Source organism: Jiangella anatolica (assembly GCF_003236295.1).
In the GTDB taxonomy this organism is placed as follows: domain Bacteria; phylum Actinomycetota; class Actinomycetes; order Jiangellales; family Jiangellaceae; genus Jiangella; species Jiangella anatolica.
The window spans coordinates 1-50,195 of the sequence record NZ_POTW01000046.1; the positions used below are offsets into that span (position 1 = coordinate 1).

A 50,195-nucleotide genomic window follows, 5' to 3' on the forward strand; every position below is an offset into this window, starting at 1 on the left:
GGCCCTGCTCAACACCACCACCAACGATCAACAGGTAGCACCAACAGCACTCCTCACGGCATGATCAGCACAACTCGCTGACCCACACACGTGGACGACCACCTACACCACGTCACGGGACGTCACCGTCGTGGAGCCGGGGGTCAAGTCCAAGCCCCTAGGCGCCGGACTTGAGGCCCGGCTCCACGACCGGACAATGGGCAAGCGAGGGGGCCACCCGAACGGCACGATTCCAACCAACGGCAGCCCGGCGCAACGCAACACCCCGGCGCAACGCAACACCCCGGCGCAACGCAACCTCCCGGCGCAACAGCCCCGGCGACCAGGCCGACGACGCGTTCGCGGCGAGATCTACGCGCCCGCGCCGGCGGCGGCGGTCAGCGCCGGCGAGTAAACGCCCTCATTGACGAGGTCCATGTTGATCATCGCGGCCGCGTCGACGCCGGCGGCGGCGGACTTGATGACGGTCGCGAACACGTCGGCGACGTTGCCGGCGGCCCAGATGCCGGGCACGGACGTCGCGCCCATCGGGTCGACGGTGACGGCGGTGCCGGCGATCATGCCGCCGCGCTCCTGCTCGACCGCCTCGAGCCCGACGCCGGCCATCATGGCCACCCGCGCACGAGGCCACGGCTGCACGACGACGGCGTCGACGGGGACGACGATGCCGCCGGCCAGCTCGACCCCCGTCACCGCGTCGTCCTCGATCCGCAGCGCGGCCACCGGACCCTCGACGACGCGAACGCCGCGGCCGGCGAGGTCGGCCAGCTGGTCCTCGCTGAGCAGCGGGCCGGTGTGTGTGAACAGCGTGACGTCGGCCGACCACTGCCGGAACAGCTGGGCGTGGTGGAACCCGCCGGGCGACGTGGCCAGCACGCCGATCGCCCCGTCGCGGACCTCCCAGCCGTGGCAGTACGGGCAGTGCAGCACGTCACGGCCCCACCGCTCCCGCACGCCGGGCACGTCGGGCAGCTCGTCGACGCCGCCGGTGGCGAGCAGGATCCGCCGCGCCCGCACGGCGTCGCCGGAGCCCAGCCGGACGGTGAAGTCGCCGGCCGCGCCGCTCACCTCATCCACCGTCCCGGCGAGGAACTGCCCGCCGTAGCCCTCGATCTCGGCCCGCCCGGTCCGGTACAGCTCGGCCGGCGCCGCGCCCTCCCGTCCGAGGTAGTTGTGCACGCCGTCGGCGGGCGCGTTGCGTTGCTCGCCGGAGTCGATCACCAGCACCGACCGCCGCGCGCGCGACAGCGTCAGCGCCCCGCTCAGCCCGGCCGCGCCGCCGCCGATCACCACCACGTCGTAACCGTTCTCATTAGTCATGTCACCAGACTGCGCCCGTACCGCGTCAGCTGCAACGATCCTTGCCATTTCGGCAAGCACGGAACAGGTAGAATCGGCAGCAGCGCGGCCGGCGCCGCGCCCGGGTCCGCGGGAAGGGTCGAACCCACTCCGTCAACGTGTGTATCGTCCGAGCCTTTGTGCGGCCGACCGTGCGGACCAGCGGCCCTGTGCACGGAGGTCTCGATGCCCGAACTGCCCGCCCGGCCCGATCTCGGCCACCTGAAGAAGCAGGCCAAACAGCTGCTGCGCGCCTTCCGCGACGGCGACCCGGCGGCGGCCGCCCGGTTCCGCGCCACGGTGCCGCACGCCACTGGGCCGAACTCCACTGGGCCGCAACTGCGCGACGCCCAGTCCTGCGTCGCCCGCGAGTACGGCTTCGCCTCCTGGGCCGCGCTGCGCGAGCACGTCGACGAGGTCCGCGGCCTGACGATGGACGAGTGGCTGCGGCTGGTCTACGCCGGCGACACGATCGGGGGCACGCGGACGCCCCGCCCCGAACTGGCGGTCCGCCGACTGGCCGACGTCGACCGCGCCGGCGCGGAGCGCGCGATCGGGCTCGCCACAGGCGACGTCGCGGCCGTCCGGGCCGCCATCGCCGCCGACCCCGGCTGGGTGCACCGCCCCGGCGGCCCGCTCGGCCTCGCCCCGCTGCTCGCCGTCACCCACTCGTCGCTGGTGCGGCTGCCCGAGTTCGCGCCCGGCCTGCGCGAGAGCGCCCGCACGTTGCTCGCCGCCGGCGCCGACCCGGACCAGTCGCTCACCACGCCCGACGGGCACCTGCTGAGCGCGCTCTACGGCGCCGCCGGCGTCACCCACGACGCCGAGATGACCGTGCTGCTGCTCGACGCCGGCGCCGATCCCGACGACGAGTCGCTCTACCACTCCCTCGACGGCGACCTCGCCTGCACGCGGGCGCTGCTGGCCGCCGGCGCGACGGTGACCGGCACGAACGCGATGTTCCACGTCGCCGACGCGAACAACGCCGACGCGCTGCGGCTGCTGCTGGCGCACGGCGGCGACCCGAACGAGCCGTCGCCGTCGCTGGGCACGCCGCTGCTGTTCGCGATTCGGCGACGGTGCTCGGCGGCGTTCGTGCGGCTGCTGCTCGACGCCGTGGCGGACCCCCACGCCGTCACCCCGGACGGCGTCGGCGCGCACCGGCTGGCGCTGCGCCTCGGCCTGCCGGAGGTCGCCGCCCTGCTGTCGCCCGGCGACGACGAGGACGACCCGCTGGAGGACCTGATCGCCGCCTGCGCTCGCGCCGATGCCGGCGCCGCCAAGGCCCTGCTGGCCGCGAGACCGGGCCTGACCAGCGCACTCGACGCCGGCCAGCGGCGGCTGCTGCCGGACCTGGCCGGCGAGGGCGCCGCCGACGCCGTCCGGGCCATGGTCGAGGCCGGCTGGCCGATCGACACCCGCGGCGGCGACTGGGACGCCACCGCGCTGAACCACGCGGTCATGCGCGGCGACGCCGAGCTGACCCGGTTCCTGCTCGAGCACGGCGCCGACCCGGCCGTCCCGCACGGCTTCGGCGACACCGTCGTCGGCACCCTCTCCTGGGCGTCGCTGAACGACCCGGACAGCCGGATCGACCTCGTCGGCTGCGCCCAGGCCCTGCTCGACCACGGCGTCGTCCCGCCGGCCGGCTACGACTACAGCGACGAGGTCCGGGCGGTGTTCAGCTGAGCGAGGCCGCGTGGTCCGGCACGTGGTTCTGCAGCTCCCGCGGCGGCCGCTGATACCCGTGGGCGGCCGGCCGCGGCGGCAGCTCCAGCGGCCGTCGCTGCACCTCGTGGTACGGGATGGTCGAGATCAGGTGCGCGATCATGTTGATCCGCGCGGACCGCTTGTCCTCGCTCTCGACCACGTACCACGGCGCCTCCGGGATGTCCGTGTGCACGAACATGTCGTCCTTGGCCCGCGAGTAGTCCTCCCAGCGGCTGATCGACTCCAGGTCCATCGGCGACAGCTTCCACCGGCGCATCGGGTCCTCCAGCCGGGACCGGAACCGGCGCTCCTGCTCCGCGTCGCTCACCGAGAACCAGTACTTGCGCAGCAGGATGCCGTCCTCGACCAGCATCCGCTCGAACGTCGGGGCCTGGTTGAGGAAGCGCTGGTACTCCTCCTTCGTGCAGAAGCCCATGACGCGCTCGACGCCGGCGCGGTTGTACCAGCTCCGGTCGAACAGCACGATCTCGCCGGCGGCCGGGAGGTGCTCGACGTAGCGCTGGAAGTACCACTGGCCGCGCTGCCGCTCCGTCGGCGCCGGCAGCGCCGCGATGCGGGCGATGCGCGGGTTCAGGTACTGCGTCACCCGCTTGATCGTGCTGCCCTTGCCGGCCGCGTCGCGTCCCTCGAACACGACGACGACGCGGGCGCCCTCCTGCCGGACCCACTCCTGCAGCGTCACCAGCTGCGCCTGCAGCCGGAACAGCTCCTTCTCGTAGCGCTTCTTCGGCAGCCGCTCGTCCTTCTTCGCCATGTGTCTCTCTTACTCCTCGACGGCGGGCAGCGCGAACTGGCTGTTGTACAGGTCGAAGTAGGCGCCGCGGCGCTCCAGCAGCTCGGCGTGCGAGCCCTGCTCGACGATGGCGCCGTCACGCATGACGAGGATCAGGTCCGCGTCGCGGATGGTGGAGAGCCGGTGCGCGATGACGAAGCTGGTCCGGTCGCTGCGCAGCGCCGCCATGGCGTGTTGGACGAGCACCTCGGTGCGGGTGTCGACCGAGGACGTCGCCTCGTCCAGGATCAGGATCGACGGGTCGGCGAGGAAGGCCCGCGCGATGGTGAGCAACTGCTTCTCACCGGCGCTGATGTTGTCGCCCTCCTCGTCGATGACGGTGTCGTAGCCGTCGGGCAGCGAGTGCACGAACCGGTCGACGTAGGTCGCCTCGGCCGCCGCGCGGATCCGCTCCTCCGGCGCCGACGGGTCGCCGTAGGCGAGGTTCTCGCGGATCGTGCCGCCGAACAGCCAGGTGTCCTGCAGCACCATGCCGATGCTGCCGCGCAGCTCGTCGCGGCTCAGCCCGGCGATGTCGCGGCCGTCGATGGTGATCCGGCCGCCCTGCAGCTCGTAGAACCGCATGATCAGGTTGACCAGCGTCGTCTTCCCGGCACCGGTCGGGCCCACGATCGCCACCGTCTGGCCCGGCTCGGCCACCAGCGAGAGGTCCTCGATCAGCGGCTGGTCCGGGTCGTAGCTGAACGTGACGTGCTCGAACTCGACGCGGCCGCGCGGCGGGTCGTCCAGCGTCGCCGGGCTGGCCGGGTCGGGCACCTGCTCCGGCTCGTCCAGCAGCTGGAACACCCGCTCCGCCGACGCGACGCCGGACTGGAGCAGGTTCGCCATCGAGGCCAGCTGGGTCAGCGGCTGGGTGAACTGCCGGGTGTACTGGACGAACGCCTGCACGTCGCCGAGCGTCATCGTGCCCGACGCCACCCGCAGCCCGCCGACGACGGCGATCGCGACGTAGTTGAGGTTCCCGAGGAAGAACATCGCCGGCATGATCAGCCCGGACACGAACTGGGCACCGAAGCTGGCCTGGTAGAGCTCCTCGTTCTTGCCGGCGAAGGACTGCTCCACCTCGCGCTGCCGGCCGAACACCTGCACCAGCGCGTGACCCGTGTACGCCTCCTCGATCTGCCCGTTCAGCGCGCCGGTGTGCGCCCACTGCGCGACGAACTGCTTCTGCGACCGCTTGGCGATCACCGTCGTCACGATCATCGACAGCGGGATCGTCACCAGCGCGATCAGCGCCAGCAGCGGCGAGATCCAGATCATCATCGCCAGCACGCCGACGACGGTGAGCAGGGAGTTGAGCAGCTGGCTCATCGTCTGCTGGAGGCTCTGCGACACGTTGTCGATGTCGTTGGTGACGCGGCTGAGCACGTCGCCGCGCGAGTTGGCGTCGAAGTACTTCAGCGGCAGGCGATGGATCTTGTCCTCGACGTCGGAGCGCAGCCGGAACACCGTCCGCTGCACGATCGTGTTGAGCAGGTACGCCTGGATCCACATGAACAGCGACGCGCCCACGTACAGCGCCAGCACGCCCAGCAGCACGGTCTGCAGCGCCCCGAAGTCGACGCCCTGACCAGGGACGACGTCCATGCCGGAGAGCATGTCGGCGAACGTGCCCTGCCCGTCGGCGCGCAGGTCCTCGATCGCCTCATCCTTGCTGACGCCCTCGGGCAGCTGGCGGCCGATGACGCCCTGGAAGATCAGGTCGGTGCCGTGGCCGAGCAGCCGCGGGCCGATCGCGTTGAGCGTGACGCTGACGAGCGCCAGCGCGATGACCAGCGCGACGCCGGCCCGCTCCGGCGCCAGCCGGCCGAGCAGCCGCTTCGCCGACGGGACGAAGTCCAGCGCCTTCTGCGGCGGGCCGGCCATGCCGCCAAACGGTCCGCCGCCGCGGCCGAGCGGCCCCGGGCCGCCTGGACCGGCGGGCCGCGCGGGCGCCGTCGTCGTGGTGGGCCTGGACGCGCTCATGCGGCCTCCTCCGCGGTCAGCTGGGACTCGACGATCTCGGCGTACGTCGGGCAGGTCGCCAGCAGCTCGGCGTGCGCGCCGAGCCCGACGACCGCGCCGTCGTCGAGCACGACGATCTGGTCGGCGTCTATGACGGTGGAGATCCGCTGGGCGACGATGACCACCGCGGCGTCGGTCGTGTGCGGCCGCAGCGCCGCCCGCAGCCGGGCGTCGGTGGCGAGGTCGAGCGCTGAGAACGAGTCGTCGAACAGGTAGAGGCCGGGCTTGCGGACCAGCGCGCGGGCGATCGCCAGCCGCTGCCGCTGCCCGCCGGAGACGTTGGTGCCGCCCTGCGCGATCGGCGCGTCCAGGCCCTCCGGCATCTCGCGGACGAAGTCGGCGGCCTGCGCGATCTCCAGCGCCGCCCACAGCTCGTCGTCGGTGGCGTCGGGCTTGCCGTAGCGCAGGTTGCTGGCGACGGTGCCGGAGAACAGGTACGCCCGCTGCGGCACCAGGCCGATCCGCGCCCGCAGCGCCTCGGCGTCGAGCTCGCGCACGTCGACGCCGCCGACCAGCACCCGGCCCGCCGTCACATCGATCAGGCGTGGTACCAGGCTGACCAGCGTCGTCTTGCCCGACCCGGTGCTGCCGACGATCGCGGTCGTGGTGCCCGGCTCGACGGTGAACGTGACGTCGCGCAGCACCGGCGACTCCGCGCCGGGGTAGGCGAACTCGGCGCCGCGCAACTCCAGCGCGACCCGCCGCGGCAGCGTCGTCACCGGCGCCGGCGGCGGCACGACCGAGGACTCGGTGTCGAGCACCTCGCCGATGCGCTCCGCGCACACCGTCGCCCGCGGCACCATGACCAGCATGAACGTCGCCATCATGACCGACATCAGGATCTGCATGAGGTAGGTCAGGAACGCCGTCAGCGCGCCGATCTGCATCTGGCCGTCATCGACCCGGCCGGCGCCGAACCACAGCACCGCCACGCTCGACACGTTGAAGACGAACATCACCCACGGGAACATCAGGGCCATCACGCGGCCGACGTAGAGCGCGGTATCGGTGAGCGCGGTGTTCGCGACGGCGAAGCGGCTGCGCTCCCAGCGTTCGCGGACGAACGCGCGGACCACCCGGATGCCGGTGATCTGCTCGCGCATGACCCGGTTGACGTCGTCGATGCGCTCCTGCATGAGGCGGAAGCCCGGGACCATCCGGCGCACGATCAGCGCGATGCCGACGATCAGCGCGGGCACGCAGACCAGCAGCAGCCAGGCCAGTCCGACGTCCTCGCGCAGCGCCATGATGACGCCGCCGGTCGCCATGATCGGCGCCGTGACCAGCAGTGTGCACGACATCAGCACCAGCATCTGGACCTGCTGGACGTCGTTGGTGTTGCGGGTGATCAGCGACGGCGCGCCGAACCGGCCCACCTCGCGGGCGGAGAACTCGCCGACCCGGTGGAACACGGCCGTGCGCACGTCGCGGCCGAACGCCATCGCCGTCCGCGCGCCGAAGTACACCGCGCCGACCGTGCAGGTGATCTGCACCAGCGTCGCCGCGAGCATCCAGCCGCCCGTGCGCATGATGTAGCCGGTGTCGCCGCGGGCGATGCCGTTGTCGATGATGTCCGCGTTGAGGCTGGGCAGGTAGAGCGAGGCCAGCGTGCCGACGAACTGCAGCACGACGACGGCGGCCAGCCACCGCCGGTACGGGCGCAGGTACGTCCGCAGCAGGGTGATGAGCATGGAGCGGCTCCGGAGTGGAGAGTCGGATTGTGATGGTCGGGCGCCCGTGAGCTGGGACGGCGTCAGGGTGACGGATCGCTGCTGCCGGCGGCGGGGGCCAGGACACCGTGCAGCAGCAGGTCGACGACCCCGGCGGGCGTCATGGGCGTGCGGTCGGTGATGAACGGGTGGAAGCCGGCGAAGCAGAGGATGCGCAGGCGGTGGGCCACCTCGGCCGGCGGCAGCCGCAGGCGGTCGCGGTCGGGCTCGACCAGCTCCTCGAGCAGCGCCATCATCCCGGCGTGCCGGGGCGGGTCGTGGCGGCCGTCGTCGCCGGGTGGACGCTGGAAGCCGATCGCCGCCATCAGCTGGAAGATGCCGGTCAGCCGCTCGTGCAGGATCTGCGTGGCGACGAGCAGCCGGTCCTCCAGCGGCAGGTCGGCGCCGATGGCGGCCAGCCGCCGCTCGGCGTCGCCGGGGTCGAGGGCCGCCTCGAGCGCCTGCCGCAACAGCGTGTCCTTGTCCTCGAAGACGCGGAAGATCGTCCCCTCGGCGATGCCGGCCGCCTCGGCGATCTGGCGCGTGCTGACGTCGAACCCGTGCCGGTGCAGCAGCGGCACCGTCGCCTCGACGATCGCCGCCCGCCGCTGCTCCGGCGACATCGGCGTCGCCCGCGTCCGTCGCGTCTCGGTGGCCATGGGTCAGGATGCTAAGTGAGTGAGGACTCACTCACAAGTGGATTTCGCGGGGTTCGCTCTCCGCTGACAACGGACGGACCGCGCGCCCCACGTCGCCGCGCCCGGGGCCCACCCCACGCCCACCCAACGCCCGCCAGCGCGACATCACGTTGTTGATCATGGAGAAGACCGGCTTCCGAGGCGCCCGAAAGCCCCATTTCTCCATGATCAACTTCGAGGGGGCGGGAAATCCCGCAGGCAGCAGGGGGACGGCCGACGGCCGCAGCCACCTCAACGCCAACTGCAGCAAGACGGCACCCTGCCCAGACCCGACGAGCGGGCGTACGCTCGAAAGCGAAGGGCCGCTGACGAGGAGGTCAGCATGGGTGCGCTACTCGCGATCCTCATCATCCTGGCGATGGTCGGCCTGGTCGGCTACGGCGCCAGCGCCCGCATCGTCCGTCAGTACGAGCGCGGTGTCGTGTTCCGGCTCGGCCGGGTGCACGGCCGGCCGCGCGAGCCGGGGTTCGTGTGGATCGCCCCGTTCGTGGACCAGATGCGCAAGGTCAACGTCCAGATCGTCACGCTGCCGATCCCGGCGCAGGACGGCATCACCCGCGACAACGTGACGGTGCGGGTCGACGCGGTCGTGTACTTCCGGGTGCACGACCCGGTCGACGCGATCGTCGAGGTGCAGGACTACGAGTTCGCCGTCTCGCAGGTCGCCCAGACGTCGCTGCGGTCGATCATCGGCAAGAGCGAGCTGGACGACCTGCTCTCCAACCGCGAGTCGCTGAACCAAGGGCTCGCGCTGATGATCGACAGCCCGGCGGTCGGCTGGGGCATCGAGATCGACCGGGTCGAGATCAAGGACGTCGCGCTGCCGGAGACGATGAAACGTTCCATGTCGCGGCAGGCCGAGGCGGAGCGGGAGCGGCGATCGCGGGTCATCACCGCCGACGGCGAGCTGCAGGCCTCGCACAAGCTCGCCTCGGCCGCGTCGGCGATGTCCGAGACGCCGGCCGTTGCAGCTGCGGCTGCTGCAGACCATCGTCGAGGTGGCCGCCGAGAAGAACTCGACCGTCGTGCTGCCGTTCCCGGTCGAGCTGCTGCGCTTCCTGGAGCATGCGACGGAGAAGCCGGCCACTCCGCCGGCGCCGCCGCCCACGCCGGAGGTGGAGCCGGCCGCGTCCGACCTCAACGGCGCCCGCCAGCTGAGCGTGCCACCGCCGCCGCCACGTCCCTGATCGACAGGTGCTGCTAGGGTCTGCGGCATGTACGCGACCGTGCTCGGCCAGTGGTGGCCCGCCTCCTAGGCGGCTCACCCCCTTCGCGTACCCGACGCAAGCGACCGCCTCACCGAGGCGGTCGTGTCATTTCCGGCACCGTTCGCCCGGTCGAGGCTCGACCGGAAGGAACGACCATGCTGCAGGACCTGCTCGACGATCCCGCTCCGCCGCCGTTCGCGCTGCTCGCCCGCGCCGGCCGGCCCGGCGTGGAGCTGCTGCTCGGCGACCTGGTGGACGTCGACCGGCTGGCGGATCTCCCGCTGCCCGACGGCGACAGCGCGGCCACGCTGGCGCTGATCCCCTACCGGCAGCTGACCGAGCGCGGCTTCGACTGCCACGACGACGGCGCGCCGCTGCGCTGCCTGCGGGTGCACTCGCGCACCACGCTGACCAGGGACGACGTCGTCGCCGCGGTGTCCGGGCCGGTCGACGTGACAGCCGGCGGGTTCGACGTTGCCGACGACGAGTACGCCGACATCGTCGGGCGGGTGATCCGCGACGAGATCGGCCACGGCGCCGGCGCGAACTTCGTCATCCGGCGCGACTACCTGGCCCGGCTGACCGGCTCCGTCCCGCACGCGGCGCTGCGGCTGTTCGGCCGGCTCCTCACCGGCGAGCCGGGCGCCTACTGGACGTTCGCGGTGCATGCCGGCGACGTGACGATGGTCGGCGCGACGCCGGAGCGGCACGTCAGCGTCGACGACGGCACCGTCGTCATGAACCCGATCAGCGGCACCTACCGCGTGCCGTCCGGCGGCGCGACCGCCGGCGACCTGCTCCGCTTCCTCGCCGACCCGAAGGAGACCGAGGAGCTGTTCATGGTCGTCGACGAGGAGCTGAAGATGATGAGCGCCGTCTGCGAGGACGGCGGACGCGTGCTCGGGCCGTACCTCAAGCCGATGCGGCACCTGATCCACACCGAGTACCTGCTGGAGGGCACGACCCGGCTGGACGTGCGCGACGTGCTGCGCGAGACCATGTTCGCCCCGACGGTGACCGGGTCGCCGCTGGAGAACGCGGCCCGGGTGATCACCCGCTACGAGCCGAACGGGCGCGGCTACTACGCGGGCGTCGCGGCGCTGATCGAGGCCGACGGCGACCGGCTCACCGTCGACGCGCCGATCCTCATCCGCACCGCGTACCTGGAGCCGGACGGGACCGTGCGGGTGCCGGTCGGCGCGACGCTGGTGCGGCACTCCGTCGCCGGGCACGAGGTGGCCGAGACGCACGCGAAGGCCGCCGGCGTGCTGACGGCGCTCGCTGGGAGGTCGGCGCCGCCGGCTCCAGCTGGTCAGCTGGCGAATGATCCTGCGATCGCCGCCGCGCTGACCGCTCGCAACCGCACTCTGGCGCCGTTCTGGCTGCGGCCGCAGGGGCAGGACGAGCGGCCGGCGCTGGACGGGCGGTCGGTGCTGATCGTCGACGCCGAGGACCGGTGGACGGCGATGCTCGCGCACCTGCTGCGCCGGCTCGGCATGCGCGCGGACGTGCGCCGCTGGTCCGACGTGGCGCCGGCCGACGGCGACGCGTACGACCTGGTGCTGTCCGGCCCCGGCCCGGGCGACCCGCGCGACGTCGGCGATCGGCGGATCGCCCGGCTGCACGACGTCGTCCGCGAGCGACTCGCGGCGGGGCGGCCGCTGCTGGCCGTCTGCCTCAGCCACCAGGTGCTGGCCGCGACGCTCGGGCTGCCGCTGGGCCCGCTGCCGCAGCCGTACCAGGGCACCCAGCGGGCGGTGCCGCTGTTCGGCCGGGAGACGCGGGTCGGGTTCTACAACACCTATGCGGCCTGGCTGCCGGCCGGCACGGCTCCGCCGGCGGAGGCCGAGGTCGCGGCGCATCCGGAGACCGGCGAGGTCGTGGCGCTGCGCGGCGCCGGGTTCGCGTCGGTGCAGTTCCACCTGGAGTCGATCCTGTCCACCGAGGGGATCGACCTGCTGGCCGAGCTGGTGACCGGCGTCCTGGCGCCGGTCGGCGATGGACGGGCGGTCCGCGCCTGACCGATCTGGCCTAGTATCCGGGCATGGACGTCCCTGTCGTGACCGAAGAGCTGGTACGGCAGTTGCGGGACGGCTATCCCCACGCCGCGCTCGTGTACGCCGGCGACGGCGTGCTGCTGGTCCGCCACCCGCGCGGTGGCGTGGTCGAGGGCGAGCCGCTCTACGGTTCGCAGCGGTTCGAGTCCTGGCGGCCCGCCGCGGGCGGCCAGGCGCTGTCCGACCGCGAGCACGCCGCCCGACTGACGGCGCAGCTCACACCGGCCATCGAGGAACTGGTCGCGCACGAGCGGGCCGAGGCGATCCTCGGCCTGCTCGGCGCGTACACCGGTCCGGACATCTGGGCCGACGTGATCGAGCAGCTGCCCGACTTCGACCACCGCATCCCGGCCGAGTACCCGAGCTATGTCCGGTCCGCCTACGACCAGCGCCACCACGACGCCACCGCCACCACCGCCGAGTTCGTCGCGCTCGGCGAGCGCGTGACGTTCTCGCTGGACCGCCGCGAGAACCGCTGGCGGGCCACGTACACCAAGGGCGGCTGAACCGGCTCAGCCCGGCTCCGCGTCCAGCCGCTGCTGCACCTCGTCGGCGCTGAGGTCCTCGGTCTGCCGGGACACGATCCACTGGATGCCGAACGGGTCGCGCAGCCGGCCCTGCCGCATGCCGTACGACTGGTCGTCGATCGGGAAGACGACGGTCGCGCCCGCCTGCTCCAGCGCGGCCCCGACGGCGTCCGGGTCGGCCACCTCCAGCGTGAACAGCGCGCCGGCCGCCGGGTCGTGCTCGTCGGCGTCCTTGATCGACAGCGTGCTGGCGCCGACGCGGAATTCGGCGTACACCACCCGCCCGCCCGGCCCGGCGTACCGGACGCCGGGCTCGGCACCGAGCGCGCGGCGGTAGAAGTCGAGGGCACGGTCGGCGCCGTCGACGACGAGCTTCGGGATCACGGTGAGATCGCTCATGACCCCATCGTCACCCCCGCGGCCGCGACGCGCTTGGAGAAAACGGTCAGCCCGAGGACTTCACGTACCGGTGAGCGGTGGGGCTGCGCCATCGGGTCGTACCGTCCGGCTGACGTCTCGGCGTCCAGCGCCCGTGGTGTTTGAGCAGGTGGTGTGTCGTGCAGAGGGCGTGCAGGTTGCCGGGCGCGGTGCTGCCGCCGGCGGCGAACGGGACGATGTGGTCGAGGTCGGCGGCCCGGGCCGGCCGGTGGCAGCCGGGCATGCGGCACGTCCGGTCGCGGGCGGTGATGAAGTCGGCCAGCGCCTGGCTCGGCCGGTACTTCCTCCGGCCGAGGTCGAGCAGCTGTCCGGTACCGGGGTCGGTGCGCAGCCAGGTCCACACGCCCTCGGCGGCCAGCGTGCGGGCCACGTGAGCGGGGACGGGCCCGTAGCCCTCCAGCTCGCCCGGCTGGTCGTCGAGACCGTCGAGGGTGCTGAGCGGGACGGTGACTGCACCGCGACCGGTCGCCGGCGCGGCACGGCGCCGGACGGCCGCGGCGCCGGTACGCCGGCCGCCTCAGCCGACCCGGCTGCTGCCCCGGCAGGCGAGTCCACCGTTGCGGGCGTTCCAGCCGGGACGCCGGTGGCGACCGCGTCAGCGCAGGAGCTCAGCGCCGCCCACGCGAGCTCGGCCAGTGCGTCGGCCCGGCGCTGGTCGCTCGACCGGGCGGGCACACCAGCCGCCGCGTCGGCGCGCTTGGCGTCGGCCGCCGCGACGTTCAGCACCGTCGTCAGGGCCGTCGCGTCGTCGGCCGGCAGCAGCGCCTCCAGGAACGCCATGCCGTCCGACGCCGGGGTCACCGCCACGTACCGGCCGTCCCGGGCGATCCGGTGCCGCTCGGCCACCTCCACCGGCGCCAGCTCGTGCAACCGCCGCCTCACCAGCCTCCGCAACGCCACCGCGTCCAGCGCGGGCGCCTTCGGCAGCACCGCCGCCTCGACCCGCGCCCGCACCGCCGGACCCTGCCCGCCCAGCTCGTCGATGATCACCCTGGCGCGGCGCACGTCGATCGACCCCGCCGAGAGGGCCGCGTGCGTGGCGGGGAAGTCCGCGACCAACTGCAGCGCGTGCCCGACCAGGTTCTCGGCCTGCCGGACCGTCCGCTGGCAGCGTGCGGCCACCTCGGCCGCGGTCGTCGTGACCGGGTTCACCGAGCGGCAGCCCGTCTCGACCGGCCGCAGTTCCGGCCGCGCCGCCAGCTCGGCGAGCACGTCCGCCTCCTTGGCCGCCACCCAGGCGGTCAGCTCGGCGCCGGCCTCGACGAGGTCGTGGGCGGCGGCCGCGCCGGAGTCGAACGCGGCCAGGACGGCGGCCAGCTCGGCGCCGGTCGGCAGGCGGTCCGCGTCGGCGGGCAGGACACCGGCCGACCGCTCCAGGAATCCCGGCTCGACGCCGCCGCCGACCAGGTCGGCAGGGTCCACTCGCACCCAGTCGAAGGTGTCCGGATGCCACGCCACCAGCGTGCCCGTCACCGGGTCGGCACCCGACGACGGAGCAGGCAGCAGCGCTTCCTCGAACATGAGACCAAGCCTACCGCCACCCTCCGACAAGATCCATTCGAGCGGAGCGGCCGACTGGATCAGCGCAGCGGGACGTGGTTGTGCTCGGCGGCCGAGCGCGGGACGTACCGGAGGGGCGTCAGGCCCGTCAGCGCGCGGAAGTCGTTGATCAGGTGCGCCTGGTCGAAGTAACCGTGCCGGGCCGCCACCTCGGCCCAGTCCGGCGCCGGGCGGTCCGGCGTCGTCGCGGCCCGGAGCACCCGCTGCAGTCGCCGGACCCGGCCGAACTGCTTCGGCGACAGCCCGACGGCGGCGCGGAACCGGCGCCGCAGCGTGGACTCCGACGCGTCGACGGTGGCGGCGACGGCGTGCACGGGGACGCCGCGGTCCAGCGCCGCGACGGCGTACGCCAGCGCGCCGTCCGGGCGGTCCGGTCCGCCGGCCGCCCGCAACCGGCCGAGCAGCACGCGTTCCAGCACGTCCAGCCGCTCCCCCGGCGTCGCCGCGGTGAGCACCCGCTCGCGCACGCTGCCACCCTCGGCGCCCCACCACTCGTCCAGCGGCGTGACCGGATCGGTCAGCTCCGCCGCCGGCACGGCGCCGAACGCCACGATGCCGCCGGGCCGGAACACGACCCCCGCGGTGAACGACTGGTCGGCCGTGTCGACGCCGATCGGCCGGGCCAGCGGCGCGCAGACACCGGCGCCGCCGACGCCGCGAGGAACCGTGAGGTCAGGACCGTCGTACCAGTTCAGCCGGTCGGCGGCGAGGTTGACGACGAGCTGGGCCGCGCCGGTGGGCAGGGTGCGGTCGCGGCCGGGCGGCAGCGGCTCGTCGACGTACCAGAGATGCTCGACGAACGGTGCGAGCGCGGCGTGGGGCCGGCGCGCGCGCACGTCAGTCGCTGCGGCCGGTGACCGCCAGCCGGGCGCCCAGCCCGATCATCGCCACGCCGCCGACGGCGCTGAAGTGGCCCAGCCGCCCCGGCGAGCGCGCGAACCAGTCGCGCGCGGTGCCGGCGCCGACCGCCCAGCAGCTGTCCATCAGGAACGCCATCACGGTGAACACGGCGCCGAACAGCAGCATCTGCACGCTCGGGGCCGCGCCCGAGGGATCGACGAACTGCGGGAGGACGGCGGCGAAGAACACGATGACCTTCGGGTTCGTCAGCCCGACGACGAACCCCTCGCGCGCGGCCCGGCGGACGCTGGTGATCCGGACCGCGCCGGCCGCCGCGTCGGCGAACGACTTGCGGTGCCGGATCGCCTGCACGCCCAGGTAGACGAGGTACGCGGCGCCGGCGAACTTGATCACCGTGAACACCACGATCGACCGCTCGACGATCGCGCCGAGCCCGAAGGCGACGGCCACCGCCTGCAGCATCGCGCCGATGGAGTTGCCGGCGGCGGACGCGATGCCGCCGCGCCGGCCGAGCACGAGCGCCCGGCCGACGGTGAACAGCACACTCGGCCCGGGGATCGCGATGAGCACGAACGAACTGATGACGAACGCCAGCAGGTGCGTGGTCGAGATCATCGCGATGCCCTTTCGGCCGGTGTGCGGAGGACCGCGTCAGCGCGCGGCGGTGCCCTCGGTGTAGTCGTCGTCGCTGGTCTTCACCCAGGACATCAGCTTGCGCAGCTCGCGGCCGGTGGCCTCGATCGGGTGCGCCTCGCCCTCGGCGCGCAGCCGCTTGAAGTCCGGCGCGCCGGCGTCCTGGTCGGCGATGAAGCCGGCCGCCCACGACCCGTCCTGGATCGCCGTCAGCGCGTCCTTCATGCGCTCCTTCACCGACGCGTCGATGATCTTCGGGCCGGTTGTGTAGTCGCCGTACTCGGCGGTGTCCGACACGCTCCAGCGCTGCTTGGCGATGCCGCCCTCGTACATGAGGTCGACGATCAGCTTCAGCTCGTGCAGCACCTCGAAGTAGGCGACCTCGGGCTGGTAGCCGGCCTCGGTCATGACCTCGAACCCGGCCTGGACCAGGTGCGACACGCCGCCGCAGAGCACCGTCTGCTCACCGAACAGGTCGGTCTCGGTCTCCTCGGCGAACGTCGTGCCGATGCCGCCGGCGCGCAGCCCGCCGATGCCCTTGGCGTAGGACAGCGCGAGCGCCAGCGCCTGGCCGGACGCGTCCTGCTCGACGGCGACCAGCACCGGCACGCCGCGGCCGTCGGCGAACTCGCGTCGCACCAGGTGGCCCGGGCCCTTCGGCGCGACCATCGCGACGTCGACGTCGGCCGGCGGCTTGATGTAGCCGAACCGGATGTTGAAGCCGTGGCCGAAGAAGAGCGCGTCGCCCTCCTGCAGGTTCGGCTCGATGTCGTTGGCGTAGATGTGCCGCTGCACGTGGTCAGGCGCCAGGATCATGATGAGGTCGGCCTCGGCGGCCGCCTCGGCCGGCGTCACGACGCGCAGGCCCTCGGCCTCGGCCTTGGCCCGGCTCTTCGAGCCCTCCTGCAGGCCGACGCGGACGTCCACGCCGGAGTCGCGCAGGCTCAGCGCGTGGGCGTGGCCCTGGCTTCCATAGCCGATGACGGCGACGACCCGCCCCTGGATGACCGAGAGGTCGGCGTCGTCGTCGTAGTACATCTCTGCCACGAGGGCGTCTCCTTCTATCTGTGGGTTTCTATGCGACGCGGTCGACGGGTCGCAGCGCGCGGTCGGTGATGGAGCGCGATCCGCGTCCCACCGCCACCACACCGGACTGCACCAGCTCGCGGATGCCGTACGGTTCCAGCACCTTGAGCAACGCGCTCAGCTTGTCAGACGAGCCGGTCGCCTCGATCGTCACCGCGTCGGTCGCCACGTCGACGACCTTGGCGCGGAACAGCTCGACCGTCTGCAGCACGTGCGGACGGGTGTCGTTGTCCGTGCGCACCTTGACCAGCACCAGCTCGCGCTGGACCGACTGGCCCGGGTCGAGCTCGACGATCTTGAGCACGTTGACCAGCTTGTTCAGCTGCTTGGTGACCTGCTCCAGCGGCGAGTCCTCGACGTCGACGACGACGGTCATGCGCGACACCGACGGGTGCTCCGTCGGGCCGACCGCGAGCGAGTCGATGTTGAAGCCGCGGCGGGAGAACAGCGCGGCGATGCGTGCGAGCACGCCGGGCTTGTTCTCGACCAGCACCGACAGCGTGTGCTTGCTCATCAGTCCTCGCTCCTGTCCCATTCCGGCGCCATGCCGCGGGCGATCTGGATCTCGTCGTTGCTGGTGCCGGCCGCGACCATCGGCCAGACCATGGCGTCGCGGTGCACGCCGAAGTCGACCACGACCGGCCGGTCGTCGACGGCCATCGCCTTCTCGATGGTGGCGTCGACGTCCTCGGCGGTGTCGCAGCGCAGCCCGACGCAGCCGTAGGCCTCGGCCAGCTTGGCGAAGTCGGGGATGCGGCGGCTGTCGAGGTCGGTGTTGGAGTAGCGGCCGTCGTAGAACAGCGTCTGCCACTGCCGGACCATGCCGAGGCTCTCGTTGTTGATGACGGCGACCTTGATCGGGATGCCCTCGATCGCGCAGGTGGCCAGCTCCTGGTTGGTCATCTGGAAGCAGCCGTCGCCGTCGATCGCCCACACGGTGGCGTCGGGCCGCCCCGTCTTCGCGCCCATCGCGGCCGGGACCGCGTAGCCCATCGTCCCGGCGCCGCCGGAGTTCAGCCACGTGTTCGGGTGCTCGTAGGAGATGTACTGCGAGGCCCACATCTGGTGCTGCCCGACACCGGCGACGTAGATCGCGTCGGGGCCGACCAGCTTGCCTAGCCGCTCGATGACGTACTGCGGCATCAGCTCGCCGCCCTCGGACGGCGTGTAGCCGAGCGGGAAGTTCTCGCGCCACTGGTCCAGCTGACGCCACCAGCCGGTGAGGTCCGCGCGGGTCCCGGCGGCGAACTCGGCCTCGATGGCCGGGATCAGCTCGCCGATGACCTCCTTGCAGTCGCCGACGATCGGGACGTCGGCGACGCGGTTCTTGGAGATCTCGGCCGGGTCGATGTCGGCGTGGATGACGGCGGCGTTCGGCGCGAACGACGACAGCTTCCCCGTCACGCGGTCGTCGAACCGGGCGCCCAGCGCGATCAGCAGATCGGCCTTCTGCAGCGCCGTCACCGCCGCGACGGCGCCGTGCATGCCGGGCATGCCCAGGTGCTGGCGGTGGCTGTCGGGGAACGCGCCGCGCGCCGTCAGCGTCGTCACGATCGGGAAGCCGGTGACCTCGGCCAGCCGGGCCAGCTCGGCCCAGGCGCGGGCGCGCAGCACGCCGCCGCCCACGTAAAGGACCGGCCGCTTCGCCGACGCCATCAGCCGGGCCGCCTCGCGGACCTGCTTGGCGTGCGGACGCGTCACCGGCCGGTAGCCCGGCAGGTCCAGCTCGACCGGCCAGCGGAACGTCGTCATCGCCTGCATCGCGTCCTTGGCGACGTCGACGAGGACCGGCCCGGGCCGGCCGGTGCCGGCGATGTGGAACGCCTCGGCGATCGTCCGCGGGATCTCCGCCGGGTCGGTGACCAGGTAGTTGTGCTTGGTGATCGGCATCGTGATGCCGCGGATGTCGGCCTCCTGGAACGCGTCGGTCCCGATGGCGGCCGACGCGACCTGGCCGGTGACCGCGACCATGGGGACGGAGTCCATGTGCGCGTCCGCGATCGGCGTCACCAGGTTCGTCGCGCCCGGCCCGGAGGTGGCCATGCAGACGCCGACCTTCCCCGTCGCCAGCGCGTAGCCCTCGGCCGCGTGGCCGGCGCCCTGCTCGTGGCGGACCAGGATGTGCCGGATCTGCTGCGAGTCGAGCAGCGGGTCATACGCCGGGAGAATGGCGCCGCCGGGAATGCCGAATACGGTGTCGACGCCGACCGCCTCGAGCGAGCGGATGAGGCTCGCGGCGCCCGACATCGTCGTCCCGTTGTCCCTGGCTGGCTGTCCCTGCGGCATGGCCGGACCCTTCTGCAGTGTAGTCGTCTGTGCGTGTCGAGCGGTCCCGTGCAACAAAAAACCCCCCGGCCCTGGTGGGCTGACGAGGGGTAGCGCGTCGGCTGGTTCGCCTGACGCGCTAGTGAAGTACGAGAATGCCGAAACGCACGAATGCACCGTCCCTCACCCGGAGGGTGCGAGTCAAGGCGGTTACCCGGATGTCTCAGCATCCGGTACGACCGTCCGCATCGCGGTCGGATGACAATTCTTGCCATCGCGCGCTAGCCTCACGTCATGACCACGATGAACATCTCGCTGCCCGACGCACTCAAGGCGTTCGTCGAGCAACAGGTCACCGAACGTGGCTACGGCACCAGCAGTGAGTATGTCCGCGAGCTGATCCGGCGCGACCTGGACCGGCAGGAGCTGCGTCGGCTCGTGCTGGAGGGCGCCGAGTCCGAGCCCGCCGACGTCGCCGACGCCTGGTACTTCGAGCGGTTGCGCGCCCGCGTCCGTCCGCCGGCCGACGCGTGACCGACCGGCGGGTCCGCCTGCGTGAGCGAGCCGCGTGGGACGTCGACGAGGCGCTCGCCCACTACCTGAAGGAGCACGCGGAGCAGGCGGCGCTCGACTTCGTCGACGCCCTCGAGCGTGTCTACCTGCTGATCGGCCGTCATCCGGGCGCGGGCTCGGCGCGCTCCGGCCATGAGCTCGACCTGCCGGGACTGCGCACCGCCCCGGTCGAGGGCTTCCCGTACCTCGTCTTCTACGTCGAGCGCGCGGACCACGTCGACGTCTGGCGGGTCCTGCACACGAGGCGGGACATCCCGGCGTCGTTCGAAGCTCACACCGGGTCGTAGTCGAAGGCGGGCAGGCCGTCGAGGCTGGTGGCGTTCTTCAGGCGGCGGTACTCGGCGCGGCCGTCCGCGCCCTTGCGCTCCATGTGCGTCTGCAGCAGGTCGCGCTCGCCGGTGTACTCCATGAACGGGACGCCGTAGCCGCATGAGTCCGACACGCGGTGGACGTCGACGACGATGACGGCGCGGGCGCCGCGGCGGTCGGGGAACAGCTCGACGAGCGAGGCGAACTCGTTGTCGTAGAGGGTGACGAAGCGGCCGGTGCCGTGCAGCCGGACGACGTTGGGCGGACCGGCGAACGCGCAGAACATCAGCGTGATCCGGCCGTTCTCGCGCAGGTGCGCGATGGTCTCCGCGCCGCTGGCGGTGTAGTCGAGGTAGGCGACGGTGTGCTCGTCGAGCACCACGAACGAGCCGCCGATCCCCTTCGGCGACACGTTGACGTGGCCGTCCGGCCCGGTCGGCGCCGTCGCGACGAAGAACACGTGCTGCGCCTCGATGAAGTCGCGGAGCCGGCCACTGATCGATTCATGAACCTTGCCCACGGTCGCACCTTACCGACGCCGGCCCGCCGGGCGCAGCGACGGCCGTCACAGCCCCAGGACGCTGCGGCGCACCAACGCGCTCCCGGTCAGCTCCGCCGAGCTCCCGGACGCCACGATGCGGCCCTCGGCCAGCACGTATCCGCGCGCCGACACCTCCAGCGCCCGCTCGACGTCCTGCTCGACCAGCAGCACGCTGACGCCGTCGGCGTTGATGGCGCGGATCGCGTCGAACACCTCGTCGACGACGACGGGGGCCAGGCCCAGCGACGGCTCGTCCATGAGCAGCAGCCGCGGCTGGGCGAGCAGCGCCCGGCCGATGGCCAGCATCTGCTGCTCGCCGCCGCTGAGGCTCCCGGCCAGTTGCGACGACCGCTCGGCCAAGCGGGGGAACAACGAGTGCACCCGTGCCAGCCCATCGGCCAGCCCCGGCCGCGCCGAACGCCGGTACGCCCCCAGCACCAGGTTGTCGTGCACCGTCATGCGGGCGAAGACGCGGCGGCCCTCGGGCACGAGCGCCACGCCGTGGTCGCCGACCCGGTGCGCGGGCACCCGGGTGAGGTCGACGCCGTCGACGGCGATCGTGCCGCGGGTCGAGCGGTGCAGCCCGGCGATCGACTGGACCAGCGTCGACTTGCCGGCGCCGTTGGGTCCGACGATGCTGACGACCTCGCCGTCGGCCACGGACAGGTCGACGCCCCACAGCGCCTGCGCCTGGCCGTACCAGGCCTCGAGCTCACGTACCTCGAGCATGGGCGTGCCTCCCCAGGTAGGCGCGGATGACGTCGGGGTCGTTCATGACCGTCCGCGGGTCTCCGTCGGCCAGCAGCGCGCCCTGGTTCAGCACGACGACGCGCGTGGCCAGCTGGTTCACCACGCGCAGCAGGTGCTCGACGATGACGATGGTGATGCCGGTCGCGTGGATGCGGCGGACGACGGCGACGGCGGCGTCGATCTCGGCCGGGTTGAGCCCGGCCAGCGCCTCGTCGAGCAGCAGCACCTTCGGTTTCGTGGCGATCGCGCGGGCCATCTCGAGCAGCTGCCGCTCGTGCAGGTTGATCTCGGCCGGCTTGGCGTCGGCCAGGTGCCGCAGGTGGACGACGTCGAGACACGCCTCGGCCTCCTCGCGCGCGCCGGCGAGCGGCCGCGGCGAGCGCCCGAACATGATCGCCATGGCGACGTTGTCCCGGACGGTCATCGACTCGAACGGCTTCGGGATCTGGTGCGTACGGCTGACGCCCACGTGCGCGATGCGGTGCGGCGCCAGCCCGACGATGTCGCGCCCGGCCACGGCGATCGACCCGCTGGTCGGCCGCAACGCCCCGGAGAGCAGGTTGACCAGCGTCGTCTTGCCCGACCCGTTCGGCCCGACCAGCCCGACCAGCTCGCCCGCGCGGATCCGCAGGCTCACGCCGTCGAGCGCCCGGACGCCGCCGAAGTACTTCGCGACGTCGCGGCACTCGACCAGCACCTCCCCGGGCTCGGCGTCGGCGGCGACCGGCACGGCCCCGGCCGCCTCCTCAGGCGCGACGGGGGCAGCCGCCGGACGGCGCTCGGCCGCGACCGGCGCCCGCGCCCGGCCAGGCCAGAGCACGACGGCGACTGCGGCCAGCACGCCGGCCACGAACCAGTCCAGCGGCCCGCCCCACGAGTCGACGACCGCCAGGACCCCCGTCACCGCCACGAGCGCGACGGCCGCCTGCCAGGGCCGCCGCCACAGCCGGGCCTGCAACCCGTCGGGCGCGACCACGACCAGCACGGCCAGGATCGCGCCCAGCACGATGAGGTTCCAGCCCTCGAACCCCGACGCGGACAGCCGGTCCTGGATGAGCACGATGACGACGGCGCCGAGCACCGGCCCGACCCAGTGGGTCCGCCCGCCCAGCACGCTCATCACGATGACGAACAGCGGGATCGTCAGCCCGAACACACTCTCGACCGTGACGAAGCCGATCTGCAGGGCGAACAGGCTGCCGGCCGCGCCGCCGATCAGCCCGGTCACGGCGATGGCCAGCATCTTGTAGCGGAACGTCGCGACGCCCAGCCCTTCGGCAACGTCCTCGGCGTCGCGGATCGACGCCAGCGCCCAGCCGAACCGGGTGTGCTGGATGGCGAACGCCGCCGCGACCGCCGCCACGGCCACGACGAGGTTCAGCAGGTAGAGGAAGTCCTGGAACTGCGCCAGCCAGTCGGGGTACTCCGCGACCGGCACGATCACGCCCTGGCCGCCGTCGATCTCGCTGTTGACCCGGGCCAGCGCGGCCAGGATGAACGGGACGGCCAGCGTCAGCAGCGCGAAGATCTCGCCGCGGAACGAGCGCAGCCGGAAGGCCAGCGCGCCCACGAGCAGCGCCAGCAGCGCCGAGAACACCGCCGCGACCGGCACCGTCAGGTAGAAGTCGACGCCGTGCCGGCCGCCCAGCACCGCCGTCGTGTACGCACCCACCCCGACGAAGGCGCCCTGCCCGAAGCTGAAGTAGCCGCTGTAGCCGGACAGCACGTTCCAGCTGGTCGCCTGCGCGATCCAGAACAACGCGGTCGACGCCAGCACCAGGTAGAAGATCGGCAGGCCGAGGTCCTCGCGCCACACCGCCAGCGCCGCCAGCACGGCGAACACCAGCGCGAACCCGCCGAGCCCGCGGGCCATCATCGTGCACCCCGAGAGGCGGGGGTCAGCAGCCCGTGCGGCCGGAACAGCAGCGCCAGGATGATCGCCGAGAACAGCACCAGCGGCGACAGCGCCGGCGACCACGTGGCCGACACCACCGCCGACAGCGTCCCCACCAGCACGCCGGCCAGCAGCACGCCGCCCACCTGTCCGATGCCGCCCAGGATCACCACGGCGAACACGATCCCGATCCACTCGAAGGGAGTCGACGGCGTCACGGCGTTGCCGAGCGCGAAGAGCATGCCGGCGACCGCTGCGGATGCCGCCGACAGCCCCGCCAGCACCATGCCGAGCCGGCGGTGGTCGATGCCGAACGCCGAGGCGACGGCGCGGTCCTCGGCGAACGCCCGCAGCGCCCGGCCGGCGAACGTGCGCCGCAGCACCTGGTCGGCCGCCACCACGATGACCACCGCGAAGACGAACGCGATCAGCGTCGGCGCCGGGAACACGAACCGCCCGATCGACACCGACCCCGTCGCGTACGGGTTGACGTCGCCCTCCATGCGCTGGAAGTCCGCGCTCCACACGTTGCTCACCGTCTGCATGACGATGATCAGCAGGCCGAAGCTGACCAGCAGCGACGCGAACCCCTCGACGCCGAGCCGGTCGAAGGCCCACTGCAGGCCGGCGCCCACGAGGAACATCAGCGGCACCGTCACGACGATGGTGAGGATCGGGTCGAGGCCCCACGACGTGGCCAGCTCGAAGGTCAGGTAGGCGCCGACGAGGATCAGCCCGAAGTGCGCCAGGTTGATGACCCGCAGCATGCCCCACGTCAGGGACAGGCCCGCGGCCATGACCGCGAACATGCCCCCGACGAGCGCCCCGCTGAGCGCGGCCTGCAGTGTCGTCATACGACTCCCGTCCGAACCGTCACGAGCCCGGAAGGCTCAGCCGACCGGCGGCTGGAGCTGCGCAGCCGCACGGTCGGCCGGCCAGACCATGACCCAGTCGCCGTCCTGGATCTGCTTCAGGCCCTGGTTGCTCGGCCAGAAGTTGTTGTCGTCCGGGTTGAAGTCGAGGTGGCCGCTGAACGTGGTGTCGGCGCCGTTCTCGTGCAGGTAGTCGCACATGGCCTGCTGGTCGGTGTCGCCCGCGCCCTCGACGGCGGCGACGAGGATCTCCCAGGCGTTCCAGGACGCCGTCGCCTGCGTCTCGAAGGCGGTGTACGGCAGCCCCTCGGCGGTGGCGCGTGCCTCGAACTCGTCGACGATCGCCTGCGCCTCGGGCCCGGCCTGCTGGATCAGCGCGTCGTTCGGCTCGAAGATCGACACCGAGAGCAGGCCGTCGGCGACGTCGCCCAGGCCCAGCAGCGGGCCCGGCGCCGGGAACAGGCTGAACATCAGCGGCGGCCGGTAGTCCAGCTGCTCCATCGCCTGCAACAGGTTGACGGGGTCGACGGCCAGCCCGCTGTTGAACACGAAGTCGGGGTCGGCGTCGCGGATCTGCGCGGCGATGGGCGCCCAGTCGGTGGTGTCCGGTGGGTACCTGATCTCGGCGACGACCTCGTAGCCGCGCTCCTCGGCGATCGGGACCGCGCCCGCGTCGCCGTCGTCGTCGGGCGAGCCCTGGGCGATGAAGTCGGTCGACCCGCCCTGGTTGATGACGAACGCGACCCGCTCGGGCGGCGTGGGCAGGCTCTCGAGCGCGTCGAAGACCTGCTCGGGGACGTACTCGTTGGGCTCCGGCCCGATGGACCAGGCCGGGAACTGGCACTCGTACGTCATGAGCGGCGCGAGCACGGCCGTGTGCTGCGGCATCGTGAAGCCGTGCCGCTCGGCGACGGCCATGGCCGAGATGATGTTCGGCGTGGCGTAGGGCCCGATGATGAGGTCGACGCCCTCCTGGCCGATGAGCCGCTCGTACAGCGCCGTGACCTGCGCCTGGTCGGACTCGTCGTCGAGCACCATCCACTCGACCGGCCGGCCGAGCAGCCCGCCGCTCTCGTTCAGCTGCTCGACGAATTGCTCGCCGGCGATCTGGTGGATGATGCCCGTCGGGCCGAAGGCGCCGGTCAGCGAGAGGGTGGAGCCGACGACGATCGGGTCCCCGCTCGGCGCGCCGGTGTCGCCCGCCGGACTCTCGGCCGCGCCTGGCGAGGGCTCGGCCTCGGGCTCGTCGTCTGCGCAGGCGGCGGTGATGAACAGCGTCAACGCCGCCGTCGCGGACAGGGCGGTCAGCGAACGGGTCCTCATGTCGGTGCTCCCTCCTCGTCAGCGCACCGGCAGGGCGCCGGTGTCGTGGACGATCTCGCCGCCGACGACGGTGAGCACGGGGAGCGTGCGCCGCAGGTCGGCATCGGAGACGGTGAAGTAGTCGCGGTCGAGGACCAGCAGGTCGGCCAGCTTGCCCTGCTCGATGGAGCCCAGGCGGTCCTCGCGGTTCAGGTACCAGGCGTTGGCCCGGGTGTAGGCGTGCAGCGCTTCCTGCCGGGTGAGCTGCTGGCCGGCGTTGATCTGCTGGCCCAGCGCGTTCAGCCCGGTGGTCGCGTAGTGCAGCGCGTACCACGGGTTGTGCGGCGCGATGTGCACGCCGTCCTCGTGCAGGCCGGCCGGGATGCCGCTGTCGACGATCATGCGGAACGGCGGCCCGGCGGGGTTGGGTCCGGGGTTGCCCTGCAGCCAGCGGAACCCGGACATCGAGACGCCGCAGTTCAGCGCCTTGAGCCGGGCCAGCAGCTCGGGCGTGGCCTCGTTCACGTGCTGGACGCCCCAGCGCAGGTCGGTGATGCCGAACTCGGCGTTCACCGCCTCGTAGGCGGTGACCACCTGGGTCAGCGCGGCGAGGTTGCCGGGGCTGTTCTCGTTGCGCCAGCGGGCCTGGGCGATCAGCCGCTGCGCCTCCTGCCAGACCGCGCCGGCGCCGATGGGCGCGCCCCACTCGCCGATGGCGCCGGTGCGCAGCATGTCGTCGCCGAAGAACTGGAACTGGTGGCGCAGCCGCTCACGCAGCTCCGGCAGCTGGTTCGCCAGGTCGCCGAGCGCGGGGATGTTGCCCTGGTTGTGCAGGAAGTTCGTCTGCAGCCGGATGAACGCTCGTCTCTCGCGGTGCAGCGAGAGCCACGCGTCGTACATGCGGTAGTGGTCGAGGCCGGACAGCGCCTGGTTCGGTGTCAGCGGCCCCGGCGACGGCGGCAGCACCTGGTCGAGCACGGTGGTGATGCCGACCTGCGCGGAGAACGCCATCGCGTCGAGCGCGCTGCGGCGCTTGTCCTCGAACGTCTGCCGGACCCGCAGGTGGTAGAGCGCCGTCGTCGTCTGCAGTCCGGAGGCGATGGCGCCGGTCGGGCCGACGGTGACGGGGCCGGCCAGCGGCGACGTGACGGTCTCGAAGAACTGCTTGCCCAGCGTGTTGGTGACCGACGGGCCGGCGAACGTCTGCAGCAGGAACACCGGGCGGTTGGGAACGGCGGCGTCGAGCTCGGCCAGCGTGGGGAGCCGCTGCTCGGTCCACTGCCGCGGGTGCCACCCGCCGAGCGCGGTGATGAACTGCCCTTCGGGCACGTCCGGCCGGCGCGCGGCGAGGAACGCCTGCACCTCCGCGAGGTCGCGGGCGAGCTCGAGCTGGGCCACGTGGTAGCCGGGCCGGTTGGCGAGGCTGACGAAGTGCGTGTGGCTCTCGATCAGGCCCGGCACGACGGTGCGGCCGCCCAGGTCGATCGAGACACCGCCGCTGCCCGGGTTCGGGACGGCGGTGCCGACGGCGACGATGCGGCCGTCGCGGATGGCGACCGCGCGGGCCACCGTCCCCTGGTCGTCCATGGTGTGGATGCGGCCGTTGGTCAGGACGAGGTCGGCCTGGGCACCGGTGTCCGGGTTGGCGGCGAGCGCGCCCGTGAGCAGGCCGCGGCGGCTGATCCCCGTCATCGCACCCACCTCCCCGGGTCGTGGACGACCTTCCCGCCGACCACGGTGAACAGCGAGCGGACCTGCTTGAGGTCCTCGTCGGGGACGGTGAAGTAGTCGCGGTCGAGGACGGCGAGGTCGGCGTGCTTGCCCACCTCGATGGAGCCGAGCTCGTCCTCCTCGCGCAGGAACCAGCCGTTGTCGCGGGTGTAGAGCCGCAGCACCTCGTGCCGGGTGATCTGCTGCCCGGCGTTGATCACGACGCCGCGGGCGTTGCGGCCCGTGGTGGCGTAGTACATGTGCAGCCACGGGTTCATCGGCGCGATCTGCATGCCGTCGGAGCTCATGCCGGCATGGATGCCGTTGTCGACGATCATCCGGAACGGCGGTCCGTTGCCGGCCGGGGAACCGGCCAGGTACCGCCAGCCGGTGAGCGACAGCCCGCCGCCGAGCGCCTTGAGCCGGTTCACGTACTCCTCGGTGATGAACGGGACGTGCGCGACCACCCACCGCAGGCCGGTGATGGGCGTCTCCGCGTTCACCGTCTCGAACGCCTGGATCTCCTGCTGGAAGTCGGTCTGGCTGAGCGAGTGCACCTCCGCCCGCCAGCCGGCCGCCGCGACCTTGCGCGCCGCCGCCAGGAACGGGCTGGTGGGACCCGTGCCCTGGGCGATGAACTCGCCGATGCCGCCGGTCCGGGCCAGTTCTCCGCCGAAGAACGGGAACGCGTTGCGCAGCCGCGCGGCGAGCTCGGGAGTCGCCTGGTCGGACTCCATGTGCAGGAAGTTGATCCGCAGCCGGGCGTCCAGCCGGCCCTCGTCGAGCAGGTCGAGGAAGGGCAGGTGCATCCGGAAGTTGTCCTCGTGGGCCGCGCCGTCCGACGGCGTGCCGGTGGCCTGGAAGGCGCCCTGGTCCAAATGGGTCGTGACGCCGAGGCTCAGCCCGTACGCCACGGCGTCGACGGCGCCGCGCTTGCGCTCGTCGAACGTGAGCAGGGTCTGGCGCAGCGCGAGAGTGGCCCGGCCGGTCGGGTTGCCCGCGGCGATGGACCCGTCCTCGCCCACGGGGATGCCCAGGCCGCTGAAGAACGCCCTGCCTGCGCTGTTGGTCGCGGACGGTCCGCTGAAGCTCTCGGAGAGATAGACGGGGTGGTCCGGGACAGCGTCGTCCAGCTCGGCCCGGCTCGGCAGCCGCGGCGGCTGGTCCGGCGGGACGAGGTGGTTGCGGTGGAAGCCTCCGATGGTGGTGATCCAGGCGCCGTCCGGCAGGTCCTTGGCCCGCCTCGCGTAGATCTCCTGGACGTCGGCGATCGACGCGGCGTTCTCCAGCGGCGTGTGGTACCCGGGCCGGTTGCCCATGAGCACGATGTGGTTGTGGTTGTCGATGACGCCCGGGATCGCCGTGCGGCCGCGCAGGTTGACGACGTCGAACGGCCGGCCCTGCGCGCGCACGGGCCCGTTGCCCACCGCGATGAAGCGGCCGTTGCGGATCAGCACGTGCGACACGACGGTGTCGTTCGCGTCCATGGTGTGGATCCGCCCGTTGACCAGGGCCAGATCCGTGTCGCCGCGCACGCCCGGGGTGGCCGTCGGCGCGGCGCCGGTGGTGGAGGTCGTGGTGGACGTGGGGTCCGCGGCGTGGGCGGCTCCCGCCGCCGCACCCGCCATGGCTGCCGCGACACCTGCAGCCGCTCCCGTCCGCAGCACTTCACGCCGGGACGGGCCCGAACCGTGCTCGGTCCGGTGTTCATCCTCACTCATCAGCCGACACCGCCTTCCCACGGAGTCGTTCCGATCCGCCCCGATCAGGGCAGGGGGTGGGACGCAGCTCTGGGCCAGGAGTGTAGGAGAACTGAACAGAGTGTGCAATACCATTGTTCATCGGCTGTAACCTGGGCGCGACATGCACAGCCCAGCTGTGCGTTGCTGCCGTAGGCGCAGCTCAACGCCCGTTCACGGCCCGTGAACGACGGGTCAGGAGCGCTCGAGGACGAACCAGATGCCGACGGCGGGCTCGGCGCCGTCGTTGCGGTAGGCGTGCGGCATGGTGGAGTCGAACGAGACGGAGTCGCCGGCGCGCAGGTGGTGCTCCTCGAAGCCGAGCGTGAGGACGAGCTCGCCGCCCAGCACGTGGCCGTACTCGGTGCCGGAGTGCCGCATCAGCAGCCCGGCGCCCGAGGACGACGACCCGCCCGGCTGGTAGGTGATGCGCAGGAAGTCGGCGTGGGCGTCGGGGACCTGGCCGAGCAGCTCCCAGGTGACGCCGGAGTCGAGGGTGAGCACCTCGCGCTCGGCGGCGCGGACGACCGGGCCGACGCGGCGGCGGTCGGAGCCGAGGACGCGCAGGGCACTGATGGTCTCGGGCACCGAGGCTGCCGCCGGCGCAGCCGCCTCGCCGGCCGGGGACGCCCCGTCGGCCACGGGCACCGCGACGTCGACCGGCGGGACGATCACGTCGGCCCGCGGCGCGGCGGGAGGGTCGCCGTCGCCCGGCGTGAAGATGTCCTCGATGGAGATGCCGAGCGCCGTCGTGATGGCGTACAGCGTGCTGACCGATGGCTGGCTCTTGTCGGTCTCGATCTGCGAGATCAAGCTCGCCGACACCCCGATCTCGCGCGCCAGCCCGCGCGCGCTCACGCCCTTGCGCATCCGCTCCTGGCGGATGCGCTCACCGATCGCGGGCACTGCCGACGGGCTCACGCGGCCTCCGTTCGCTGCTGACCAAGATGTTGACCATGACTGAGCGGAGTTTACCGGTTGACGCCGAAGCCCCGCTCCGCTTCACTCGGATGGTAAGTGTAGTTGAACACGCCGAGGAGGTGCCTGCGCCATGCCGATCCGCACCTACGGACCCAACGCGGTCGACTGGGAAGAGCGCATCGACCACGACCGGCTGCGCCGCGAGCGGCTCGCCCGGCTGCAGGCCGCGCTCGACCGGTCCGAGCTGGGCGCCCTGCTGGCCTTCGACTTCGCCAACATCCGCTACATGACGTCCACGCACATCGGGACGTGGGCGATCGACAAGCTCATCCGGTTCGCGCTGCTCCCCCGCGGCGGCGAGCCCATCATCTGGGACTTCGGCTCCGCCGCCCGCCACCACCAGATCTACAACCCGTGGCTCGACGGCACCAATCGCGCGCGGGCCGGCATCTCGACGCTGCGCGGCGCGTTCCACCCCGGCGCGGGCATCGCCGACGACGTCGCGGGCAAGATCGCCCGGGTGCTGGCCGAGCACGGCCTGCAGAACGAGCCCGTCGGCATCGACGTCGCCGAGATGCCGGTGCTCATGGCGCTGCAGGAGCAGCACCTCACCGTCGTGGACGGCCAGCAGGTGTTCCTCGAGGCGCGCCGCATCAAGACCCCCGACGAGATCGCGCTGCTCGCGCACGCCGCGTCCATGGTCGACGCCGCCTACGACGAGCTGTACGGGTTCCTGCGCCCGGGCGTGCGCGAGAACGAGTGCGTCGGCGTCGTCAGCAAGACCCTCTACGACCTCGGCAGCGAGTACGTCGAGGGCGTCAACGCCATCTCCGGCGAACGCTGCTCGCCGCACCCGCACGTCTACAGCGACCGCATCATCCGTCCCGGCGACCCCGCGTTCTTCGACATCCTGCACAGCTACAACGGCTACCGCACCTGCTACTACCGCACGTTCGCCGTCGGCAGCGCGTCCAGGGCCCAGCGCGACGCCTACACCCGCTGCCGCGAGTTCATCGACACCGCCATCGCCGAGGTCAAGCCGGGCGCCACTACGGCCGACATCGTCTCGCTGTGGCCGCGGGCCGACGAGTTCGGCTTCCCCGACGAGGAGGCGGCGTTCGCACTGCAGTACGGCCACGGCGTCGGGCTGTCCATCTGGGAGAAGCCGATCTTCTCGCGGCTGGTGTCGCTGGACCACCCCGAGGTACTCGAGGAGGGCATGGTGTTCGCGCTCGAGACCTACTGGCCGGCCGCCGACGGCTGGTCCGCGGCACGCATCGAGGAGGAGGTCGTGGTCACGGCCGACGGCTGCGAGGTCATCACGAAGTTCCCGGCCGAGGAGCTGCTGGTCGCCGGGCGCAAGTACTGGACCGTCGGCGGCCAGCTGAACACCGTCCGCGAGTCGCAGTCCCACCTCAACACCAGCAACGGGGCCACCCCATGACCGACACGACGACGGCGACGGACCTGCTGGCGCTGCACGAGACCATGGCGGTCATCCGCCGCACCGAGAAGGCGGCGCACGACCTGTTCATGTCCGGGCTGGTCAAGGGGACGACGCATCTCGCGGCGGGACACGAGGCGGTCGCCGTCGGCACCCGGTCGGCGCTGAAGGACGGCGACTACGCGTTCGCCACCTACCGGGGCCACCACCACGCCATCGCCTGGGGCGCCACGCCCGAGGAGTGCCTGGCCGAGCTCATGCAGCGCTCCACGGGGCTCAACAAGGCCAAGGGCGGCTCGATGCACCTGACGAAGGCCGATGCGGGCATGCTCGGCTCCTACGCGATCGTCGGCGCGCACCTCCCGATGGCGGTGGGCGCCGCCTGGTCGGCCCGGCTGCGCAAGACCGACCAGGTGGCCGTGGCCTTCTTCGGCGACGGCGCCACCAACATCGGCGCGTTCCACGAGGCGCTCAACCTCGCCGCGGTGTGGAAGCTGCCGGTGCTGTTCGTCTGCGAGAACAACTTCTACATGGAGTACACCCCCATCGGCTCCGTCACCGGCGTCGGCAACCCGGCGGCCGACCGCGCGCCGTCCTACGGCATCCCGGCCGAGATCGTCGACGGCAACGACGTGGTGGCGGTGCGCGACGCCGTCGCCCGCGCGGCGGGTCGCGCCCGCGCGGGCGACGGACCCACCGTGCTCGAGGCGCAGACCTACCGGCACTACGGCCACAGCCGCACCGACCCGGCGAAGTACCGGCCCGACGGCGAGCTCGAGCGCTGGCTCGAACGCGACCCGCTGACGGTGTCCGCCGGCCGGCTGCGCGAGGCCGGCACCAGCGACGACGACATCAAGGCGGCCGAGGACCGCGCGGCCGCCGTCGTCGACCAGGCCATCGCCGCTGCCAGGGCCGCACCGCAGGCCGACCTGAGCGAGGCCTTCACCGACGTCTGGGCGGACGGAGGTGCCGCATGGCGGACGTGACCACCGCGCAGGACGTCGTCACCTACCGCGAGTCCGTGGCCGAGGGCATCGCACGCGAGATGCGCCGCGACCCCACGGTCGTGTGCCTCGGCGAGGACATCGGCGCGGCCGGCGGCGTCTTCAAGACCACCGTCGGCCTGTTCGACGAGTTCGGCCCCGAGCGCGTCTGGGACACCCCCATCTCCGAGCAGGCGATCGTCGGCGCCGCCATGGGCGCGGCCATGACGGGCATGCGCCCGGTCGCCGAGATCATGTTCAGCGACTTCCTCGCCTGCTGCTGGGACTACCTCGCCAACGAGATCCCGAAGGTCCGCTACATGACGGGCGGGCAGGTCACGGTGCCGCTGGTCATCCGCACGGCCAACGGCGGCGGGCTCGGGTTCGGCGCGCAGCACTCGCAGTCGGTCGAGAACTGGGCGCTCACCGTTCCCGGCCTGAAGATCGCCGCGCCGTCCACGCCCGCCGACGTCGTCGGGCTCATGGCCAGCGCCGTCCGCAGCGACGACCCCGTCGTGTTCTTCGAGCACAAGGGCCTGTTCGCCAGCAAGGGCGCGCCCGCGCCCGACGGCCACGTCGTGCCGTTCGGCGAGGCCGCCGTGCTGCGCCAGGGCACCGACGTCACGCTGGTGGCGCTCGCCTCGACGGTGCCGATGGCGCTGACGGCGGCCGACCGGCTGGCCGCCGAGGGCGTCGAGGCCGAGGTGCTCGACCTGCGCTGTCTCATCCCGCTCGACGTCACCGCCGTGCTGCGCTCCGTCGAGCGCACGTCGCGGCTGGTCGTCGTCGAGGAGAACCCCTACCAGGGCGGCTGGGGCGCCACCGTCGTCTCCGTCGTCGCCGACGAGGGGTTCGAACTGCTGGACGCGCCGGTGAAGCGGGTGGCGGGGGCCAACGTCCCGCTGCCGTTCGCCGACGCGCTGGAGGACCAGGTGATCCCCACCGTGGACAAGGTGGTCGACACCGTGCGGAGCCTCGCGACCTACTGACCCTACGACCCACCCGTCACAGAGCTGCCGCCATCGCGATGAAGGGATGGTCCATGAGCACCCGACTCCTGCTCCGCAACGGCCACGTCCTCAGCATGGATCCCGACGTCGGCGACATCGCCGGCGCCGACGTCCTCATCGAGGACGGCGCGATCCTCGCCGTCCAGCCAGGGATCGACGCCGACGCCGAGGTCATCGACGCCACCGGGCGCATCGTCGTGCCGGGCTTCGTCGACACCCACCGCCACACCTGGGAGACGGCGATCCGCACGTCCGCGCCGAACGCCACGCTCGACGACTACTTCGTCGAGATCCTCGACACCTTCGCACCGCTGTACCAGCCCGACGACGTCTACGCGAGCAACCTCGCCGGCTCGCTCGAGTGCCTCAACGCGGGCATCACCACGCTGGTCGACTGGTCGCACATCAACAACACGCCGGAGCATCCCGACGCCGCCATCGCCGGGCTCACGGAGGCCGGGCTGCGCGCCCAGTACGCCTACGGCTCGGCCAACACGTCGCTGGCGAAGTACTGGTTCAACAGCGCCGAGGTCATCCCCGGCGACGACGTCCGGCGCATCCGCAGCACCTACTTCTCCGGCGACGACGGCCTGCTTACCATGGGCCTGGCCACGCGCGGCCCGGGGTTCTGTCAGGACGACGTCGTGGTGTCGGAGTGGAACCTGGCCCGCGAGGTGGGCATCCCGATCACGGTCCACGTCGCCATGGGGCGCCTCGCCGGCCGGTTCGCCATGGTCGAGCAGCTGGACCGGCTCGCCCTGCTCGGCCCGGACACCACCTACGTGCACTGCTGCTACTTCAGCGACCACGAGTGGGGACGGGTCCGCGACACCGGCGGCACCATCTCCATCGCCGCGCAGGTCGAGCTGCAGATGGGCCACGGCTGGCCGCCGGTCGCGAAGAGCTACCAGTTCGAGCTGGCGCCGAGCCTGTCCGTCGACGTCGTCACCACGGTGCCGGGCGACATGTTCACGCAGATGCGGGCGGCGTTCGGCGGCGAGCGGGCGCGCATCAACGCCACCTGCTGGGAGGCCAACACCGGCGTGCCCGAGACCATGCCGACGGCGCGGCAGATGCTGGAGATGGCGACCATCAACGGCGCGCGCGTGGCCGGCCTGGCCGACCGCACCGGGTCGCTGACGCCGGGCAAGCGCGCCGACGTCGTGCTGATCGACGCGACCGCGCTGAACCTGGCGCCGGTGATGGACCCGGTGGCCGCGGTGGTGCTGGCCGCCGACGTGTCGAACGTCGACACCGTCATCGTCAACGGCGAGATCCGCAAGCGCGACGGCAAGCTGCTGGCCGACGTCGGCCGGGCCCGCGGCCTGGTCGAGGACGCCCGCGACCGGCTGGTCGCCGCCGCGGCGAAGAACAAGGCGGCCGAGGGATGACGGAACGGCACCTGGTCCAGCGGGGTGCGCAGGCCGCCTTCGCGGCGCCGGCCGACTGGGCGGCCGGCGCCACGGGCTACCGGCGGTGGACGGTCGTCGGCGAGGCCGCCGGCGCCGTCCACACCGGCTTCGGCGTCTGCGAGCTCGATCCCGGCGGGTCGGTGCCCGCGCACGTCCACTCGTTCGAGGAGAGCTTCCACATGCTCTCCGGCACCGCGATCCTGACGACGCCCGACGGCTCGTTCCGGGTGTCCGAGGGCGACTACGGGGTGCTGCCGGTCGCGCTGCCGCATGCCTGGCGGGGCTCCGGCGACGACGGTGCCGGCCCGGCACGGTGGGCCGAGATGCAGGGCCCGCAGCCGCGCGACGCCTTCGACGGCGACACGTTCCTGGTGCCGCCGCTCGACGACCCGCGGCCGGTCGCCGACATCGACGTCCGCGACCCGCGCACCTACCGGTTCGGCACCATCAGGCCCGGCCACATGGACCCCGCGAAGCAGTCGCAGGACCTGCTCGCCGTGTCGGCCAGCATGCGCACCGCGCTGCTCGTCTACGGCGGCATCAACGTCAAGCAGATGGTCGACAGCGACCTCGGCGCCATCCTGACCACGATGTTCATGGTGCAGTACGACCCTGACGGCGCCACCACCCCGCACGACCACCCGTTCGAGGAGACGTACCTCATCCTCGAGGGCACCGTCGAGGCGTCGTTCGACGGCACGACCTACCTGCTCGAGGCCGGCGACGTCGCCTGGGCCGGGGTCGGCTGCCCGCATGCGTTCCGCAACGCCGGCGGCGGCACGCTGCGCTGGCTCGAGACCCAGGCGCCGGCGCCGCCGCCGCGCTACTCGTATCGTTTCGCCCGCGACTGGAACCATCTGCGCGACGTTCTGGGAGGTCAGCAGTGACGACCATCGTCATCGTCGGCGGCACGTCCGGCATCGGGCTCGAGCTGGCGAGACGACGGGCGGCGGCCGGCGACGACGTCGTCATCACCGGGCGCGACGGCGACCGCTGCGGCTCCGTGGCGGCCGAGGTCGGGGCGCGCTGCCGCGGCCTGGCCGTCGAGCTGTCCGACCCCGCGGCCATCGCCGCCGCGCTCGACGGCGTCGGCACGGTCGACCACCTCGTCGTCGCCGCCATCGACCGCGACCAGAACACCGCCGCCGACTACGACGTCGGCCGCGCGGTCCGGCTGGTGACGCTGAAGCTGGTCGGCTACACCGAGGTGGTGCACGCGCTGCTGCCGCGCATGGCGTCCGACGGCGCCGTCGTGCTCTTCGGCGGGCTGGCCAAGGACCGTCCGTACCCGGGCTCGACGACGGTGTCGACCATCAACGGCGGCGTCACGGGCCTGGTGCACACGCTGGCGGTCGAGCTCGCGCCGCTGCGGGTCAACGCCGTCCACCCCGGCATCGTCGGCGACAGCCCGTTCTGGCAGGCCAAGCCGCCGGGCGTGCTCGACGGCTACATCGCGCGCACGCCCATCGGGCGTCTGGCGACCATGGCCGACGTCGCCGACGCGGTCGACTTCCTGCTCCGCAACCGGGCGATGAACGGCGTCAACCTCAACGTCGACGGCGGCTGGCTGCTGACGTGAGCGACGCGGTCGGGGTGATCGGCGCCGGGCGGATGGGCGCGGCGATGACGGCGCGGCTGCGGTCGGCCGGGGTCGAGGTCGTGCTGTGGAACCGCACGCCCGAGCGGGCGGCGCGGGTCGCGGCCGCCACCGGGGCGCGGGTGGCGCAGTCCGCGCGCGAGGCGGGCGCCGCCGGTCCCGTCGTCCTGGTGTCGCTGGCCGACGACGCCGCCTGCCGGGCCGCCTACGAGGGTCCCGACGGCGTCGCCGCCGGCGCCGGGCCCGGCACCGTCGTCGCCGATGCCAGCACCGTCGCGCCGCAGACCGCGATCGAGCTCGCCGCGCTGGTCCGCGAGAGCGGCGGCGGCGCCATGCTCGACACCCCGGTCTCCGGCAGCGTGCCGGTGGTCGAGCGCGGCGAGCTGACCGTCATGGCCGGCGGCGACGCCGGCGACCTCGACCACGCCCGCCCGGTGCTCGACGTGCTGGCCAAGCAGATCTTCCACGTGGGCGATCATGGCGCCGGCGCGACCATGAAGCTCGCGGTCAACGCGCTGGTGCACTCGCTCAACCAGGCACTGTCCGAGGCGCTGGTGCTGGCCGAGCGGTCCGGCGTCGACCGCGCCACCGCCTACGAGGTCTTCGCCGGCAGCGTCGCCGGCGGCCCGTTCGTGCAGTACAAGCGGGCGGCGTTCGAGCGGCCCGACGAGGCGCCGGTGGCGTTCCGGCTCGACCTCGTCGGCAAGGACCTCGACCTCATCCTCGACCTCGCGGCCCGGGCCGGCGCCCCGATGCCGCAGGCCGTCACCAACCGCAGAGCCGTCGCGGACGCCGTCGCCGCCGGACTGGGCGACGAGGACATGAGCGCGATCGCACGGTTCCTGCGTGACCGCACCTGATCACGGCGCGGCCTCGGCCTCGCCCAGGTCGACCCGCTGGAAGCCGCCCAAGTAGGCGAGCACACGGGAGGTGACGAACCCGCCGTTGTAGAACCCGACCGCGTCGAACTGCTCGGCCGGCGTGCCGGCGCGCAGCAGGCTGGCGGCCTCGTAGTTGCCGATCGAGATGACCGGCTCGGTGTCGTGCTCGCGCAGCAGGTCCACCTCGGTGGCCAGGTGCTGGCGGCCGAGGTCGGTGGCGCGGGCGATGACGGCGTCCCAGGTGAAGTCGACGACGTTGAACGCCTCGTCGAGCACGGCGTTGTTGTAGTACTTGTCGACCAGCAGCTGGTTGCGAACGAAGTTGTTCAGGCCGTAGCCCAGCGTGGCGTAGTCGGCGTTCGGCTCGCCCTCGCCGATGTAGGCGGCGATGGCCGGCTGGATGTTGGCCTGGGTGATCGCCGCCGCCACGTTCAGGTCGACATTGGCCAGCGCGTTCAGCAGCGCGTCGTTCGACATGCCCTGCGCCTCGGCCTGCGGCGTCACGAACGCCTCGGTGAACGCGGCGAAGTTGGCGTCGGCGCCGCGGCGGAAGAAGTCGCCCACCTGCGCCAGCTCGACGTCGGAGTCGATCGGGCCGCCCGGGTTGTCGCGGCCCAGCTCGAACAGCGCCTGCGTGCTGGTCACCTGCGCCTCAGCCAGCTCGGCGTAGAGCATCGGCATGACGAGGTCGGTGAACATCAGCTCGAGGTCGGTGTAGCCGCCGGCCTCGTACGTCTCCTGGATCACCGTCAGCCGCTGCTGCGCGAAGATCAGCAGCGAGTACGCGTCGAACGTCAGGGCGTAGGCGTTGACCAGGCCCTCGACGTCGGCCAGCGTCTGCGGCGTGTACGTCGACAGCTGGTCCAGCAGCGCGAACACCTTCGTCTCGGCCGGCGCGATGTCCAGTGCCTGGGTCACGATGGTCTCGATGCCGGGCAGCCCCTGGGTCAGCAGTGGCGTCATCAAGTTGCCGCCGGCGTAGAGCATCTCCATCAGCGCGGCGGCCTGCGTGGCGGAGTTGAACGCGCCCGCCTGCAGGCCCTGCTGCTGCAGGTCGCGCGCCCGGGCGGCGGCCGTCGCGGCGACGTCGGTGAAGCTGGTGAGGACCGAGGTCATCTCCGGGGCGAGGCCGTTGAACTGGCTGAGCGCGCTGTCGTAGCGGCCGAGCGTGGCGTTCACCTGCGCGGCGACCTTGTCGTAGGACGCGTTGTCCAGGCGCGGGTCGGTGTCGAGGCTCGGCGCGTCCAGCTGCTCGCCGGTGAGGTGCTGGTAGGCCTCGTAGATGTCGCCGACCTCGATGACCTCGACGCCGAGCCGCTCGCCCTCGCGGACCACGTCGACGGTGGCGCCCTCGTGGTCCGGGGCGTTGCGCTGGCCGAGTGGGATGAGGATGGTGTCGAACCCGGCCTCGGACGCGCCGGTGAGCTTCTCCGGGATCCCGCCGACGGGTCCGATGGTGCCGGTCGCGTTGATCGTGCCGGTCATCGTCACGCCGTCGAGGAACTCGTCGCCGCGGGCCAGCGCGATCAGCCCGGCCGTGGTCAGGGCGCCGGCGCTCGGGCCGTCGACCCGGCCGCTGGTCTCGAACCGGAACTCGCCCTCGAGCGGCTGGCCGAGCAGCAGCGTCGAGATGATCGAGGCGTTCCAGGCGCCGGCCTGCGACGCGGCGCCGATGCCGTCGACCTCGTTGGCGGAGAACTCGACCCGGAAGTCGCCGTCGGCGGCATCGGCCCGGCTCAAGGTGGTCTCGCCCGTGGTGCCCTCGCCGGTGCCCTCGTTGAAGGCCAGCCAGGTGATGGTCAGGCTCGACGGCTCCGCCGGTTCGGTCTCGGCGGGCGCGGTGCCCGACGGGGTCGGCCCACCCGACCCGCCGCCCACCGGGTCGTTCTGATCGGACGAACTGCACGATGCGACGACCGCCAGGCACACTGCCGCAGCCGCGATGGAACGAACCCTCACCCCGAGACCCCCCGTATCGATGCCCCCGGGGAGAAAGTAGGACAAGGCAACCGGTTCCGGGCGGGTCGCTACGTCCCTTTCACGAACCGTTCACCGGGCCGTCCGTTACCGTGCGGGGGTGGAGCTGTTCACCCAGTCCTGGACGGCGCTGCGCGCGGCCGTCGCCGCCCTGCCCGACGACGCCTTCGCGCGCCCGTCGGGGTGTGCCGGATGGCTGGTCCGCGACCTCGTCTGCCACCTCGTCATCGACGCGCAGGACGTGCTGATCACGCTGGTCACCCCGTCGTCGGCCGAGCCGACCGCGGACGCCGACGGGTACTGGCTGCTGGTCGACCCGCCGACCGGCGACGACCCGCTGGACGCGCTGCTCCCGCGGCTGGCCGCCGCCTACGGCGACCCGGCGCTGCTCAAGTTCCACCTCGACGACCTCGGCGCGGCGGCCGGCCGGGCCGCCGAGCTGGCCGACCCGGCCGCCGTGGTGAGCACGAAGGACCTGGTGCTGACGGCCGGCGACTACCTGTCCGCGTACGTGCTGGAGTGGACGCTGCACCACCTGGACCTGATCGCACACCTGCCCGACGACGCGGGCCGCCCGGCCGGGCCGCCGGCGCACACGCTCGCGGCGTCGCGCGCCGCGTTGCAGCGGATCGCCGGCGTCACCTTCCCGGCGAGGCTCTCCGACGCCGACGCGCTGGTCGTCGGCACCGGCCGCCGTCCGCCGACGCCGGACGAGACGGCAGCGCTCGGCGACATCGCGCCGAGGCTGCCGTTCGTCCTCGCCTGAGGCTCAGTCGCAGACGGCGCCGTTGGCGGCGGAGCCGACCAGCTTCGCGTACTTCGCCAGCACGCCGCGCTCGTGCTTGGGCGCCGGCGGCGTCCAAGCGGCCCGGCGGCGGGCCAGCTCCTCGTCGTCGACCAGCAGCTCCAGCGTGCGGGCGGCGAGGTCGAGCCGGATCCGGTCGCCGTTCTGGACGAAGGCGATCGGCCCGCCGTCGACGGCCTCGGGCGCGACGTGGCCGATGCACGGGCCGGTGGTGCCGCCGGAGAACCGGCCGTCGGTGACCAGCAGCACGTCCTTGCCCAGGCCCGCGCCCTTGATCGCGCCGGTGACGGCGAGCATCTCGCGCATGCCGGGGCCGCCCTTCGGGCCCTCGTAGCGGATCACGATGACGTCGTTCTTCTGCAGCGTGCCCTGCTCGACCGCGTCCATCGCGCCGCGCTCGCCGTCGAACACCTTGGCGGTGCCCTCGAAGACGGCGGTGTCGAACCCCGCGGACTTGACGACGGCGCCGTCGGGCGCGAGCGAGCCGCGCAGGATGGTCAGGCCGCCGGTCTGGTGGATCGGGTCGGACATGGCGTGGATGATCTTGCCGTCGACGTCCGGCGGCGCGATGTCGGCGAGGTTCTCGGCCAGCGTCTTCCCGGTGACGGTGAGCGCGTCGCCGTGCATGAGACCGGCGTCGAGCAGCGCCTTCATGATGACGGGGACGCCGCCGACGCGGTCGACGTCGGTCATGACGTACTGGCCGAACGGCTTGACGTCGGCGAGGTGCGGGACGCGGTCGCCGATGCGGTTGAAGTCGTCCAGCTCCAGCTTCACGCCGGCCTCGTACGCGATCGCCATCAGGTGCAGGACGGCGTTCGTGGACCCGCCGACCGCCATGACCACGGCGATGGCGTTCTCGAACGCCTCCTTGGTGAGGATGTCGCGGGTGGTGATGCCGCGGCGCAGCAGTTCGACGACGGCCACGCCGGACTTGCGCGCGTACCCGTCGCGGCGGCGGTCGACGGCGGGCGGCGCGGCGCTGCCGGGCAGCGACATGCCGAGCGCCTCCGCGGCGCTGGCCATGGTGTTCGCGGTGTACATGCCGCCACAGGCGCCCTCGCCGGGACAGATGGCCCGCTCAATGACGTCGACCTCCTCGCGGGTGATCAGCCCGCGGGCGCAGGCGCCGACCGCCTCGAACGCGTCGATGATCGTGACGTCGCGGTCGCCGACCCGGCCGGGCAGGGTCGACCCGGCGTAGAGGAACGTCGCGGCGACGTCGAGCCGCGCGGCCGCCATCAGCATGGCCGGCGCGGACTTGTCGCAGCCGGCCAGCAGCACGGCGCCGTCGAGCCGCTCCGCGCCGAACACCGTCTCGACGGAGTCGGCGATGACCTCGCGCGACACCAGCGAGTAGTGCATGCCCTCGTGGCCCATCGAGATGCCGTCGGAGACCGAGATCGTGCCGAACTCCAGCGGGTACCCGCCGCCGGCGTGTACCCCTTCCTTCGACGCCTTCGCGAGGCGGTCGAGGGACAGGTTGCAGGGCGTGATCTCGTTCCAGGACGAGGCGACCCCGATCTGCGGCTTCTCCCAGTCGTCGTCGCCCATGCCGACGGCGCGCAGCATCCCGCGGGCGGCGGCGCGTTCGAGACCGTCGGTGACCGCCCGGGAGTGTGGCTTCAGGTCGGGCTTCGAGGGTGTCACGGTCATGGAGCCACGCTAGTACCGTCGTCCGGCTGGAAAGACGCGAGGTCCGGAATCCGGACGTCGGATACTGGTTCCATGCGACGCCGTTCGGAGCTGCACTGGCCGGGGCTGCGCTCGGTGTACTGCTGGCAGCCGCCCACCGGGGAGGTGACGGTCAGCGGCGAGCAGCAGATCGGGGTCTCGTTCGCCGAGCACCACGGCGTCGTCACCGAGTCCGGCGGCCGGCGCGACCGGTTCGACATCCGGCCCGGCGACGTGTTCGCCAACGGGCGGTCCCGGGTGTACTGGAGCGAGGTCACCCGGCGCGACGAGCTGGTCGAGCTGTACCCGGACGACGCGCTGCTGCGGGAGGCGGCCGGTTCCTCGCGGACGCCGGAGATCGAGCCGCTGCTGGGGGTTCGCGACGCCGTCGTGCTCGGCGTGGCGTCGGTGCTCAAGCGCGCGCACGTCGGCGGCGACCCGGTCGACACCGTCCGGGCCAGCGTCCTCGCCCGCCGGCTGGCCGAGCACGTCGTCGGCCACTATGCCGGCATCGCGCCGCCGCACCGGCCCCTCGGCGGGCGCCTGGACCGAGTGCTGCTGGACCGCGTCGCCGGCGTCGTCGAGGCGCGGCTGGGCGACCCGCTCACCGTCGACGACCTCGCCGCGGCCGCGACGCTGAGCCCGTTCCACTTCGCCCGCGCGTTCAAGGCCGCGACCGGGCTCGCGCCGCACGAGTACGTCACCGCGCGGCGGATGGACCGGGCCACGTCGCTGCTGCTGCGCAGCCGGCTGAGCGTGCCGGAGGTCGCCTACGCGGTCGGACTGTCCAACGTCAGCCACTTCCGCCGAGTGTTCCGCCGGCACACCGGGTTCCTGCCGTCGCAGCTGCGAACCGCAGGATCGGACCCTCCCGCGCACGGAGGCCGGGCGGCAGGATCGGCGGCATGAGCGATCCGGTCACCACACTGCTGCACGCCGTCGACACGCTGGACTGGGACACCGTCGAGGCCACCCTCGCCGCCGAGGTCGAGCTGGACTACACCTCGTTGTGGGGCGGTTCGGCCGAGACGGTCCCCGGCCCCGAGGTGGTGGCGCGCTGGCGCGGCCTGCTGCCCGGCTTCGACGCGACGCAGCACCTCACCGGCCCGGTGCTGGTCCACCCCGGCGGCCGGCGCACGACGACCGTGCGCGGCTACCACCACCTGGCCGACGGCGACAGCCGGTCCACCTGGATGGTCGCCGGCTGGTACGACATCCGCGTCGACGACGCCGGCCGGGTCGCCGCGATCACGCTGCACACCTCCTACGAGGAGGGCGACCGGGCGCTGGTGGAGGCCGCGACCGCACGGTGCGCGGCCGGCGCCGGCGGCCGGGTCGCGGCGTGAGCGAGGCGGGCGCCCCGATCGCCGTCGTCACCGGCGGGAACCGGGGCATCGGCCTGGAGACCGGCCGCCAGCTGGCCGCGCTCGGGCACACCGTCGTGCTGACGGCGCGCGACGTCGCGGCGGCCCGGTCGGCGGCGTCGGGGCTGACGGGTGATGTCGTCCCGTTCCGGCTCGACGTCACCGTCCCGGAGCACGCCGACGAGCTGGCGCGGTTCCTGTCCGAGGAGTACGGGCGGCTGGACGTGCTGGTCAACAACGCCGCCATCCACTACGACACCTGGCAGCGGGCCGCGAGCGCCGACCTCGACGTCGTCCGCGAGGCCGCCGAGACCAACGTCTACGGGCCGTGGCGGCTGACGATGACGCTGCTGCCGCTGCTGCGGGCGAGCGCGCACCCGCGCGTCGTCAACGTGTCCAGCGAGGGCGGGTCGCTGGCGAGTATGGGCGGCGGCACGCCCGCGTACAGCATGACGAAGGCCGCGCTCAACGCCGTCACCCGGATGCTCGCCGCCGAGCTGCGCCCGGACCGGATCCTGGTCAACTCGATCTGTCCTGGCTGGGTCGCCACCGACATGGGCGGCCCGGGCGGGCGGCCGGTCGCCGAGGGCGCGGCCGGCATCGTCTGGGCGTCGACCCTCCCCGACGACGGCCCGACCGGCGGCTTCCTCCGCGACGGCCGCCCGGTCCCCTGGTGAGCTTCACCCGGCGTTCACGTCGGCGCCGGACGGCGTGGGTACGGTGCGCCGCATGACCGCCTCGTCCCGCCGCCCGTCCCGTCGTTCGTTCGTCGCCGGCGCGCTGGCCGGCGCCGGCCTCGCCGCCGTCGCCGGGCCGGCCGGCGCCGCCACCCGGCCGCCGCGCATCCTCGTCGCCACGAACGAGCCGTGGGGGACCTACCACGTGCGGCCGCTGCTGCCGGAGATCGGCCGGCGCGGCTGGGACGTGCGCCAGCTGGTCCCGGACCGCTCCCAGATCGCGCCGGGCGAGACCGTCCCGGTCGTCACGCCGGCCGACGATCCGGCCGCTGACCTGCTGGTCGTCACCGGCGCGACGGACTGGCCGGCCGACTGCGCGGCCGCCGCCCTCCGGCGCACGCCGCTGGCCGCGTCGTCGCTGGCCTACCTCAACGCCACCGAGGCGCCGCGGGCGCACGAGTTCGAGCACCGGCTGCGGCTGGTGACGTCGTCCTCGGCCGCCGAGGGCCGCGCCTTCGCCGGGCACCTCGGCACCCGCCGCCGGGTGCGCGTCGTCGGCTCCCCGCAGACCGACACGTTGCCCGTACGCGCGCCGGAGCCGGGCACCGTCCTCGTCCTCACCAGCGTCACGTACCCGGACCAGACCGGCGGCGCCGCGCCCGGCACCCAGCTGCTGCTCGACGCCGCGGCGGCGCTGACGGCGGCCGGCAAGCACGTCCTCGTCGGCCTGCATCCGCGGGAGAACCCGGCGCTGTGGAGCGACTACGAGATCAGCGCGGTGCCGTCGCTGCAGGCGTCGGCCCGGGCCGAGGTCGCGATCGGCATCCCGGGGACGGTCTTCCCGCTGATCGCCGCCGCCGGCGTGCCGGTCGTCGGCTGCGTCGACCCGCGCCTCGTCGTGCCCGACTACCTGCTCGCGGTCTGCTCGTCGCTGATCGACGACGCGGCCGAGGCGCTGCCCGCCGTCGACTCGGCCGAGCTGCCCGCGGACCTGGAGGACGTCGTCGGCCCGATCGGCGGGTCCGCCGCTCGGCTGCTGGACGCCTGGGGCGCCGTCGCCCGCTGACGTTTCCTGGCCCCTCAAGATTGCAATCCGACATTGCAATCCTTTTCGGGCATCGCCTCGTAGAGGTGGATCGAGAGTTCGAACTCCGACCACCCCATGGAGGCAAGCGTGGACACGACAGCAGGGACGCCGGACGGTGTCAGCCGGCGCGGGTTTCTCACCAGGGTCGGCGCGGTCGGCGGCGCGACGGCGCTGTACGGGACGATGGAGGCGCTCGGCCTGCTCGCCTCGCCCGCGCAGGCGGCTGAGGAGGCCGGCGACTTCGCGCCGCTGCGCCCGGCCGACCTGCCGGCCGCGGCGAACGGAACGAAGGTCGCGATCCTGGGCGCCGGGACGGCCGGGCTCACCGTCGCCTACGAGCTGGGCAAGGCCGGCTACGACTGTCATGTCCTGGAGGCTCGCGACCGTCCCGGCGGCCGGGCCAAGACCATCCGCGGCGGCGACCGGCTCACCGACACCGACGGCGTCACGCAGATCTGCCGGTTCGACGAGGGGCACTACTACAACGCGGGCCCGTCGCGGATCCCCAGCCACCACCTGACCATCGAGTACTGCCGCGAGCTCGGCGTCGCGATCGAGCCGATGGTGAACGCGAACGCGGAGGGCTTCTACTACCACGAGAACACGGCGACGGTGAACTACGGCGAGCTGGCCAGCACCGCCGTCACGCACCGGCAGGCCAAGGCCGACGTCTACGGCTACATCTCCGAGCTGCTGGTGACCGTCGCCGACCAGGGCGCCCTCGACGCCGTCCTCAGCTCCGACGACGTCGACCGGCTGGTCTCGCTCGCGAACAGCCTCGGCGGGCTGAGCAACCGCCGGTACACCGGCAACAACCGGCGCGGCTACAGCGTGCCGCCCGGCGCCGGTGACCAGCCGGGCACCGTCGCCGGCCCGCCGCCGTCGATGACGGCGATCCTGCAGTCGCAACTGGGCACCCGGTTCTCCTTCGAGTTCGGCTTCGACCAGGCGATGATGATGTGGCAGCCGGTCGGCGGCATGGACCGCATCTCCGCCGCGCTCGCGTCCGCGATCGACGGCCGGCGGCGCATCACCTACAACGCGCCGGTCACCGGCATCGACAACACGGCCGACGGGGTGCGCGTCACGTACCGCTCCAACGGCCGCACCCGCGTGCTCGACGCCGACTACTGCGTCGTCACGATCCCGCCGATGGTGCTCAAGTCGATCCCGTCGAACTTCTCGACGGCGACGAAGGACGCGCTCGCGGTGCCGGTCGGCGCCAACAGCGGCCGGATGGGCATCCAGTTCAAGCGCCGGTTCTGGGAGGAGGACCTCAACATCTACGGCGGCGTCACGCACACGAACCTCGACGTGTCCGGCATCTACTACCCGTCCTACGGCTACTTCTCGCCCAAGGGCGTGCTGGTCGGCTACTACTCCGGGGCGTACACGAACCTGCCGGTCCCGGAGCGGGAGACGCGGGCGCTGATGCAGGGTGCGAAGATCCACGGCGACGTCTACCACCAGGAGTTCGACAACTCGTTCTCCGTCGCGTGGCCGAAGGAGCCGTACAGCCTCGGCGCCTGGGTGAGCTGGCCGGGCGGACGGGGCGCGGCCTACCAGCACCTGCTGCAGGCCGACGGCCGCACCTACTTCGCCGGCGACCATCTCAGCTACTACACCGCCTGGCAGAACGGCGCGTTCCTGTCCGCGCGGAAGGTCGTGACCGACCTGCACACCCGGGTGGCGGCGACCGTCTGACGGCGCGTCGTGCCTGCTCGTCTGGTCCGGGCGGTCCGCAGCCGCCCGGGTCAGGCGACGCCGACGGTGAGGATGACGACGGCGTCGTCGTCGGCGACGAGGTCGTGCTGCTCCGGCGGCACGTCGGCCAGCTCGCCCTCGCCGACGCCGATCTCGCGGTCACGGGTGTGCAGCGTGACGTGGCCCTGCAGGCACTGCACGGTCGCGTCGCCGGGGCTCTGGTGCTTGTTCAGCTTCGTGCCGGCGGTGAGCGCGATGAGGGTCTGGCGCAGCCGGGAGCCGCTGTGCAGCGTCCGGGACGCCCGTCCGGCCGTCGAGACGCGTGCCTCGTCCAGTTGAGCGGCGGCCAGCGTCAGCAACGTCATGCCTTCCGCGGTACCCACTGCGCGGTCGCGGAAACGGCGCCGCCCGCTCATCGGACCGTCGCGGCGCGGACGCAGAGCACGTCCGGCAGGTGCCGGACCAGCTCCGTCCACGTCTCGCCCTCGTCGGCGCTGGCATAGACCGAGCCGTCGCGGGTGCCGACGTACACGCCGGCCGCGCCGTCGACATCGTCCACGCACATCGCGTCGCGCAGCACCACCCCGTAGAAGCCGCCGGGCAGGCCGTCGGCCGACCGCGCCCAGCTCGCGCCGGCGTCGTCGGTGCGCCAGACCTGCAGCTGGCGCTCCGGCGGGGTGCGCTCGCCGTCGGCGATCAGCGGCGCGACCCACGCCGTCGCGGGACGGTGCGGATGTGCGACGACCGGGAAGCCGAAGTCGGCCGGCAGCCCGCCGTCGATCGGCTGCCACGTCGCGCCGCCGTCGGCGGAGCGGTAGACGCCGCCGTGGTTCTGCGCGTAGAGCCGGTCCGGGTCGGTGGCGTCGCGGGAGACCTTGTGCACGCACTGGCCGTACTCCGGCGGCTCACCGGGCAGGAAGTCGGTGCGGATGCCGGTGTTCGACGGGGTCCAGCTGGCGGCGCCGTCGTCGCTGACGTACACGCCGCCGGTCGACATCGCGACCAGCAGCCGCCGGTCATCGTCCGGATGCGGCAGCACCGTGTGGATGGCCTGGCCGCCGAAGCCGGGCGCCCACGTCGGCCGGTGCGGGTGGTCCCACAGCGACTCGACCAGCGAGAACGTCTCACCGCGGTCGTCGGAGCGCCACAGCGCCGACGGCTGCGAGCCGGCCCAGACGACGCCGTCGCGGCCCTCGGTGTCGGGGCGCAGCTGCCAGACCGCCTCGACCGACGCGTCGGCGTCCGGCGGGAACCGGATGCCGCTGCCGTCGGCCGCCTCGGTCCAGGTCGCGCCGAGGTCGTCGGACCACGAGACGCCCGGGCCCCAGTGCGAGCTGCTGGCGCCGACCAGCAGCCGGGTCCGGCCGCCGCGGGTGTCGATGGCGCACGCGGCGACCGAGCTCATCAGGAAGTGCGGGCCGTCGATCGACCAGCTGCGGCGGTCGGCGCTGCGCAGCAGCCACAGCCCCTTCTTCGTGCCGACGGCGAGCAGGACGTCGTTCATACGATCGCCTCCCGGCGTCCTACGTTACTGCTCAGACCTCCGGTCCGACGACGACGTTGGCCAGCGGCTCGCCCGCCGCGAGCCGGGTCAGCTGCGACTGCACGAGCCGCCGCGCCCGCGGCAGGAACGCCGAGGACAGCCCGCCGACGTGCGGCGAGATCAGCGCGCCGGGCAGCGTCCACAGCGGGTGGCCGGGCGGCAGCGGCTCGGGGTCGGTGACGTCCATGGCGGCGCGGATCCTCTGGGTGCTGAGCTCCGCGACGAGCGCGTCGGTGTCGACGATCGGCCCGCGGGCGACGTTGACCAGCACGGCGCCGTCGCGCAGCCTCGCCAGGAACTCCGCGTCGACCATGCCCTGGGTCTCGTCGGTGAGCGGCAGGATCAGGATGACGACGTCGGACCGGCCGAGCAGCTCCGGCAGTGCGTCGAACCCGGCGACGCCGTCGCGGGCGGTGCGGGCGACCTTGAGCACGTCGCACTCGAACGGCGCCAGCCGCTGCTCGATCGCGCGGCCGATGGCGCCGTAGCCGACGATCAGCACCGTCTTGTCGGCCAGCGAGTCGTACCAGCCCTGCAGCCACTCGCCGGTCGGTGCGGCGCGGACGAACGCCGGGATGCCGCGCAGCGACGCCAGCGTCAGCGTCACCGCCAGCTCCGCCGTGCTGGCGTCGTGGACGCCGCGTGCGTTGCACAGCGTCAGGCCGTCGCGCAGGTGCGGCAGGACGTGCTCGTAGCCGGCGGTCAGCGTCTGGACGGCGCGCAGCTTCGGCATCCGGTCGATCAGGTTCGTCGCCGGCGGCGCGAAGCCGTACGGGATGACGTAGAACTCGACCCGGTCCAGCACGTCCTGCGCCGGGATGTCCGACGTGTCGGCGCTGGTCAGCATGTCGGGGCCGGTGCGCGTGGTCGGCTCGCCGGCCCACATGTGCACGTCGAGGCCGGGCGGCAGCGCGAGCGAGTCCGCGGGGAACGGGATCAGGACGTCCACCATGGCCTCGAACCTACCGTCCTCGCGTGCCACGATGGTCCGGTGTCCACCTGGCGAGTGATCGCCCTCGTCGCGGCGCTGGCCGCGGCGGGCTCGTGCTCGTCCTCGTCGCCGTCCTCGCCTTCTTCTCCGGCTCCTTCTTCTCCCGCTCCTTCTCCTGCCGCGTCTTCGACGCCGCCGGAGCCGTCGTCGCCGCCGTCGCTCGGCGCGCCGCCCGGGCCGGTCACGCCGTCGGCCGTGGAGGAGATCGTGACCGGGCTGGCCGCGCCCTGGAGCATCGCGTTCGTGCCCGGCGGGTCAGGGGAGGCGCTGGTGACGCTGCGCGACGAGGGCACGATCGTGCTGGTCGACGACACGGGCGCCGTGACCCCCGTCGGGCCGGTTCCGGGCGTCGACGGGACCGGTGAGGGCGGGCTGCTGGGGCTGGCGTTCGACCCGGCGTCCCCGTCCGACCTCTACGTCTACGCGACCATGGGGTCGCAGAATGTGGTGCAGCGGACTGTTTACTCCGCTGGTTCCCTCGGCCCGTTCTCGGTGGTGCTGGACGGCATCCCGGCCGGCACCCGGCACGACGGCGGGCGGCTGGCGTTCGGGCCGGACGGCATGCTGTACATCTCGACCGGCGAGAGCGGCAACCCCGACGACGCGCAGGACCTGGACAGCCTGGGCGGGAAGATCCTGCGGATCACCCCCGGCGGCGACGTGCCCGCCGACAACCCGATCGACGGCTCGCCGATCTGGTCCTACGGTCACCGCAACGTCGAGGGCCTCGCCTTCGACGACGCCGGCCGGCTGTGGGCGTCGGAGTTCGGCGACCGGGAGGCCGACGAGGTGAACCTCATCTCGCCCGGCCACAACTATGGCTGGCCGTTCGTCGAGGGCATCGCCGGCGACCCCGACTACGTCGACCCCGTCGTCGAGTGGCGGCCCACCTCCGAGTCGTCGCCGAGCGGGCTCGCTTACGTGCGGGACACGCTGTTCGTCGCGGCGCTGCGGGGTGAGCGGCTGTGGCAGGTGCCGCTAACGGCGGACGGCGCCGCCGCTGGTGCGCCGGCGGCGTTCGTGACCGACTACGGCCGCCTCCGCGACGCCGTCGTCGCCCCCGACGGGACGCTGTGGGTGCTGACGAACAACACCGACAGCCGCGGCGACCCCCGCTCCGGCGACGACCGGATCCTGCGGCTGACGCTCGCGCCTTAGCGTCTTCGGGCTGGTCGGGGGACGTTTCGGGCGTTCGCGGTCAGGGTGGTCCCCGGTCCCGGAATCAGGGGACGATCGTCACCGAGTCGGAGCCGCTGGAGATCGATTCGGTTCTAGCGTAGGCGTCAGTGTCAGGGTGATGTCGCCGCTGTTTCGCGGCTGGTTGGGTCCTGATCGCCTTGGTGTCTGGCTCGTAGCGTGGCTGCCGACTGTTGGTCTGGTCTTCATGCGTTTGCCGGCATCGGGGTGTGAAGGACCGGCCGGCGTGACTTGATAGGAGCGTGGCGTCGCCCCGACTGAGATGTGTCCGCCGGCCGGTCCAACCGTCCCGTCACTGATCAGGTGAGAGGAGGCAACCACCATGGTTGT

Annotated in this window: 44 protein-coding genes and 2 pseudogenes; 20 read left to right on the forward strand and 26 right to left on the reverse strand. The window is 72.6% G+C overall.

Annotated elements, in window-relative coordinates:
- Positions 1 to 351: 351 nt before the first annotated feature.
- Positions 352 to 1,320: an NAD(P)/FAD-dependent oxidoreductase gene (locus C1I92_RS18435; RefSeq protein ID WP_111256118.1), complete on the reverse strand. Its 969-nt coding sequence runs from the start codon at positions 1,318 to 1,320 to the stop codon at positions 352 to 354.
- A gap of 204 nt (positions 1,321 to 1,524) precedes the next feature.
- On the opposite strand from C1I92_RS18435, the gene C1I92_RS18440 reads away from it, so the two are divergent.
- Entirely contained in the window at positions 1,525 to 3,027 is a 1,503-nt protein-coding gene (locus C1I92_RS18440; protein WP_111256119.1) for an ankyrin repeat domain-containing protein, read from the forward strand.
- Here the strand turns inward: C1I92_RS18440 and ppk2 are convergent.
- From ppk2 to C1I92_RS18460, 4 genes are all read right to left on the reverse strand, one after another.
- A complete protein-coding gene (ppk2, locus tag C1I92_RS18445) occupies positions 3,020 to 3,823 on the reverse strand; it encodes a polyphosphate kinase 2 (RefSeq protein ID WP_111256120.1) in 804 nt (267 codons plus the stop codon). The two genes, C1I92_RS18440 and ppk2, sit on opposite strands and share 8 nt — an antisense overlap.
- 9 nt (positions 3,824 to 3,832) lie before the next feature.
- Positions 3,833 to 5,827: an ABC transporter ATP-binding protein gene (locus C1I92_RS18450; protein WP_111256121.1), complete on the reverse strand. Its 1,995-nt coding sequence runs from the start codon at positions 5,825 to 5,827 to the stop codon at positions 3,833 to 3,835.
- Positions 5,824 to 7,557, reverse strand: a complete 1,734-nt coding sequence (locus C1I92_RS18455) for an ABC transporter ATP-binding protein (RefSeq protein WP_111256122.1) — start codon at positions 7,555 to 7,557, stop codon at positions 5,824 to 5,826. Before C1I92_RS18455 ends, C1I92_RS18450 begins: the two co-directional genes overlap by 4 nt.
- Before the next feature lie 62 nt (positions 7,558 to 7,619).
- Positions 7,620 to 8,234 carry a TetR/AcrR family transcriptional regulator gene (locus C1I92_RS18460; protein ID WP_111256123.1) on the reverse strand — a complete coding sequence of 205 codons (615 nt, stop codon included), beginning with the start codon at positions 8,232 to 8,234 and terminating at the stop codon, positions 7,620 to 7,622.
- Positions 8,235 to 8,595: 361 nt separating this feature from the next.
- Here C1I92_RS18460 and C1I92_RS18465 point away from each other — a divergent pair.
- From C1I92_RS18465 to C1I92_RS18475, 3 genes and pseudogenes are all read left to right on the forward strand, one after another.
- A pseudogene (locus tag C1I92_RS18465) lies at positions 8,596 to 9,460 on the forward strand (slipin family protein).
- A 176-nt stretch (positions 9,461 to 9,636) separates the two neighbouring features.
- Positions 9,637 to 11,502, forward strand: coding sequence for an anthranilate synthase family protein (locus tag C1I92_RS18470; RefSeq protein WP_111256124.1), 1,866 nt, complete (start codon positions 9,637 to 9,639; stop codon positions 11,500 to 11,502).
- A gap of 23 nt (positions 11,503 to 11,525) precedes the next feature.
- Complete coding sequence (locus C1I92_RS18475) at positions 11,526 to 12,044, forward strand: hypothetical protein (RefSeq protein ID WP_111256125.1); 519 nt, start codon at positions 11,526 to 11,528, stop codon at positions 12,042 to 12,044.
- Positions 12,045 to 12,050: 6 nt separating this feature from the next.
- On the opposite strand, the gene C1I92_RS18480 is transcribed toward C1I92_RS18475, so the two are convergent.
- The 8 genes and pseudogenes from C1I92_RS18480 to C1I92_RS18510 all read right to left on the reverse strand — a co-directional run bounded on the left by C1I92_RS18480 (position 12,051) and on the right by C1I92_RS18510 (position 18,947).
- Positions 12,051 to 12,464, reverse strand: a complete 414-nt coding sequence (locus C1I92_RS18480; RefSeq protein WP_111256126.1) for a VOC family protein — start codon at positions 12,462 to 12,464, stop codon at positions 12,051 to 12,053.
- Between the two features lie 46 nt (positions 12,465 to 12,510).
- On the reverse strand, positions 12,511 to 12,903 hold the full coding sequence (locus C1I92_RS35645; protein ID WP_369124119.1) for an HNH endonuclease signature motif containing protein: 393 nt from the start codon (positions 12,901 to 12,903) through the stop codon (positions 12,511 to 12,513).
- A gap of 164 nt (positions 12,904 to 13,067) precedes the next feature.
- A pseudogene (locus C1I92_RS35650) lies at positions 13,068 to 14,024 on the reverse strand (DUF222 domain-containing protein); the annotation flags it as partial.
- A 59-nt stretch (positions 14,025 to 14,083) separates the two neighbouring features.
- Positions 14,084 to 14,899 carry a helix-turn-helix domain-containing protein gene (locus tag C1I92_RS18490; RefSeq protein WP_111256128.1) on the reverse strand — a complete coding sequence of 272 codons (816 nt, stop codon included), beginning with the start codon at positions 14,897 to 14,899 and terminating at the stop codon, positions 14,084 to 14,086.
- Position 14,900: 1 nt separating this feature from the next.
- The gene (locus C1I92_RS18495) at positions 14,901 to 15,539 is read right to left on the reverse strand and encodes a LysE family translocator (RefSeq protein WP_111256129.1); all 639 of its coding nucleotides are present in this window, start codon (positions 15,537 to 15,539) and stop codon (positions 14,901 to 14,903) included.
- A 36-nt stretch (positions 15,540 to 15,575) separates the two neighbouring features.
- Complete coding sequence (gene ilvC, locus C1I92_RS18500) at positions 15,576 to 16,595, reverse strand: ketol-acid reductoisomerase (RefSeq protein WP_111256130.1); 1,020 nt, start codon at positions 16,593 to 16,595, stop codon at positions 15,576 to 15,578.
- Between the two features lie 37 nt (positions 16,596 to 16,632).
- Complete coding sequence (gene ilvN / locus C1I92_RS18505; RefSeq protein WP_111256131.1) at positions 16,633 to 17,157, reverse strand: acetolactate synthase small subunit; 525 nt, start codon at positions 17,155 to 17,157, stop codon at positions 16,633 to 16,635.
- The gene (locus tag C1I92_RS18510) at positions 17,157 to 18,947 is read right to left on the reverse strand and encodes an acetolactate synthase large subunit (protein WP_369124120.1); all 1,791 of its coding nucleotides are present in this window, start codon (positions 18,945 to 18,947) and stop codon (positions 17,157 to 17,159) included. The genes ilvN and C1I92_RS18510 overlap by 1 nt, the downstream gene beginning before the upstream one ends.
- A 255-nt stretch (positions 18,948 to 19,202) precedes the next feature.
- Between C1I92_RS18510 and C1I92_RS18515 the strand changes: the two genes are divergently transcribed.
- Positions 19,203 to 19,442 (forward strand): type II toxin-antitoxin system ParD family antitoxin, encoded by a 240-nt coding sequence (locus C1I92_RS18515; protein ID WP_111256133.1) that lies wholly within the window; start codon positions 19,203 to 19,205, stop codon positions 19,440 to 19,442.
- Positions 19,439 to 19,768: a type II toxin-antitoxin system RelE/ParE family toxin gene (locus C1I92_RS18520; protein ID WP_111256134.1), complete on the forward strand. Its 330-nt coding sequence runs from the start codon at positions 19,439 to 19,441 to the stop codon at positions 19,766 to 19,768. Before C1I92_RS18515 ends, C1I92_RS18520 begins: the two co-directional genes overlap by 4 nt.
- Here the strand turns inward: C1I92_RS18520 and C1I92_RS18525 are convergent.
- The 8 genes from C1I92_RS18525 to C1I92_RS18560 form a co-directional block, all read right to left on the reverse strand.
- Positions 19,753 to 20,310, reverse strand: coding sequence for a pyridoxamine 5'-phosphate oxidase family protein (locus C1I92_RS18525; protein ID WP_111256135.1), 558 nt, complete (start codon positions 20,308 to 20,310; stop codon positions 19,753 to 19,755). The genes C1I92_RS18520 and C1I92_RS18525 overlap by 16 nt on opposite strands.
- Positions 20,311 to 20,355: 45 nt before the next feature.
- Positions 20,356 to 21,060: an ABC transporter ATP-binding protein gene (locus C1I92_RS18530; protein ID WP_111256136.1), complete on the reverse strand. Its 705-nt coding sequence runs from the start codon at positions 21,058 to 21,060 to the stop codon at positions 20,356 to 20,358.
- Positions 21,044 to 22,957 (reverse strand): branched-chain amino acid ABC transporter ATP-binding protein/permease, encoded by a 1,914-nt coding sequence (locus tag C1I92_RS18535; RefSeq protein WP_111256137.1) that lies wholly within the window; start codon positions 22,955 to 22,957, stop codon positions 21,044 to 21,046. The genes C1I92_RS18530 and C1I92_RS18535 overlap by 17 nt, the downstream gene beginning before the upstream one ends.
- Positions 22,954 to 23,829, reverse strand: a complete 876-nt coding sequence (locus C1I92_RS18540) for a branched-chain amino acid ABC transporter permease (RefSeq protein WP_111256138.1) — start codon at positions 23,827 to 23,829, stop codon at positions 22,954 to 22,956. Before C1I92_RS18540 ends, C1I92_RS18535 begins: the two co-directional genes overlap by 4 nt.
- A 36-nt stretch (positions 23,830 to 23,865) precedes the next feature.
- On the reverse strand, positions 23,866 to 25,170 hold the full coding sequence (locus tag C1I92_RS18545; protein WP_111256139.1) for an amino acid ABC transporter substrate-binding protein: 1,305 nt from the start codon (positions 25,168 to 25,170) through the stop codon (positions 23,866 to 23,868).
- A gap of 18 nt (positions 25,171 to 25,188) precedes the next feature.
- Positions 25,189 to 26,841, reverse strand: a complete 1,653-nt coding sequence (locus C1I92_RS18550) for an amidohydrolase (RefSeq protein ID WP_146605190.1) — start codon at positions 26,839 to 26,841, stop codon at positions 25,189 to 25,191.
- Entirely contained in the window at positions 26,838 to 28,487 is a 1,650-nt protein-coding gene (locus tag C1I92_RS18555) for an amidohydrolase (RefSeq protein WP_111256141.1), read from the reverse strand. The genes C1I92_RS18550 and C1I92_RS18555 overlap by 4 nt, the downstream gene beginning before the upstream one ends.
- A 306-nt stretch (positions 28,488 to 28,793) precedes the next feature.
- A complete protein-coding gene (locus tag C1I92_RS18560) occupies positions 28,794 to 29,519 on the reverse strand; it encodes a helix-turn-helix domain-containing protein (RefSeq protein ID WP_111256142.1) in 726 nt (241 codons plus the stop codon).
- A 130-nt stretch (positions 29,520 to 29,649) separates the two neighbouring features.
- On the opposite strand from C1I92_RS18560, the gene C1I92_RS18565 reads away from it, so the two are divergent.
- From C1I92_RS18565 to C1I92_RS18595, 7 genes are read left to right on the forward strand one after another with little or no spacing between them, the layout of a single operon-like run.
- Positions 29,650 to 30,963, forward strand: coding sequence for a M24 family metallopeptidase (locus C1I92_RS18565; RefSeq protein WP_111256143.1), 1,314 nt, complete (start codon positions 29,650 to 29,652; stop codon positions 30,961 to 30,963).
- Complete coding sequence (locus C1I92_RS18570) at positions 30,960 to 31,949, forward strand: thiamine pyrophosphate-dependent dehydrogenase E1 component subunit alpha (RefSeq protein WP_111256144.1); 990 nt, start codon at positions 30,960 to 30,962, stop codon at positions 31,947 to 31,949. The genes C1I92_RS18565 and C1I92_RS18570 overlap by 4 nt, the downstream gene beginning before the upstream one ends.
- On the forward strand, positions 31,937 to 32,935 hold the full coding sequence (locus C1I92_RS18575; protein ID WP_111256145.1) for an alpha-ketoacid dehydrogenase subunit beta: 999 nt from the start codon (positions 31,937 to 31,939) through the stop codon (positions 32,933 to 32,935). The genes C1I92_RS18570 and C1I92_RS18575 overlap by 13 nt, the downstream gene beginning before the upstream one ends.
- Before the next feature lie 53 nt (positions 32,936 to 32,988).
- Positions 32,989 to 34,347: an amidohydrolase family protein gene (locus C1I92_RS18580; RefSeq protein ID WP_111256146.1), complete on the forward strand. Its 1,359-nt coding sequence runs from the start codon at positions 32,989 to 32,991 to the stop codon at positions 34,345 to 34,347.
- On the forward strand, positions 34,344 to 35,255 hold the full coding sequence (locus C1I92_RS18585; RefSeq protein ID WP_111256147.1) for a cupin domain-containing protein: 912 nt from the start codon (positions 34,344 to 34,346) through the stop codon (positions 35,253 to 35,255). Before C1I92_RS18580 ends, C1I92_RS18585 begins: the two co-directional genes overlap by 4 nt.
- Complete coding sequence (locus C1I92_RS18590) at positions 35,252 to 35,947, forward strand: SDR family NAD(P)-dependent oxidoreductase (RefSeq protein WP_111256148.1); 696 nt, start codon at positions 35,252 to 35,254, stop codon at positions 35,945 to 35,947. The genes C1I92_RS18585 and C1I92_RS18590 overlap by 4 nt, the downstream gene beginning before the upstream one ends.
- The gene (locus C1I92_RS18595; RefSeq protein WP_199521352.1) at positions 35,944 to 36,825 is read left to right on the forward strand and encodes an NAD(P)-dependent oxidoreductase; all 882 of its coding nucleotides are present in this window, start codon (positions 35,944 to 35,946) and stop codon (positions 36,823 to 36,825) included. Before C1I92_RS18590 ends, C1I92_RS18595 begins: the two co-directional genes overlap by 4 nt.
- On the opposite strand, the gene C1I92_RS18600 is transcribed toward C1I92_RS18595, so the two are convergent.
- A complete protein-coding gene (locus C1I92_RS18600) occupies positions 36,826 to 38,724 on the reverse strand; it encodes a S16 family serine protease (protein WP_158564194.1) in 1,899 nt (632 codons plus the stop codon).
- Positions 38,725 to 38,923: 199 nt separating this feature from the next.
- Here C1I92_RS18600 and C1I92_RS18605 point away from each other — a divergent pair, with 199 nt between their 5' ends.
- The gene (locus C1I92_RS18605; RefSeq protein WP_111256150.1) at positions 38,924 to 39,589 is read left to right on the forward strand and encodes a maleylpyruvate isomerase N-terminal domain-containing protein; all 666 of its coding nucleotides are present in this window, start codon (positions 38,924 to 38,926) and stop codon (positions 39,587 to 39,589) included.
- A 3-nt stretch (positions 39,590 to 39,592) separates the two neighbouring features.
- Here the strand turns inward: C1I92_RS18605 and ilvD are convergent, their stop codons facing one another.
- Positions 39,593 to 41,284 carry a dihydroxy-acid dehydratase gene (gene ilvD / locus C1I92_RS18610; RefSeq protein ID WP_111256151.1) on the reverse strand — a complete coding sequence of 564 codons (1,692 nt, stop codon included), beginning with the start codon at positions 41,282 to 41,284 and terminating at the stop codon, positions 39,593 to 39,595.
- Between the two features lie 72 nt (positions 41,285 to 41,356).
- Here ilvD and C1I92_RS18615 point away from each other — a divergent pair, with 72 nt between their 5' ends.
- The 5 genes from C1I92_RS18615 (at position 41,357) to C1I92_RS18635 (ending at position 46,134) form a co-directional block, all read left to right on the forward strand.
- Complete coding sequence (locus C1I92_RS18615; RefSeq protein ID WP_111256152.1) at positions 41,357 to 42,211, forward strand: helix-turn-helix domain-containing protein; 855 nt, start codon at positions 41,357 to 41,359, stop codon at positions 42,209 to 42,211.
- Positions 42,208 to 42,648 (forward strand): nuclear transport factor 2 family protein, encoded by a 441-nt coding sequence (locus tag C1I92_RS18620; protein ID WP_111256153.1) that lies wholly within the window; start codon positions 42,208 to 42,210, stop codon positions 42,646 to 42,648. Before C1I92_RS18615 ends, C1I92_RS18620 begins: the two co-directional genes overlap by 4 nt.
- Positions 42,645 to 43,343, forward strand: coding sequence for an SDR family oxidoreductase (locus C1I92_RS18625; protein WP_111256161.1), 699 nt, complete (start codon positions 42,645 to 42,647; stop codon positions 43,341 to 43,343). The genes C1I92_RS18620 and C1I92_RS18625 overlap by 4 nt, the downstream gene beginning before the upstream one ends.
- 52 nt (positions 43,344 to 43,395) lie before the next feature.
- Positions 43,396 to 44,409, forward strand: coding sequence for a hypothetical protein (locus C1I92_RS18630; RefSeq protein WP_111256154.1), 1,014 nt, complete (start codon positions 43,396 to 43,398; stop codon positions 44,407 to 44,409).
- 108 nt (positions 44,410 to 44,517) lie between these two features.
- Positions 44,518 to 46,134: a flavin monoamine oxidase family protein gene (locus tag C1I92_RS18635; RefSeq protein WP_199521353.1), complete on the forward strand. Its 1,617-nt coding sequence runs from the start codon at positions 44,518 to 44,520 to the stop codon at positions 46,132 to 46,134.
- Positions 46,135 to 46,184: 50 nt separating this feature from the next.
- Here C1I92_RS18635 and C1I92_RS18640 read toward each other — a convergent pair whose 3' ends face one another.
- Genes C1I92_RS18640 through C1I92_RS18650 form a run of 3 tightly spaced genes read right to left on the reverse strand, consistent with a single transcriptional unit; the run spans position 46,185 to position 48,629 of the window.
- Positions 46,185 to 46,499 (reverse strand): cupin domain-containing protein, encoded by a 315-nt coding sequence (locus tag C1I92_RS18640; protein ID WP_111256156.1) that lies wholly within the window; start codon positions 46,497 to 46,499, stop codon positions 46,185 to 46,187.
- Between the two features lie 47 nt (positions 46,500 to 46,546).
- A complete protein-coding gene (locus C1I92_RS18645) occupies positions 46,547 to 47,638 on the reverse strand; it encodes a WD40/YVTN/BNR-like repeat-containing protein (protein ID WP_111256157.1) in 1,092 nt (363 codons plus the stop codon).
- Positions 47,639 to 47,669: 31 nt separating this feature from the next.
- On the reverse strand, positions 47,670 to 48,629 hold the full coding sequence (locus tag C1I92_RS18650) for a 2-hydroxyacid dehydrogenase (RefSeq protein WP_111256158.1): 960 nt from the start codon (positions 48,627 to 48,629) through the stop codon (positions 47,670 to 47,672).
- 39 nt (positions 48,630 to 48,668) lie between these two features.
- Between C1I92_RS18650 and C1I92_RS18655 the strand changes: the two genes are divergently transcribed.
- The gene (locus C1I92_RS18655) at positions 48,669 to 49,826 is read left to right on the forward strand and encodes a PQQ-dependent sugar dehydrogenase (RefSeq protein WP_111256159.1); all 1,158 of its coding nucleotides are present in this window, start codon (positions 48,669 to 48,671) and stop codon (positions 49,824 to 49,826) included.
- The last annotated feature ends 369 nt before the right edge of the window (positions 49,827 to 50,195 follow it).

Coding starts and splice junctions, on each gene's coding strand:
- C1I92_RS18545 (WP_111256139.1), bottom strand. CDS start 25,170: ATGAGGACCCGTTCGCTGACCGCCCTGTCCGCGACGGCGGCGTTGACG.
- C1I92_RS18455 (WP_111256122.1), bottom strand. CDS start 7,557: ATGCTCATCACCCTGCTGCGGACGTACCTGCGCCCGTACCGGCGGTGG.
- C1I92_RS18620 (WP_111256153.1), top strand. CDS start 42,208: ATGAGCGATCCGGTCACCACACTGCTGCACGCCGTCGACACGCTGGAC.
- C1I92_RS18565 (WP_111256143.1), top strand. CDS start 29,650: ATGCCGATCCGCACCTACGGACCCAACGCGGTCGACTGGGAAGAGCGC.
- ilvD (WP_111256151.1), bottom strand. CDS start 41,284: ATGACCGTGACACCCTCGAAGCCCGACCTGAAGCCACACTCCCGGGCG.
- ilvC (WP_111256130.1), bottom strand. CDS start 16,595: ATGTACTACGACGACGACGCCGACCTCTCGGTCATCCAGGGGCGGGTC.
- C1I92_RS18555 (WP_111256141.1), bottom strand. CDS start 28,487: ATGGCGGGTGCGGCGGCGGGAGCCGCCCACGCCGCGGACCCCACGTCC.
- C1I92_RS18650 (WP_111256158.1), bottom strand. CDS start 48,629: ATGGTGGACGTCCTGATCCCGTTCCCCGCGGACTCGCTCGCGCTGCCG.
- C1I92_RS18450 (WP_111256121.1), bottom strand. CDS start 5,827: ATGAGCGCGTCCAGGCCCACCACGACGACGGCGCCCGCGCGGCCCGCC.
- C1I92_RS18645 (WP_111256157.1), bottom strand. CDS start 47,638: ATGAACGACGTCCTGCTCGCCGTCGGCACGAAGAAGGGGCTGTGGCTG.
- C1I92_RS18435 (WP_111256118.1), bottom strand. CDS start 1,320: ATGACTAATGAGAACGGTTACGACGTGGTGGTGATCGGCGGCGGCGCG.
- C1I92_RS18480 (WP_111256126.1), bottom strand. CDS start 12,464: ATGAGCGATCTCACCGTGATCCCGAAGCTCGTCGTCGACGGCGCCGAC.
- C1I92_RS18570 (WP_111256144.1), top strand. CDS start 30,960: ATGACCGACACGACGACGGCGACGGACCTGCTGGCGCTGCACGAGACC.
- C1I92_RS18540 (WP_111256138.1), bottom strand. CDS start 23,829: ATGACGACACTGCAGGCCGCGCTCAGCGGGGCGCTCGTCGGGGGCATG.
- C1I92_RS18440 (WP_111256119.1), top strand. CDS start 1,525: ATGCCCGAACTGCCCGCCCGGCCCGATCTCGGCCACCTGAAGAAGCAG.
- C1I92_RS18585 (WP_111256147.1), top strand. CDS start 34,344: ATGACGGAACGGCACCTGGTCCAGCGGGGTGCGCAGGCCGCCTTCGCG.
- C1I92_RS18575 (WP_111256145.1), top strand. CDS start 31,937: ATGGCGGACGTGACCACCGCGCAGGACGTCGTCACCTACCGCGAGTCC.
- C1I92_RS18550 (WP_146605190.1), bottom strand. CDS start 26,841: ATGACGGGGATCAGCCGCCGCGGCCTGCTCACGGGCGCGCTCGCCGCC.
- C1I92_RS18495 (WP_111256129.1), bottom strand. CDS start 15,539: ATGATCTCGACCACGCACCTGCTGGCGTTCGTCATCAGTTCGTTCGTG.
- C1I92_RS18460 (WP_111256123.1), bottom strand. CDS start 8,234: ATGGCCACCGAGACGCGACGGACGCGGGCGACGCCGATGTCGCCGGAG.
- ilvN (WP_111256131.1), bottom strand. CDS start 17,157: ATGAGCAAGCACACGCTGTCGGTGCTGGTCGAGAACAAGCCCGGCGTG.
- C1I92_RS18640 (WP_111256156.1), bottom strand. CDS start 46,499: ATGACGTTGCTGACGCTGGCCGCCGCTCAACTGGACGAGGCACGCGTC.
- C1I92_RS18470 (WP_111256124.1), top strand. CDS start 9,637: ATGCTGCAGGACCTGCTCGACGATCCCGCTCCGCCGCCGTTCGCGCTG.
- C1I92_RS18630 (WP_111256154.1), top strand. CDS start 43,396: ATGACCGCCTCGTCCCGCCGCCCGTCCCGTCGTTCGTTCGTCGCCGGC.
- C1I92_RS18515 (WP_111256133.1), top strand. CDS start 19,203: ATGACCACGATGAACATCTCGCTGCCCGACGCACTCAAGGCGTTCGTC.
- ppk2 (WP_111256120.1), bottom strand. CDS start 3,823: ATGGCGAAGAAGGACGAGCGGCTGCCGAAGAAGCGCTACGAGAAGGAG.
- C1I92_RS18530 (WP_111256136.1), bottom strand. CDS start 21,060: ATGCTCGAGGTACGTGAGCTCGAGGCCTGGTACGGCCAGGCGCAGGCG.
- C1I92_RS18580 (WP_111256146.1), top strand. CDS start 32,989: ATGAGCACCCGACTCCTGCTCCGCAACGGCCACGTCCTCAGCATGGAT.
- C1I92_RS18535 (WP_111256137.1), bottom strand. CDS start 22,957: ATGATGGCCCGCGGGCTCGGCGGGTTCGCGCTGGTGTTCGCCGTGCTG.
- C1I92_RS18475 (WP_111256125.1), top strand. CDS start 11,526: ATGGACGTCCCTGTCGTGACCGAAGAGCTGGTACGGCAGTTGCGGGAC.
- C1I92_RS18615 (WP_111256152.1), top strand. CDS start 41,357: ATGCGACGCCGTTCGGAGCTGCACTGGCCGGGGCTGCGCTCGGTGTAC.